This is a genomic window from Haemophilus influenzae, from assembly GCF_900475755.1.
GTDB classification, from domain to species: Bacteria; Pseudomonadota; Gammaproteobacteria; order Enterobacterales; family Pasteurellaceae; genus Haemophilus; species Haemophilus influenzae_D.
Map to the genome: position 1 here is coordinate 634385 of NZ_LS483411.1, position 57671 is coordinate 692055.

59 protein-coding genes, 1 tRNA gene and 1 other annotated feature (2 of these 61 running past the window's edge) are annotated in these 57671 nt (G+C 38.2%); of the genes, 31 read left to right on the forward strand and 29 right to left on the reverse strand.

Going from position 1 to position 57671, the window contains the following annotated elements; translation table 11 throughout:
- Positions 1 to 535: the 5' portion of an MOSC domain-containing protein gene (locus DQN24_RS03200; protein ID WP_111695390.1), read on the reverse strand. The gene continues 128 nt to the left of window position 1, outside the view; only the first 535 of its 663 coding nucleotides appear in the window; its start codon is at positions 533 to 535; the stop codon falls past the left edge of the window.
- Between the two features lie 237 nt (positions 536 to 772).
- Here DQN24_RS03200 and udp point away from each other — a divergent pair, with 237 nt between their 5' ends.
- Positions 773 to 1531 (forward strand): uridine phosphorylase, encoded by a 759-nt coding sequence (gene udp / locus DQN24_RS03205; RefSeq protein ID WP_021035718.1) that lies wholly within the window; start codon positions 773 to 775, stop codon positions 1529 to 1531.
- 224 nt (positions 1532 to 1755) lie between these two features.
- On the opposite strand, the gene DQN24_RS03210 is transcribed toward udp, so the two are convergent.
- The 4 genes from DQN24_RS03210 to DQN24_RS03225 all read right to left on the reverse strand — a co-directional run bounded on the left by DQN24_RS03210 (position 1756) and on the right by DQN24_RS03225 (position 6925).
- Complete coding sequence (locus tag DQN24_RS03210; RefSeq protein ID WP_005689473.1) at positions 1756 to 3072, reverse strand: MFS transporter; 1317 nt, start codon at positions 3070 to 3072, stop codon at positions 1756 to 1758.
- Between the two features lie 55 nt (positions 3073 to 3127).
- The gene (menH, locus tag DQN24_RS03215) at positions 3128 to 3871 is read right to left on the reverse strand and encodes a 2-succinyl-6-hydroxy-2,4-cyclohexadiene-1-carboxylate synthase (protein ID WP_111695738.1); all 744 of its coding nucleotides are present in this window, start codon (positions 3869 to 3871) and stop codon (positions 3128 to 3130) included.
- Between the two features lie 61 nt (positions 3872 to 3932).
- Positions 3933 to 5639: a 2-succinyl-5-enolpyruvyl-6-hydroxy-3-cyclohexene-1-carboxylic-acid synthase gene (gene menD, locus DQN24_RS03220; RefSeq protein WP_111695391.1), complete on the reverse strand. Its 1707-nt coding sequence runs from the start codon at positions 5637 to 5639 to the stop codon at positions 3933 to 3935.
- 14 nt (positions 5640 to 5653) lie between these two features.
- On the reverse strand, positions 5654 to 6925 hold the full coding sequence (locus DQN24_RS03225) for an isochorismate synthase (protein WP_172453971.1): 1272 nt from the start codon (positions 6923 to 6925) through the stop codon (positions 5654 to 5656).
- 156 nt (positions 6926 to 7081) lie between these two features.
- Between DQN24_RS03225 and DQN24_RS03235 the strand changes: the two genes are divergently transcribed.
- Positions 7082 to 8296 (forward strand): pyridoxal phosphate-dependent aminotransferase, encoded by a 1215-nt coding sequence (locus DQN24_RS03235; protein ID WP_021035713.1) that lies wholly within the window; start codon positions 7082 to 7084, stop codon positions 8294 to 8296.
- 116 nt (positions 8297 to 8412) lie between these two features.
- Positions 8413 to 9669: a tryptophan permease gene (mtr, locus tag DQN24_RS03240; RefSeq protein ID WP_021035712.1), complete on the forward strand. Its 1257-nt coding sequence runs from the start codon at positions 8413 to 8415 to the stop codon at positions 9667 to 9669.
- A gap of 125 nt (positions 9670 to 9794) precedes the next feature.
- Here the strand turns inward: mtr and DQN24_RS03245 are convergent, their stop codons facing one another.
- From DQN24_RS03245 to DQN24_RS03265, 5 genes are all read right to left on the reverse strand, one after another.
- A complete protein-coding gene (locus tag DQN24_RS03245) occupies positions 9795 to 11162 on the reverse strand; it encodes an L-serine ammonia-lyase (RefSeq protein WP_021035711.1) in 1368 nt (455 codons plus the stop codon).
- 34 nt (positions 11163 to 11196) lie between these two features.
- Complete coding sequence (locus DQN24_RS03250; protein WP_005660694.1) at positions 11197 to 12435, reverse strand: HAAAP family serine/threonine permease; 1239 nt, start codon at positions 12433 to 12435, stop codon at positions 11197 to 11199.
- Between the two features lie 222 nt (positions 12436 to 12657).
- On the reverse strand, positions 12658 to 14826 hold the full coding sequence (locus DQN24_RS03255; RefSeq protein ID WP_041175384.1) for a heavy metal translocating P-type ATPase: 2169 nt from the start codon (positions 14824 to 14826) through the stop codon (positions 12658 to 12660).
- The gene (locus DQN24_RS03260) at positions 14801 to 15007 is read right to left on the reverse strand and encodes a heavy-metal-associated domain-containing protein (protein ID WP_005666693.1); all 207 of its coding nucleotides are present in this window, start codon (positions 15005 to 15007) and stop codon (positions 14801 to 14803) included. The genes DQN24_RS03255 and DQN24_RS03260 overlap by 26 nt, the downstream gene beginning before the upstream one ends.
- A gap of 73 nt (positions 15008 to 15080) precedes the next feature.
- A complete protein-coding gene (locus DQN24_RS03265; protein ID WP_005666693.1) occupies positions 15081 to 15287 on the reverse strand; it encodes a heavy-metal-associated domain-containing protein in 207 nt (68 codons plus the stop codon).
- A 76-nt stretch (positions 15288 to 15363) separates the two neighbouring features.
- On the opposite strand from DQN24_RS03265, the gene cueR reads away from it, so the two are divergent.
- Complete coding sequence (cueR, locus tag DQN24_RS03270; RefSeq protein ID WP_005648963.1) at positions 15364 to 15750, forward strand: Cu(I)-responsive transcriptional regulator; 387 nt, start codon at positions 15364 to 15366, stop codon at positions 15748 to 15750.
- 13 nt (positions 15751 to 15763) lie between these two features.
- Here cueR and metJ read toward each other — a convergent pair whose 3' ends face one another.
- A complete protein-coding gene (gene metJ / locus DQN24_RS03275; protein ID WP_021035707.1) occupies positions 15764 to 16081 on the reverse strand; it encodes a met regulon transcriptional regulator MetJ in 318 nt (105 codons plus the stop codon).
- A 247-nt stretch (positions 16082 to 16328) separates the two neighbouring features.
- Here metJ and rho point away from each other — a divergent pair, with 247 nt between their 5' ends.
- Positions 16329 to 17591, forward strand: a complete 1263-nt coding sequence (gene rho / locus DQN24_RS03280) for a transcription termination factor Rho (protein ID WP_005648966.1) — start codon at positions 16329 to 16331, stop codon at positions 17589 to 17591.
- Between the two features lie 53 nt (positions 17592 to 17644).
- On the opposite strand, the gene DQN24_RS03285 is transcribed toward rho, so the two are convergent.
- From DQN24_RS03285 to DQN24_RS03300, 4 genes are read right to left on the reverse strand one after another with little or no spacing between them, the layout of a single operon-like run.
- On the reverse strand, positions 17645 to 18337 hold the full coding sequence (locus DQN24_RS03285; protein ID WP_041175383.1) for a prepilin peptidase: 693 nt from the start codon (positions 18335 to 18337) through the stop codon (positions 17645 to 17647).
- A complete protein-coding gene (locus DQN24_RS03290) occupies positions 18334 to 19554 on the reverse strand; it encodes a type II secretion system F family protein (RefSeq protein ID WP_021035705.1) in 1221 nt (406 codons plus the stop codon). Before DQN24_RS03290 ends, DQN24_RS03285 begins: the two co-directional genes overlap by 4 nt.
- Entirely contained in the window at positions 19551 to 20945 is a 1395-nt protein-coding gene (locus DQN24_RS03295) for a GspE/PulE family protein (RefSeq protein WP_111695393.1), read from the reverse strand. The genes DQN24_RS03290 and DQN24_RS03295 overlap by 4 nt, the downstream gene beginning before the upstream one ends.
- Positions 20942 to 21391, reverse strand: coding sequence for a prepilin-type N-terminal cleavage/methylation domain-containing protein (locus DQN24_RS03300; RefSeq protein ID WP_021035703.1), 450 nt, complete (start codon positions 21389 to 21391; stop codon positions 20942 to 20944). The genes DQN24_RS03295 and DQN24_RS03300 overlap by 4 nt, the downstream gene beginning before the upstream one ends.
- A gap of 114 nt (positions 21392 to 21505) precedes the next feature.
- Between DQN24_RS03300 and ampD the strand changes: the two genes are divergently transcribed.
- From ampD to ruvX, 6 genes are all read left to right on the forward strand, one after another.
- Positions 21506 to 22060: a 1,6-anhydro-N-acetylmuramyl-L-alanine amidase AmpD gene (gene ampD, locus DQN24_RS03305; RefSeq protein ID WP_021035702.1), complete on the forward strand. Its 555-nt coding sequence runs from the start codon at positions 21506 to 21508 to the stop codon at positions 22058 to 22060.
- Between the two features lie 631 nt (positions 22061 to 22691).
- Positions 22692 to 23591 (forward strand): CNNM family magnesium/cobalt transport protein CorC, encoded by a 900-nt coding sequence (gene corC / locus DQN24_RS03310; protein WP_021035700.1) that lies wholly within the window; start codon positions 22692 to 22694, stop codon positions 23589 to 23591.
- Positions 23592 to 23613: 22 nt separating this feature from the next.
- Complete coding sequence (gene lnt, locus DQN24_RS03315) at positions 23614 to 25143, forward strand: apolipoprotein N-acyltransferase (RefSeq protein ID WP_111695739.1); 1530 nt, start codon at positions 23614 to 23616, stop codon at positions 25141 to 25143.
- Between the two features lie 49 nt (positions 25144 to 25192).
- Positions 25193 to 25930: a 16S rRNA (uracil(1498)-N(3))-methyltransferase gene (rsmE, locus tag DQN24_RS03320; protein ID WP_111695394.1), complete on the forward strand. Its 738-nt coding sequence runs from the start codon at positions 25193 to 25195 to the stop codon at positions 25928 to 25930.
- A complete protein-coding gene (locus DQN24_RS03325) occupies positions 25927 to 26487 on the forward strand; it encodes a YqgE/AlgH family protein (RefSeq protein WP_005654097.1) in 561 nt (186 codons plus the stop codon). Before rsmE ends, DQN24_RS03325 begins: the two co-directional genes overlap by 4 nt.
- A complete protein-coding gene (ruvX, locus tag DQN24_RS03330) occupies positions 26487 to 26906 on the forward strand; it encodes a Holliday junction resolvase RuvX (protein WP_005686741.1) in 420 nt (139 codons plus the stop codon). The genes DQN24_RS03325 and ruvX overlap by 1 nt, the downstream gene beginning before the upstream one ends.
- A 49-nt stretch (positions 26907 to 26955) precedes the next feature.
- Here the strand turns inward: ruvX and rdgC are convergent, their stop codons facing one another.
- Positions 26956 to 27864: a recombination-associated protein RdgC gene (gene rdgC, locus DQN24_RS03335; RefSeq protein WP_111695395.1), complete on the reverse strand. Its 909-nt coding sequence runs from the start codon at positions 27862 to 27864 to the stop codon at positions 26956 to 26958.
- 65 nt (positions 27865 to 27929) lie between these two features.
- On the opposite strand from rdgC, the gene proC reads away from it, so the two are divergent.
- From proC to DQN24_RS03355, 4 genes are all read left to right on the forward strand, one after another.
- A complete protein-coding gene (gene proC / locus DQN24_RS03340; RefSeq protein WP_111695396.1) occupies positions 27930 to 28745 on the forward strand; it encodes a pyrroline-5-carboxylate reductase in 816 nt (271 codons plus the stop codon).
- Complete coding sequence (locus tag DQN24_RS03345; RefSeq protein WP_050847311.1) at positions 28745 to 29911, forward strand: 3-phenylpropionate MFS transporter; 1167 nt, start codon at positions 28745 to 28747, stop codon at positions 29909 to 29911. The genes proC and DQN24_RS03345 overlap by 1 nt, the downstream gene beginning before the upstream one ends.
- A gap of 29 nt (positions 29912 to 29940) precedes the next feature.
- Positions 29941 to 30834, forward strand: coding sequence for a site-specific tyrosine recombinase XerD (gene xerD / locus DQN24_RS03350; RefSeq protein ID WP_111695397.1), 894 nt, complete (start codon positions 29941 to 29943; stop codon positions 30832 to 30834).
- A 172-nt stretch (positions 30835 to 31006) separates the two neighbouring features.
- Positions 31007 to 31294, forward strand: coding sequence for a DUF5339 domain-containing protein (locus DQN24_RS03355; RefSeq protein ID WP_005656308.1), 288 nt, complete (start codon positions 31007 to 31009; stop codon positions 31292 to 31294).
- A gap of 51 nt (positions 31295 to 31345) precedes the next feature.
- On the opposite strand, the gene ruvB is transcribed toward DQN24_RS03355, so the two are convergent.
- The 6 genes from ruvB to aspS all read right to left on the reverse strand — a co-directional run bounded on the left by ruvB (position 31346) and on the right by aspS (position 36821).
- Positions 31346 to 32353: a Holliday junction branch migration DNA helicase RuvB gene (gene ruvB / locus DQN24_RS03360; protein WP_021035692.1), complete on the reverse strand. Its 1008-nt coding sequence runs from the start codon at positions 32351 to 32353 to the stop codon at positions 31346 to 31348.
- A 7-nt stretch (positions 32354 to 32360) separates the two neighbouring features.
- Entirely contained in the window at positions 32361 to 32975 is a 615-nt protein-coding gene (gene ruvA / locus DQN24_RS03365) for a Holliday junction branch migration protein RuvA (protein WP_050838877.1), read from the reverse strand.
- 62 nt (positions 32976 to 33037) lie between these two features.
- Positions 33038 to 33610, reverse strand: a complete 573-nt coding sequence (ruvC, locus tag DQN24_RS03370) for a crossover junction endodeoxyribonuclease RuvC (protein WP_005662962.1) — start codon at positions 33608 to 33610, stop codon at positions 33038 to 33040.
- Between the two features lie 46 nt (positions 33611 to 33656).
- Positions 33657 to 34397 (reverse strand): YebC/PmpR family DNA-binding transcriptional regulator, encoded by a 741-nt coding sequence (locus DQN24_RS03375; protein WP_005662961.1) that lies wholly within the window; start codon positions 34395 to 34397, stop codon positions 33657 to 33659.
- Positions 34398 to 34556: 159 nt separating this feature from the next.
- Entirely contained in the window at positions 34557 to 35033 is a 477-nt protein-coding gene (gene nudB, locus DQN24_RS03380) for a dihydroneopterin triphosphate diphosphatase (protein ID WP_021035689.1), read from the reverse strand.
- A gap of 21 nt (positions 35034 to 35054) precedes the next feature.
- Positions 35055 to 36821: an aspartate--tRNA ligase gene (gene aspS / locus DQN24_RS03385; RefSeq protein WP_111695398.1), complete on the reverse strand. Its 1767-nt coding sequence runs from the start codon at positions 36819 to 36821 to the stop codon at positions 35055 to 35057.
- A gap of 218 nt (positions 36822 to 37039) precedes the next feature.
- Between aspS and DQN24_RS03390 the strand changes: the two genes are divergently transcribed.
- The 8 genes from DQN24_RS03390 (at position 37040) to priC (ending at position 42587) form a co-directional block, all read left to right on the forward strand.
- Positions 37040 to 37558 carry an isoprenylcysteine carboxyl methyltransferase family protein gene (locus DQN24_RS03390; RefSeq protein ID WP_005688985.1) on the forward strand — a complete coding sequence of 173 codons (519 nt, stop codon included), beginning with the start codon at positions 37040 to 37042 and terminating at the stop codon, positions 37556 to 37558.
- 53 nt (positions 37559 to 37611) lie between these two features.
- The gene (gene cmoA, locus DQN24_RS03395) at positions 37612 to 38337 is read left to right on the forward strand and encodes a carboxy-S-adenosyl-L-methionine synthase CmoA (protein ID WP_111695399.1); all 726 of its coding nucleotides are present in this window, start codon (positions 37612 to 37614) and stop codon (positions 38335 to 38337) included.
- Between the two features lie 92 nt (positions 38338 to 38429).
- Positions 38430 to 38666, forward strand: a complete 237-nt coding sequence (locus DQN24_RS03400; protein WP_005656316.1) for an antitoxin — start codon at positions 38430 to 38432, stop codon at positions 38664 to 38666.
- Positions 38663 to 39067, forward strand: coding sequence for a type II toxin-antitoxin system VapC family toxin (locus DQN24_RS03405; protein ID WP_021035685.1), 405 nt, complete (start codon positions 38663 to 38665; stop codon positions 39065 to 39067). Before DQN24_RS03400 ends, DQN24_RS03405 begins: the two co-directional genes overlap by 4 nt.
- A 66-nt stretch (positions 39068 to 39133) precedes the next feature.
- Entirely contained in the window at positions 39134 to 39541 is a 408-nt protein-coding gene (gene gloA / locus DQN24_RS03410; RefSeq protein WP_005688980.1) for a lactoylglutathione lyase, read from the forward strand.
- Positions 39542 to 39614: 73 nt separating this feature from the next.
- A complete protein-coding gene (gene rnt / locus DQN24_RS03415; protein ID WP_021035684.1) occupies positions 39615 to 40304 on the forward strand; it encodes a ribonuclease T in 690 nt (229 codons plus the stop codon).
- Between the two features lie 94 nt (positions 40305 to 40398).
- Positions 40399 to 40520 (forward strand) — a sequence feature (His leader region).
- 97 nt (positions 40521 to 40617) lie between these two features.
- The gene (locus DQN24_RS03420) at positions 40618 to 41970 is read left to right on the forward strand and encodes a Na+/H+ antiporter family protein (RefSeq protein WP_021035683.1); all 1353 of its coding nucleotides are present in this window, start codon (positions 40618 to 40620) and stop codon (positions 41968 to 41970) included.
- Positions 41971 to 42002: 32 nt separating this feature from the next.
- Positions 42003 to 42587 carry a primosomal replication protein PriC gene (gene priC, locus DQN24_RS03425; protein ID WP_021035682.1) on the forward strand — a complete coding sequence of 195 codons (585 nt, stop codon included), beginning with the start codon at positions 42003 to 42005 and terminating at the stop codon, positions 42585 to 42587.
- Between the two features lie 50 nt (positions 42588 to 42637).
- Here the strand turns inward: priC and DQN24_RS03430 are convergent.
- Both DQN24_RS03430 and rne read right to left on the reverse strand, forming a co-directional pair.
- Positions 42638 to 42727 (reverse strand) — tRNA-Ser (locus tag DQN24_RS03430).
- Positions 42728 to 42878: 151 nt separating this feature from the next.
- On the reverse strand, positions 42879 to 45683 hold the full coding sequence (gene rne / locus DQN24_RS03435) for a ribonuclease E (RefSeq protein WP_111695400.1): 2805 nt from the start codon (positions 45681 to 45683) through the stop codon (positions 42879 to 42881).
- 50 nt (positions 45684 to 45733) lie between these two features.
- Between rne and DQN24_RS09070 the strand changes: the two genes are divergently transcribed.
- From DQN24_RS09070 to hfq, 3 genes are all read left to right on the forward strand, one after another.
- The gene (locus tag DQN24_RS09070; protein ID WP_154017471.1) at positions 45734 to 45883 is read left to right on the forward strand and encodes a hypothetical protein; all 150 of its coding nucleotides are present in this window, start codon (positions 45734 to 45736) and stop codon (positions 45881 to 45883) included.
- Between the two features lie 221 nt (positions 45884 to 46104).
- Positions 46105 to 47073 (forward strand): 23S rRNA pseudouridine(955/2504/2580) synthase RluC, encoded by a 969-nt coding sequence (gene rluC / locus DQN24_RS03440; protein ID WP_038439335.1) that lies wholly within the window; start codon positions 46105 to 46107, stop codon positions 47071 to 47073.
- Between the two features lie 90 nt (positions 47074 to 47163).
- Positions 47164 to 47439 (forward strand): RNA chaperone Hfq, encoded by a 276-nt coding sequence (hfq, locus tag DQN24_RS03445; protein WP_005693756.1) that lies wholly within the window; start codon positions 47164 to 47166, stop codon positions 47437 to 47439.
- Positions 47440 to 47535: 96 nt separating this feature from the next.
- On the opposite strand, the gene DQN24_RS03450 is transcribed toward hfq, so the two are convergent.
- Positions 47536 to 48492, reverse strand: coding sequence for a sigma 54-interacting transcriptional regulator (locus DQN24_RS03450; RefSeq protein ID WP_110442575.1), 957 nt, complete (start codon positions 48490 to 48492; stop codon positions 47536 to 47538).
- Positions 48493 to 48606: 114 nt separating this feature from the next.
- Positions 48607 to 50034, reverse strand: a complete 1428-nt coding sequence (mepM, locus tag DQN24_RS03455) for a murein DD-endopeptidase MepM (protein WP_111695401.1) — start codon at positions 50032 to 50034, stop codon at positions 48607 to 48609.
- Positions 50035 to 50205: 171 nt separating this feature from the next.
- On the opposite strand from mepM, the gene znuC reads away from it, so the two are divergent.
- The 5 genes from znuC to tilS all read left to right on the forward strand — a co-directional run bounded on the left by znuC (position 50206) and on the right by tilS (position 55064).
- Positions 50206 to 51012, forward strand: a complete 807-nt coding sequence (gene znuC / locus DQN24_RS03460; protein ID WP_111695402.1) for a zinc ABC transporter ATP-binding protein ZnuC — start codon at positions 50206 to 50208, stop codon at positions 51010 to 51012.
- Positions 51012 to 51797: a zinc ABC transporter permease subunit ZnuB gene (gene znuB / locus DQN24_RS03465; protein WP_005630045.1), complete on the forward strand. Its 786-nt coding sequence runs from the start codon at positions 51012 to 51014 to the stop codon at positions 51795 to 51797. The genes znuC and znuB overlap by 1 nt, the downstream gene beginning before the upstream one ends.
- An 88-nt stretch (positions 51798 to 51885) precedes the next feature.
- Positions 51886 to 52833, forward strand: coding sequence for an acetyl-CoA carboxylase carboxyl transferase subunit alpha (gene accA / locus DQN24_RS03470; protein WP_111695403.1), 948 nt, complete (start codon positions 51886 to 51888; stop codon positions 52831 to 52833).
- A gap of 72 nt (positions 52834 to 52905) precedes the next feature.
- Positions 52906 to 53772, forward strand: coding sequence for a pyridoxal kinase (gene pdxY, locus DQN24_RS03475; RefSeq protein WP_111695404.1), 867 nt, complete (start codon positions 52906 to 52908; stop codon positions 53770 to 53772).
- Positions 53772 to 55064 carry a tRNA lysidine(34) synthetase TilS gene (gene tilS / locus DQN24_RS03480; protein WP_021035673.1) on the forward strand — a complete coding sequence of 431 codons (1293 nt, stop codon included), beginning with the start codon at positions 53772 to 53774 and terminating at the stop codon, positions 55062 to 55064. Before pdxY ends, tilS begins: the two co-directional genes overlap by 1 nt.
- Before the next feature lie 7 nt (positions 55065 to 55071).
- Here the strand turns inward: tilS and mutH are convergent, their stop codons facing one another.
- The 3 genes from mutH to DQN24_RS03495 all read right to left on the reverse strand — a co-directional run.
- Positions 55072 to 55743, reverse strand: coding sequence for a DNA mismatch repair endonuclease MutH (gene mutH, locus DQN24_RS03485; RefSeq protein WP_005649232.1), 672 nt, complete (start codon positions 55741 to 55743; stop codon positions 55072 to 55074).
- The gene (locus tag DQN24_RS03490; protein ID WP_021035672.1) at positions 55740 to 56279 is read right to left on the reverse strand and encodes a methylated-DNA--[protein]-cysteine S-methyltransferase; all 540 of its coding nucleotides are present in this window, start codon (positions 56277 to 56279) and stop codon (positions 55740 to 55742) included. The genes mutH and DQN24_RS03490 overlap by 4 nt, the downstream gene beginning before the upstream one ends.
- A gap of 75 nt (positions 56280 to 56354) precedes the next feature.
- Positions 56355 to 57671, reverse strand: the 3' portion of a protein-coding gene (locus tag DQN24_RS03495; RefSeq protein ID WP_041175378.1) for a porin. It continues 33 nt past the right edge of the window; the window shows 1317 of its 1350 coding nt (coding positions 34-1350); its start codon lies beyond the right edge, outside the window — the gene reads right to left on this strand; the stop codon is at positions 56355 to 56357.

Consider the following 57671-nt stretch of genomic DNA (forward strand, 5'->3'; position numbering starts at 1 on the left):
AATGACGAATTGTTATTTGCGGATAAGGACGGGAGAGTAATTTTAGTTCATCGTTTTGCTTAATTATTCCTGTTTCAATAATACGAACATACCATCCACTAAGCCCCGTTTGATAAATAATATCACGTGTATTTTCGTTTTCTGTATTTTTTGATAAACGTTCGCAAGGTTTGCGTGGCTGGGATACTTCTAAAATGGTTGAACCGATTTGATAACGATCGCCAATACACACATTGTCTTCATTCAAGCCTGACACGACAAAATTTTCTCCGTATGTCGCAGTATCCATATAAGAAAAATCTTTATTTAATAAAGCATTTAATTTATTAAAAGAATCTACCGACATAAAAAAGAGAGCTTTATCTACACCACCGTGATGTTTTTTCAAACCCACATCGTTTCCTTCCGCACCAAGAGAATGAATTTTTACCGATGGCACAACTTTTTTACGAATCGCGCTTTCGTATTGGCTTCCATCTGAAAAGGTTAGGGTTTGAACTTCCCCTACTTTTATAACTAAAATTTTTGCATTCATTTTATTTTTCGCTTGTTCTAGAAAAAATTTACGTGGAATTATAACCGAAAACGTTTAACTTTTTGACCGCACTTCTTTTTTTACTTATTATTAGTTATCAGAAAAATGAAAGAAAAATAATGAAAATGTTTGAAAAAGAAAACAAAATTTTCTAAAAATGTTTTATTTCTTTTCTTTACAATAAGATTTTTCCTAAGGGCGAAATCATCACGTTCAATGATAATAAGGAGATTTATTATGTCAGACGTATTTCACTTAAACCTCACTAAAGCACAACTTAAAGGCGCAACACTCGCTATTGTTCCAGGCGATCCTGCGCGCAGTGAGCGTATTGCGAAACAACTTGATAACCCAGAGTTTCTTGCAAGCACGCGTGAATTTACATCGTGGTTAGGTTATGTCAATGGTCAGCCTATTGTTGTATGTTCTACGGGTATTGGTGGCCCTTCAACATCAATTTGTGTGGAAGAACTGGCTCAACTTGGTGTACGTACTTTCTTACGTATTGGTACAACGGGTGCAATTCAACCGCACATTAATGTAGGCGATGTTCTTATCACAACCGCTTCTGTTCGCTTAGATGGCGCAAGCTGTCATTTCGTACCTTTAGAATATCCCGCTGTGGCAAACTTTGAATGTACAACCGCACTTTATAATGCAGCGAAAGCAAAAGGTATCGAGCCTTATGTGGGTATAACCGCTTCATCTGATACATTCTATCCTGGTCAAGAACGTTATGATACCTATAGCGGTAAAGTATATCGTGATTACCAAGGGCTACTTAAACAATGGCAAGATTTGAATGTAATGAACTACGAAATGGAATCCTCAACATTGTTCACTATGTGTAGTGCATTGGGTTTACGTGCAGGAATGGTTGCAGGCGTGATTGTAAACCGTACTCAACAAGAAATTCCAAATGAAGCAACAATAAAGCAAACGGAAGAAAAAGCTGTGTCTGTTGTGATCGCAGCTGCACAAGCGTTGTTAAGTTAAATTAATATTTATTTGAAGCAATAAAACCTTATTTTATTCTGCACCTTAATTAGATTTATTTTCTAACGAAGTAAGGTGCAGATTTTTTATTAACAAACTGCGATCTTCTGATCAATTTAATCAAAGTAGTCTATTTGCTCGTTGGCATTAAAACCTAAACTTGATATAAGTTCTAAATAAACTATTTCTAAAGGCTAAATAACCTGAAATATTGATGACTAAAATTAGATTTCTGTTAAATCTACATTTTTAGTCTCTTTTGAGGCTAATAATGCCAAGAGAGTCATTAATACATTGATTGCTAAATAAATCCCTACGCCCATTACACCAAATGACGCATTAATTTTTAAAGAAATCATCGCCGCAATTGTTGCACCAATAATTGATGCCAAATTATAGGCGAGAGATGCGCCTGAATAACGCACTTCCGTTGGGAACAATTCTGGTAATAACGCTGCCATTGGACCAAATGTCATTCCCATAATCGCCATACCAATCACTAAAAATGCAAATACGCTAACTGGTGTGCCATTTTCTAAGAATAACGGCATTGCTAAACCAAGCACACCGATAGCAATAGTTACCCAAATTAACCATTTACGACGACCGATTTTATCGGCATAAACACCAGAAATACTAATAAAAATACCAAATACAATCGCACTAATTAATAACAAGCCAGTAAATGTATTTGCTGGGATACCTAAGCCAAGCGCATAACCTGCTTCAGAAAGCTTTGGCGCGGTTCGAGAATATGCCTGTGCAAAAGCCGTCATAATGTAAAACAGAGAATAAGTTGCCACCATAATAAATGTACCAATGATCATTGGTTTTAAGTGTTTGGTAAACACAACACTCACTGGTGCATTCAATTTTTTGCCTTTTTGCTCTGCTTCCACAAATACGTGGCTTTCGTGCAAAGTTAAGCGAACATATAAACCAACTGCAACTAATAAAATGGAAGAGACAAACGGAATACGCCACGCCCATTCAACAAGTGCATTATGACCAAGTAAATAGCTAACTAAGAAGAACGTTCCATTAGCGACAAATAAACCAATTGGTGCGCCTAATTGAGGGAAAGTACCGTACCAAGCTCGTTTTCCTTCTGGTGCATTTTCTGTTGCGACTAACGCTGCACCGCCCCATTCGCCACCGAGTCCAATACCTTGACCAACACGGCATACGCAAAGCAAAATCGGCGCCCAAATACCAATTTGAGCATAGTTAGGAAGTAAACCAATTACTACCGTTGAACCACCCATTAAAACAAGGGAGGCAACCAAGGTTTTTTTACGACCAATTTTATCGCCGAAGTGACCAAATAATGCAGAACCAATAGGGCGCGCAAAAAATGCAAGTGCAAGCGTAGAAAGAGAAAGTAAGTCATTAGAAAGCGGATCATCGCTTTGGAAGAATTGCGTATTAAAAACTAATACAGCGGCAGCCGCATAGATATAATAATCAAAAAATTCGATTGCTGTACCGACCATCGAGGCTAACGCCACTTTCATCGGATTATTGCGAAGTTGTGTAGACATTGTGTTTTCCTAGAAGTTTATTATAAAAAGAAATGGATAAATCCTAGCATTTTAACTAAGGTCTAGCAATTTTTAATATGCAATTTTCTATTTTTTTAGAGAAATATTTTGAATTTTCTAAATGTGAGTTATGCCCAGTACAGGGAATTGTCACTAAATTAATTTGATTTTCTTTCGCAATAGTTTGAAATTTATGATCTCGTTCGCCACAAAAATAAAAAAATGGCAAAGAACTTAACCGCACTTTTTCACTAAAATCAGGTTGCTTGGATAGACTTGTCGCCAACAACATTTTGCCAATATTTTCCCCACAATTTGATTTTCGTTTTTCAACCAACTGTAATCTTTCTTCTGCAGTCAAATAGGAAAACACAGGTTGTTGATACCAATCATTTAACACATTTTCTGGCGATTCTTGTACAAAACGTTGCGACCAAGCAAAATCTTGCTGGAAACGAGCCTGTTTTTCTTCGTCGGTTTTTAAACCTAGATTCGCCCCTTCTAAAATAACGCCTTGCAAATTAGATCGTTCCACCTGAGCTTGCATCGCATAATACAAAGCGATCCGTCCACCTAGAGAATACCCAACAAGAAAATAGGGTTCATTTTTTACCGCACTTTTAATTTGCTGAGATAAATACTCCGCCGTTTCTTCAAAATTTGTAACTTCAACGCCTTTGGCTTGTCCATGAAAAGGCAAATCTAGCGGAATACAATTAAAGTGCGGTAAATTTTTAATGACTTTTTGCCAGTCGTTTTTTGTACCAAGAAGTCCGTGAAGAAAAATGATGTTTATCATTGGAGGGATTATTGATAGAAATAATAAAATATGGCGGGACCAAAGCCCGCCTACAGAATACTTAAGCACCAATCACGGCGTGACTAATTTGCTCGATTAAGCGTTTATACAAACTACTACCATCACTCGGATTGGTTTTAATTTCAATTAACGTTGCCTTGCGACGACTATAAGCCTGTTTAACAACGGAATTAAGATCTGCCCAAGTATAAGGATGAGCGTATTTGAGATCGAACATTGTCGCGATTTGAGAAAAATCGCCATTATGCGGTAATCGATAGAACTGATCTTTGACTTGTTCATCCACAGGTAACATATCAAAAATCGCGCCACCATTATTATTGATCACAAAGATTACTGTTGGTTGCGTAACGTTTTTGAATAATGCGAAAGAATTTAGATCATATAAAGTGGACGTATCGCCAATCACCGCAACAACAGGTTTATTTGAACCTATACCAATTCCAGCTGCCGTAGCCAACAAACCATCAATTCCACTCGCGCCACGATTGGTATAAACAGGATAACTTTCTGGTAATTGCGTTAGCGCATCAACCAGACGAACAAGTAAACTATTACCTAAAAATAAAACACCGTTATAAGGTAAAAGTGTTGGTAAACGTAATGCGAACGAGGCTTCCGTTAAATTTCCGCCTACTTGCTGTTCAATAAAGGTCGCACAGAACTTAGATAAAGCTAATGGCTCAAGCAACCAAGGCTTTTGGCGTAAAGGAGGATGCGCACGCAACCAATGATGTGCTTTAGCATTAAATCTTGTCAGCGAATGATGATAAGGATCTAATGCCTTACCGCTTTGTTCAACCAACCAAAATTCCCCTTTAAACGCCTGTAAGAATTGATTAATGCGTTTACTAATAAAGCGTGCGCCAAATTGAATCACAATATCAGCTTGCAGAAGTTTTTCACGAACAGTTTGGCTTGCCAGCCAAATATCTTCATAAGGCGTCGTTGGAACAACACCAGATTGAATATCCGTCAGTAACACCCAGCCCATAGCACTTGCCCAAGAGTTAATGCCCATCGCTTGTTCTGCAGGTAATTGACCAACCACAACAACACCACGTTTGGTACGCCAATGATCCCAGTTTTCATGCATTAATACTTCGTTCTGTTGAGCTTCCACATTCATCCAAGGCTTAGTTTGAATTAACCAGCGTTGTAATGGCTGCAGCCAACTATGGGAATCTACAGCCTCATCAGTTGCATCATAAAGTGGCTCGGCAAATGGCACATTAATATGAACAACGCCACCTTGTTGTTTTTGTTGGAAGGCAGCCTGTTCAAGTAGAGAAATTAACCACTGCGCAGAATAATCAGCTTTCGGTTTAGGTAAATTAACATTTGCAACCGGATACTGACCAAACATATTTTGTTGCAAAATAGCCTGATTTGCACCGCACTCCCAAAGCTCTGGTGGACGATCAGCAGTTAAAACAAATAAATTCACACCCGTTTGGCGAGCTTCAATAATGGCAGGATAAAGATTTGCTGTTGCAGTACCTGATGTAACAATAATTGCGACAGGGGATTGAGTTGCCTTAGCAATACCCAAAGCAAAAAAACCTAAACCACGTTCATCAAAATGCGTATGACAAGTGACTGAACCCGCATTTTGCAAACGTACAGCTTCAAGAGTTAAAGGTGTCGAACGCGAACCTGGCGCGATACAAACGTGAGAAACGCCTTGACGCACCAAGGTTTCTAAAATCACTTTCGACCAACAACGATTAAACACGCTTACCGACATTTTTTTCTCCGTTATCATTTTTCTTCTGCAAACAAGGAAATCAACCCTGCTGCTTTACGTTCAATTTCTTTCCACTCTTCCAATGGCTGCGAGCCTGCCACAATGCCTGCGCCAGCAAATACACGAATACGATGAGCTTCAATAAAGGCAGAACGAATCGCCACACAAAACTCGGAACCAACATAGCTCATCACACCCAATGTTCCCGCATACCAGCCTCGATCAAAGGTTTCAATTTCTGACAAAATCATTTTGGCTTGTTGCTGTGGCAAACCAGATACTGCAGCTGTAGGATGAATCGCTTTTAATATATTTACATCCGCATAATGTGCGGTCAAATTTGCACGAATTTTACGAATCAAATGTTGTACTTTACGTAACGGCTTCAATTCAACATTGCTTACATCAAAACTTTCTACTTGCTGACGTAAATTCTGCGAAATATCTTCTACGACCAACCAATTTTCTTTTAAATTTTTCTCGTCATTTAACAACCAATTGGCTTGAGATTGCGTTTCTTCCTCACTTTCAGAAACCGATGCTGTCCCCGCCAAAGCTTCAGTTAGCAACAAGTTATACTCACGAGCAAATAGGCGTTCTGGCGTAGAACCAACAAAAACCGAATAAGGATTTTCAGCCCACAAAAAATGATAACAACCTTGATTTTGTTTTTCGCTTTCAGCTAAAAAATCGTACGCATTAATCGCTTGCTTTAAATGAAAAGTGGTTTCATTGGCTAATACAATTTTTGTCAGTTCCCCACTTTTAATTTCTACCAAAGCCTGATTTACCCAATCGCACCAAGTTCTTTCGTTAGCTCGAAGCTCTGTATGCAAAGGAATTTGTTTTGGCAAAGCAGAAAGTGCGGTGATATTTTCAAAAGTTTTTAGGTGGGCTAAAGTATCATTCGCACTTTGCTCATCTTTCACAAAAAATGATACCAATGCACCTTTCTCATCCTGTTCAACAAGAATTTTTGGCAATACAAATTGTGCGATACCTTGAAATTGCAAACCACCTACCAGTGGGAAACCACTTTCTTCAATAAACTCTTGCACTAAATTTAATTGTGAAAATGACTGCACTTCGCCAAGCGCAGCCAATGCTTTTTCTTCATCACGAAAATGTAAATAAAATTGTGGATACGCAGATTGACTTTTCAGCCAAGCCAATAAATCGACCTTGTCCAGTTTCACCTGAAAACGGACAAGTTCATTCGTTGATTGCTGTAAATATGCGTGAATTTTCGATTTTAACTCGCCTATTGCCTGCGCTAAATAACTCATTAGATTTTGTTTTAAATACACAAAAAATTAGCCGTATTCTACCGCAGATTGTTAATGACAAAAAATTTTTTTACAAAATCTTTTCAATATTGAAAATTCAGCGTAAATTAACCGCACTTTTCTCGAAAAATTTATTAGAAACAAAAGGATTTCACTATGCGATTATTCCCAAAATCCGACAAATTAGAACACGTATGTTATGACATTCGTGGGCCAGTGCATAAAGAAGCACTACGCTTAGAAGAAGAAGGCAATAAAATTTTAAAACTTAATATCGGCAACCCCGCCCCTTTCGGCTTTGAAGCACCCGATGAAATTTTAGTAGACGTGCTACGTAATTTGCCATCGGCTCAAGGCTACTGCGATTCAAAAGGTTTATATTCTGCTCGTAAAGCCATTGTTCAATATTATCAATCAAAAGGTATTCACGGTGCGACCGTCAATGATGTGTATATTGGTAACGGCGTATCTGAGCTTATCACAATGGCAATGCAAGCATTACTTAATGATGGCGATGAAGTGCTTGTGCCGATGCCTGATTATCCGCTTTGGACTGCAGCGGTAACCCTTTCTGGCGGTAAAGCTGTTCATTATCTTTGTGATGAAGAAGCAAATTGGTTCCCAGCTATTGATGATATTAAAGCGAAAGTGAATGCTAAAACTAAAGCCATTGTTATCATCAATCCAAACAATCCAACTGGCGCAGTGTATAGCAAAGAATTATTACAAGAAATTGTGGAAATCGCGCGCCAAAATAATTTGATTATCTTCGCAGACGAAATCTATGACAAAATTTTATACGATGGCGCAATACATCATCACATTGCCGCACTTGCCCCTGATTTATTAACCGTTACGCTGAATGGGTTATCAAAAGCTTATCGAGTTGCAGGCTTCCGCCAAGGTTGGATGATTTTAAACGGCCCAAAACATAATGCGAAGGGTTATATTGAAGGCTTGGATATGCTGGCATCAATGCGCTTATGTGCTAACGTACCAATGCAACATGCAATTCAAACCGCACTTGGTGGCTATCAAAGTATTAATGAATTTATTTTACCGGGCGGCCGATTACTTGAGCAACGAAACAAAGCCTATGATCTTATTACTCAAATACCCGGCATTACTTGCGTAAAACCAATGGGGGCGATGTATATGTTCCCGAAAATTGATGTGAAAAAATTCAATATTCACAGTGATGAAAAAATGGTGCTTGATTTACTCCGCAAAGAAAAAGTGTTACTTGTGCACGGTAAAGGATTTAATTGGCATTCGCCAGATCACTTCCGTGTTGTTACTCTTCCTTATGTAAATCAACTTGAGGAAGCCATTACAAAATTAGCAAGATTTTTGTCTGATTACCGTCAATAATGAATGCTTTGACAACATTACAAAGGGGACTGAATGTCCCCTTTTTATCGATATAAATATATTGCACTTTCCTTTTGCACTACTATAATAGTGCAAATTTATTTTAGAGGCATTTTATGACACAACAAAGATCCCCTTCTCTCTTAGGCGGTGCGATGATCATCGCTGGTACAGCTATTGGTGCAGGCATGCTGGCTAACCCAACTTCAACGGCTGGTGTATGGTTTATTGGTTCGATTCTCGCTTTAATTTATACTTGGTTTTGTATGACGACATCAGGATTAATGATCCTAGAAGCTAATCTGCATTATCCAACAGGTTCAAGTTTTGACACCATCGTTAAAGATTTATTAGGAAAAAGTTGGAATATTACCAACGGCCTTTCTGTTGCTTTCGTCTTATATGTTTTGACTTATGCCTACATAACCTCAGGCGGAGGCATTACACAAAATCTGCTAAACCAGGCATTCAGTTCTGCTGAAAGTACGGTGGATATTGGAAGAACTTCAGGATCTTTAATTTTCTGCCTTATCCTTGCAGCCTTCGTGTGGCTTTCAACCAAAGCGGTGGACCGTTTCACAACTGTGTTAATTGTCGGGATGGTGGTCGCTTTTTTCCTTTCTACCATTGGTTTATTAAGCTCTGTAAAAACAGAAGTTTTATTCAATACAGTCTCTCAAAGCGAACAAACATATTTACCTTATTTATTGACCGCACTTCCAGTTTGTCTCGTGTCCTTTGGTTTCCACGGGAATGTTCCAAGTCTCGTCAAATATTACGATCGTGATGGTCGTCGTGTGATGAAATCGATCTTTATTGGTACGGGCTTAGCATTAGTGATTTACATCTTATGGCAGCTTGCTGTGCAAGGTAATTTACCACGCACTGAATTTGCCCCAGTCATTGAAAAAGGCGGCGATGTTTCTGCATTATTAGAGGCTTTACATAAATATATTGAAGTAGAATACCTTGCCGTCGTATTAAATTTCTTTGCTTATATGGCAATTTCTACGTCATTCTTAGGTGTAACTTTAGGCTTATTTGACTATATCGCCGATCTGTTTAAATTTGACGATAGCTTATTAGGCAGAACAAAAACAACACTTGTTACTTTTTTACCGCCATTATTGCTAAGCCTGCAATTTCCTTATGGATTTGTGATTGCCATTGGTTACGCTGGATTGGCGGCAACAATTTGGGCTGCAATTGTCCCCGCACTTCTTGCCAAAGCAAGTCGCCAAAAATTCCCAAATGCGACTTATAAAGTGTACGGAGGAAGTTTTATGATTGGGTTTATAATGTTATTTGGCATATTAAATATTGTGGCGCAAATTGGGGCAAACTTAGGTTGGTTTGCAAGTTTTACTGGGTAAGTTTTAAAGAATGGATTTAAATTTTCAAGATATTTAAATGATTAAATAGTGATCTGCACCTTATAGGTGGGTTATGTAGTCCAACTAATTCATGCAGATCAGCCCCTTAATTATTTTACTTTTTATTAGTTACAAACAATCTTCACTGCCAGTCCGCCTTGCGATGTTTCGCGATACTTAGCGTTCATATCTTTGCCTGTTTCGTACATTGTTTCAATCACTTTATCCAAGCTTACTCTTGGATTAGTGGTACGGCGTAAAGCCATACGTGATGCATTGATTGCTTTAACTGAAGCAATCGCATTGCGTTCGATGCAAGGTACTTGAACTTGACCGCCGACAGGGTCGCAAGTTAATCCTAAATTATGCTCCATTGCAATTTCAGCTGCGATGCACACTTGTAGTGGATTGCCACCCAGAATTTCAGCAAGTCCTGCAGCCGCCATTGAACAAGCTACACCGACTTCACCTTGACAACCCACTTCTGCGCCAGAAATCGAAGCGTTCATTTTATAAAGTGAACCAATCATACCTGCTGCTAATAAATAGCGTTCAATGATTTCAGGTGTTAATGGCGAGATAAATTTTTCGTAGTAAGCTAATACTGCTGGAATAATCCCACACGCACCGTTAGTTGGAGCTGTGACTACACGTCCACCCGCTGCATTTTCTTCATTGACAGCAAGCGCAAACATATTGACCCAGTCGATCACACGCATTGGATCGTTAGATAAATTCGTATTAGCTTGCAACATACGATAAAGTGAAGCCGCACGACGTGGTACTTTTAATGGGCCGGGTAAAATACCCTCTGTGTGAATGCCGTGTTCAATACAAGCCTGCATCGTTTTCCAAACATTCTCTAGATGAGCACTGACAGCCTCTTTGCCATTCAATGCGATTTCATTTTCCAACATCACAGTGGAAAGCATTAAACCGTTATCACTGCAATGTTTCAAAATATCTTCGGCATTTTTGTAAGGATAAGGCACTTGGACTGTGGTTTTTTCTTCTTTGCCAAAATGGGCTTCATCGACAATAAAACCACCACCAATCGAATAATAGGTTTGGCGATAAAGTTCTGTGCGATTTTCATCAAGAGCGGTAATTGTCATGCCATTTTCGTGCAATTTTAAAAAAGTGCGGTGGAAAATGAGATTATTTTCAAAATCAAATTTTACCGTTTTTTGATCAATATTAATGGGTAAAAGCGCAGTTTGTTTCACTTTCTCGATGAAACCTGAAATCATATCGATGTCCACATTATGTGGTAAATAACCCGCTAATCCCATAATGATGGCGATATCTGTACTGTGACCTCTCCCTGTCATCGAAAGAGAACCATACACATCCACATGAATTTCAGCTGTTTGTTCAAACTGATTTCGTTTAATTAAGTCGTCTATAAATTGTTTACCCGCTTTCATCGGACCGACCGTGTGGGAACTGGATGGCCCAATTCCCACTTTAAACATATCAAATACGCTAATCATAAATTTCTCAAAATTCGTTAAAAATTAAAAGCGATTATAATAATCCATAAACAACTGCAGAAATAGCAATTAGTCCCATAATTGTTACAAATACATTACTGAAATGTCCGCTGTAGCGTTTCATTGCTGGGATTTTGCGAATCGCATACATTGGCATAATGAATAAAATCATCGCAATGATTGGGCCGCCAAGAGATTCAATTAAGCCTAAGATACTTGGATTAATAATCGCAACGCCCCATAAGGTTAATAAGAAGAAAAGTGCGGTCGCATAATTGAGTTTTTTACGATTTACAGATTCGCCTTTCATTTTCAAATATAAGCCTTCTAATCCTTCACGTGCCCCCATATAGTGACCGAAGAATGAACTTGTAATTGCTAAGAATGCAACAAGCGGGCCAAAATAAGAGATATATGGATTATCAAATTTATTTGCTAAGAAAGACAAGATACTAATATTCTGTTCTTTTGCTGCCACTAATTCTTCAGGTGTTAGTGTTAATACACAGCTAAATACGAAGAACATTACGAAGAATAATAAAATCGTTGAAGCGCCTTTTTCTGTATGGCTGATATGGCGTTCTGCGCCCTCAAACGTTTTGTATTCACGGAATTGTGAGCAAGTGAACGATGAAGTCGCTGGCGAATGGTTAAATGAAAATACTAATACGGGAATGGTTAGCCATAAAGTGGTTAAGAAACCACCTGCTGTTGGAAATTCATATAATACGGCACTATTCCATTCAGGAATTAAGTAAATAGAAAGAACAAATAAAATTAAGACTAACGGGTAAACAAGCCATTCTGTGATTTTTAACATCACTTTTTCATTAAATAACATCACGGAAATCAATACCGCAATTAATACAAAAGAGAGAATAACTCGATTTGGTGATGCCATACCAAGTTGATTTACAATGAAAGAATCTACGGTGTTCGTGATACCGTTACCGTAAATTAACAGAATAGGGAAAATTGCGAAAAAATAAAGTAAGGTAATAAGTTTACCAGCGGTTTTACCAAAGTGTTCTTCCACTACTTCAGTAATATCGCTGCCAGGCTTTTTAGATGAAAGCACAAAATAAGCTAAGCCACGATGAGCAAAATAAGTCATGGGCCCGACGATAATTGCCATTAAAACTAACGGCCAAAATCCACCCATCCCTGCGTTAATCGGCAAGAACAATACGCCCGCGCCAACCGCCGTACCGAAAAGGTTTAACATCCACGTTGCATCAAATTTGTTCCATTTGAGTTTTTCTGTTGATTTCATAGTTTGCTCCAAAGCATAAATTACTTAAATTTGTCAATTTGTAGAGCAAAATCCGCTCCAACTAAATTTGAGTATTATGTTATGCCGATAAATAGAGAATCTCAAAGAGAAAATTCTAAAATTGTGATCAAGTTAAAATTTTTTTATAAAAAGTGCGGTAATTTTCAGCGACAAAAAAATCGGTGCGATGACGACACCGATTGCGTATAAAAATAAATGAAATTAGAACCGCACTTTTTTCAATCTTAAGGCGTTCATCAATACGGAAATTGAGCTCAACGCCATAGCAGCACCAGCGATTATAGGGCTAAGAAAACCGAAAGCGGCAAGGGGTATGCCGAGAATATTGTAAATCAAAGCAAAAAATAGATTTTGTTTGATATTTTTCAAGGTTGCTCTTGCAATAAAAAGCGCATCCACAAGTTGATTCACCGAATGTTGCATAAGCGTTGCAGAGGCTGTTTGTTCTGCAATATCTGAACCTGATTTCATCGCAAAACTGACGTTTGCAGAAGCTAAAGCAGGCGCATCATTTATTCCATCGCCTACCATTGCGACAATATGACCTAGATCTTTCAGCTTTTGGATTTGTTCCGCCTTATCTCTAGGACTGAGTCCACCAAAGGCTTTCTTAATGCCGAGCTGTTTTGCTATGTAATCAACGACAGATTGTTGATCACCACTCATAATTACGACATCAATATTTTGCTGTTGTAAGCGTTGAATGGCGTGCAAGCTATCGTTTTTTAAAGTATCCGTCAGTGCAAATGCACCGATGGGTTCATCATTTATGGATACTGCGACAATGCTCGCAATTTGCCAAATATCCTCTAAATTTTTAGGCAAGATTAAACCGCAATAATCAGGTTTACCGACTTTTATTGTTCCCACTTGTTCTAATTCGGCTTGAATGCCTTGACCCACTTCCATCTTTGAAAAAAGTGCGGTGGGAATTTCTAACATTTTTTGTTCTGCTGCTTGCACAATAGCTTTTGCAATTGGGTGGTTAGCTTGTCGTTCAACTGCTGCTGCAAAACGATACAAATCGTCTTCAGAATACACCGCACTTTGTGGCTGCCATAAAGCAGAGATTTCAAGCTCTCCTTTTGTTAATGTGCCAGTTTTATCAAGTACAACGGTATCCACGTGGGCGGTTTCCTCCATTGCAGCCGCATCTTTAAACCATACGCCAGCATTGACTGCTTTACCTAAACCAACCATTATGGCTGCTGGTGTGGCTAATCCCAAGGCACAAGGGCAAGCAATCACAAGCACGGATACCGCGTGAATTAGTGAAGACACACTATCATTCGTCAGAATATAAGTGAGTGCGAAAGTAACAAGTGAAATCACTAAAACGACAGGCACAAACACGGAAGCAACTTTGTCAGCAAATCGTGCGATTGGCGCTTTTGATCCTTGTGCATCTGATAATGCATTCATCATATCGCCAAGTAAGGTTTGGCTACCAAGCTGATTTGCTCGATAGATAATAGAACCTTCTGTTACCATCGCCCCCGCTAATACTTTTCCACCTTTCTGTTTTTCTTCTGGACGAGATTCGCCCGTTAAATGGCTTTCATCACACCATCCATTTCCACTTTCAATTATGCCGTCTGCCGCAATACGTTCGCCTTGATTCGCACGAATGATTTCGCCGATATTGACTTGGTCAAGAGCAATTTCACTCCATTTTTCATTACGTAAAACAGTGACTTTTTTCGGTGTCAGTTGCAAGAGCATACTCAAGCTATTTAAGCTATGCTTTTTAGTGCGATCTTCAAGAAATTTTCCAAGACTGACAAAACCAATTACCATTACAGAAGCTTCAAAATACACATGCCCCATTGCATGATCGGCGTGGTAAAACAACATGAAAGCAGAATAAAGATAAATAGTGAGCGTTCCTGTGCTGACCAGTACATCCATATTGGCAAGTCCACCACGAATACTACCGATTGCTCCGCGATAAAATGGAATGGCTAACCAAAGTTGCACAATGCTTGCTAATGCAAATTGCCAAATCGGCGGTAACATCAAGTGATGTGAGCCACTCATCATGCCAAGCATACCAATCAGAAATGGAATATTGATTATCCAAAGTATGATTAATCGCCAAGGGATTGATGTATTTTCTTCTATTGGTAATTCATTGGCTTGTTTGATATGAGCAGAAAAACCTGTTTTATGGATAATCTCGATAATTTGAGTTTCGCTTGCTTGCGTAGCGTCAAATACAACTTGTGCTTCTTCGACGGCAAAATTCACTCCCGCTTGTTGCACAAATGGTTTTTTATTTAAAACTTTTTCAATGCGATTGGCACAAGATTGGCAGGTCATCCCACCAATCTGAATTGAAATTTTTTTACTCTGTGGCGTCAAATCCAGCATCTTCAATGACCTCAATCAGCTGTGCAACATTGACTCGATTTTCATCAAAAGTAATATTTACTTTACCCTCTAATTGCACATCAGCAGATTGTACACCATCTAATTCAGTTAAAACTTGAGTAAGACTTTTTACGCAACAGCCGCAATGTATGCCTTTTATGTTTAATGTGATAGTTTTCATTTTTACTCCTTGTTAGTTGTTTTATTGATGAATGCGATTGGCAGGCCATCCCACCAATCTGAATTGAAATTTTTTACTCTGTGGCGTCAAATCCAGCATCTTCAATGACCTCAATCAGCTGTGCAACATTGACTCGATTTTCATCAAAAGTAATATTTACTTTACCCTCTAATTGCACATCAGCAGATTGTACACCATCTAATTCAGTTAAAACTTGAGTAAGACTTTTTACGCAACAGCCGCAATGTATGCCTTTTATGTTTAATGTGATAGTTTTCATTTTTACTCCTTGTTAGTTGTTTTATTGATGGTTAAACTATAAACCTTTACATAAGGTTAAGGTCAAGAAGTTTTTTATGAATATTAGTGAAGCCGCAAAATTAGTAGGTTTATCTACAAAACAAATCCGTGATTATGAAAAAATAGGGTTAATTAAACCCGCTGTTCGCAGTTTGTCAGGCTATCGAAATTATGGAGAAAGTGATTTAGAAAGGTTGCATTTTATTCGACACTCACGCAATGTTGGGTTTTCGTTACATCAAATCGCACAATTATTAGCACTACAAGATAATCCTAAGCGTAGCTGCCGAGAAGTGAAAGTGCTAACTGCTCAACATATTGCGACATTAAATCAACAAATAGAACAGTTACAAAAAATGGTACAAAAATTGCAGCACTGGCACGACAGTTGTCAGGGCAATGACAACCCTGAATGTTTAATTTTGAATGGCTTGAACGGATAAGTGAAAAGTGCGGTTAATATTCCCAGTTTTCTGGATCGACACCTAATTCACGCATAAGCACTTTGGCATCTTCAGGGATTTCATCATTACGCTCTTTCATTAAATCTGCATCGGTGGGTAAAGGTTGTCCTGTGAATGCGTGTAAGAATGCTTCACAAAGCAATTCACTGTTAGTTGCGTGACGTAAACTTTTTAATTGGCGGCGAGTGCGTTCATTCGTCAAAATTTCCAGTACTTTAATGGGAATAGATACTGTAATTTTTTTTACTTGCTCACTTTTTTTGCCGTGTTCTGCATAAGGGCTGATATATTTTCCGTCCCAATTCGCCATAATTTCCCTTAAGTGCTTATTGATAACCTTACAAATTGTCCGTATTCTAATTAAAAATCAAATAAATAACAATCTAGACGGCTAAACTTCCAAAATAAGTTCTTAAAAAAAGTGCGGTAATTTTTTATATTAAATGCTAATAAAAGCTAGACAGCGTAGGGTTTTAGTGGTAATTTACGCGCCATTCAAAGGGTGCAAGCCCACCATTCGAATAATCAATTCTTATTAATTCCAACATTTATTCATTATGCATTTAACAGAACTTAAAAATACGCCTGTTTCTGATCTTGTGAAACTCGGCGAGGAGCAAATGGGCTTAGAAAATTTAGCTCGTTTGCGTAAACAAGATATTGTCTTTGCAATCTTAAAACAGCACGCCAAAAGTGGCGAAGATATTTTCGGCGGTGGTGTGTTAGAAATTTTACCAGATGGTTTTGGTTTCCTTCGTTCTGCCGACAGTTCCTACCTTGCAGGCCCTGATGATATCTATGTTTCCCCAAGTCAAATTCGCCGTTTTAATCTTCAAACTGGTGATAAAATCGAAGGTAAAATTCGTCCACCAAAAGAAGGCGAACGCTATTTTGCACTTTTAAAAGTTGATCAAGTTAATGATGACAAACCTGAAGTTTCTCGTAGCAAAATCTTATTTGAAAACTTAACGCCATTACATGCTAACTCTCGTTTAAGAATGGAGAGAGGCAATGGCTCAACAGAAGATTTAACTGCCCGTATTTTGGATTTAGCCTCGCCAATTGGTAAAGGCCAACGTGGGTTAATCGTAGCACCACCAAAAGCGGGTAAAACAATGTTGTTGCAAAATATTGCGCAAAGTATCACGCATAATTACCCCGATGTGGAACTTATCGTATTATTGATTGATGAACGCCCAGAAGAAGTGACAGAAATGCAACGTTCAGTAAAAGGCGAAGTCATTGCTTCTACTTTTGATGAACCCGCAACTCGTCACGTTCAAGTGGCAGAAATGGTAATCGAAAAAGCGAAACGTTCTGTAGAGCATAAAAAAGATGTGGTCATTTTGCTTGATTCTATTACTCGTTTAGCGCGCGCTTACAATACAGTCACTCCAGCTTCAGGTAAAATTTTGTCTGGTGGTGTGGATGCTAATGCGTTGCATCGTCCAAAACGTTTCTTTGGAGCTGCACGTAATGTGGAAGAAGGCGGCAGTTTAACGATTATTGCAACAGCACTAGTTGATACGGGTTCGAAAATGGATGAAGTAATTTTTGAGGAATTTAAAGGTACGGGTAATATGGAATTGCACCTTTCTCGTAAAATTGCAGAAAGACGCGTATTCCCAGCCATTGACTTTAAACGCTCTGGTACTCGTAAAGAAGACTTACTCACAACAGCGGACGAATTACAAAAAATGTGGATTCTTCGTAAGATTCTTAATCCAATGGATGAAGTGGATGCAATGGAATTCTTGATTGATAAGCTGATGATGGCGAAAACCAACGAAGAGTTTTTTGAAGTGATGAAACGTTCGTAAAAGCAACCGCACTTTTATGAAGAACAAGGGGAAAATATTATGTTTTCCCTTTTTTAATATCCGTAATATTTGACGAAATAAATGATGACAGCTGATAAGTTCATAAAAGGGGCAAAAGGTATAAATTCTTTTTTCTTTTTATGAATAAGCGAAAAACATATTCCAAGCACTGAGGCTAATAATAAAAAGTGCGGTAAGGTTTCTAAACGAATAAAACTTCCTAATGCCATTGCTAGCCAATAATCTCCCCGTCCAAAGGCTTCTTTTCTGTAATAACATTTTGCAATCCAATAGATTGCGTAGAAAACAATAAAAAAACTAGCCGCACTTTTTATGCTTTCAGATAACGTTAGCAATGAAAAGTTATTGTCTGCTCCAAATAATCCTAGAGTAAGTAACCATAAACAGGGTGTCGTAGAAATAAGTTGATAGTGCCAATCAAGATAACTGATTGTCCAAAGAATAATAAGTGTGAGTCCGATCCATACAGTAAAAATAGAATCTTTGAAGGCAATTTGTAAAAATATAAATCCAACTCCAACACTTAAAAAATACCTCAAAATATGACCGCACTTTTTTTGTTGAATAGAGGCAAAGTGCGGTTGAAATGGAGAACGGTTTTGTGGAAATAATTCAACGTAAGTCGCATAAATCTCTTGCTGCAAATGCGTAATAAAACCAGATAGGTAGAACCACAATGCGATCCCTAAGATACCGCCTAATAAAAACATTATGAAATAAATCATTGAATAACAGAACCCATATTAAAGATAGGTAAATACATTCCCATCATAATAATTCCAATCAGGCTTCCGATGATTACCATCATTAATGGTTCTAGCATTTGTGAGAGGAAGTCAATTTGATGATTAAGTTTTTCTTGGTAATTATCCGCGATATGCTCTAGCATCAAAGCGAGTTTTCCGCTTTGCTCGCCAATTTGTAGCATTTGTTGTGCTTCCATCGGGAAAAGATCGCTACTTACGCTATTAGAAAACGCATAGCCTTGAGAAACCCATTGCAAAATTGACCGCACTTCTTTATCTAATACCATATCGTTTACAAGCGTTTTCTTGGTTTGCCAAGTTTGTGTGCGAGGAAGAAAACTGTCTAGTGCCTGATTAAGCGGTACGCCAGCCTGCAACATAATTTGTAAACTTTGACTAAAGTTCACTAAACGTGAAAGCTTTTGAATTGTGCCAAAAATAGGCGTGATAGAAATAAGTTGATTTTTCTTTTGATGAAACCAAGTCTGGCGTTTTAGATAGAAGTAATAAAATAGAAAAAAACTAAAAGCGAAAAATAGCAAAATGCCAATATTTTGCTTAAGAAAATTAGATATTGAGAGCAATATTGCGGTTATTGTTGGTAACTCAGCATTATTGCCACTGTACATTTCAGCAAATTGAGGCACGATAAAAAGCAGTAATGCGAGTGTCAATAATAGAGAAATTCCCAATACCATTGAGGGATATAACATAATTTTCTGTAATTTACGTTGCAATGCTAAAGATTGGCTACGATGCGTGGCTATTTTTTTACAAACAACGGAAAGTTTTCCCGTCATTTCTCCCACTTGAATCAGTTGAATTTCTTGTTGAGTAAGATATTTCCCTTGTTGTTCAATGGCTTGTGAGAATGCTAAACCAGATTCAATAGATTGAAGTAGTCGTTCAAGCCATTCATTGAGCATAATTTGAGTACAATTTTGTTGCAAAATTTGCAGACTGTTTTTTAACGGAATAGCGGACTGTAGCAACGTGGCTAATTGATTGAGTAATTCACTAATTTCTGAATTTTTGGGCTTTGCCCCAAATTGCCAGTTTTGTTGTAATTTGATGTGAGTAAGCCCGCGGCTTATTAATTGAAAGTGTGCTTGTTGTTTTGTATCCGCAATAATTGAGCCTTTTTGTTCCTGATTTAATGCGTTACTAGCTTGATAATAAAAGAGTTTTTTAGTCATGAGTTTTTACCTAGCACACGTTCAAGTTCTTTATTATCCGTCATTCCTTGATTAACTTTTTCTAAACCACTCGCATGTAAATTTTTAAAATCCGTTTGATAGCCATTCTGCTGCCAATGTAGAAATTGATACACGCCGATTCGACCTTGATAACCTTGATTGCAATCACAAGAATTTATTAAATTTCCACCGCACTTTGGACAGATTTTTCGTACAAGACGTTGCGCAATAACGAGCAGTAAGCTGTTTTCAATTTCATACTGTTGAATACCAAGTTGTTGTAATCGAGAAATGGCAGATATCGCATCATTGGTATGTAAAGTTGAGAGTACTAAATGCCCGGTTTGGGCGGCACGTAGTGCAATCATTGCACTTTCTTCATCGCGAATTTCGCCTAGCATAATAATATCGGGATCTTGGCGTAAGAAAGTGCGCAATAGACGGCTAAAATCTAATCCAATCTGTGGGTTAATTTGGCTTTGAATAATGCCATCCAGCTCAATTTCAATGGGATCTTCAGCAGTCATAATATGTTTATCAGGCGTATTTAGCCACTGAAGTGCGGTGTAAAGTGAGATACTTTTTCCACTTCCTGTTGGACCAGTGACTAAAATTAATCCTTGTGGCTGGCTAAGTGCGCGTTGAAATGCTTGTTGCTGATTTTCGGTCATACCTAATTCAGAAAAGCTAAGTTCTACTGGTTTATTTTGTTGCGCTCGCAACACGATTTTTTCGCCCCAATGGGTTGGTAAGGTTGAAAGACGAAAATCAAGAATATCGGAAAAAGTCGTTTTAAATTGAAATCGCCCATCTTGTGGAAGTCGATTTTCACTAATATCTAATTTAGCCAGTAATTTTAAGCGTGAAATAATACGATTGGCGAATATTTTGCTTATTAAGGGTTGTGGTTGTAAAACACCATCAATTCTAAACCGCACTTGAAACTGATCAGCCAAGGTTTCTAAATGAATATCAGAGGCATTTTTTTGTAAGGCAGATTCAAAAATCTGATTAAGTAAGCGGATAACAGGTTCATCATCTTCTTGTTCAAAATGGGTTTCTTGATGTTGATAGAATTTAACTTGTTCTTCCACTTGCATTTGGCGCGGAGTAAGTTGTTGTAACAGTTCTTTGAGTTGGCTGCTTTCTAACAAAATTGGTTCGACAGGTTTTCCCGTTATAAACGCAATGGTTTCACAGGCGGAAAGATTAGAAAGGGAATCGACACCTAACCAAAGACGATTATTTTCTTCTTTGAGTGGTAACGCAAAATAACGTAAGAGCAGAGACTGTTGTTGCTGATTACGTTCCCATAAATCTGGCGAGATCGTAAATACCTCGCCATTTTGAGCAATTACACGCTGAGTATGAAGTAAAGCATAGCTCGTCATTGTGTGACACTTCCGCAAAAATTTGCAGGAAATAAAGAGGCATCCGTTCCTTTGCAGGTTGTTGTCCAAGTTACACCTGCTGCAGCATTACCTGTAGCTTGCAAAATATATTCTATATTTGCCAATGTGCCATTCCCTTTTACTGTAATGCCACCTGATTGAGTGATAACTGAGGCTACATAGCCTTTTGCTGTCTTTATATCCGCTGCAATACCATTTTTTCCCCCTGTACAGCTTGTTGTTTCATTTGTGCTATATACACATAATTCCACATCAGCCTTATAAGGCGCAGACGCTTGCAGTAATTCGGATACCGCAGCTTTTTTGGTATAATTTTGATAAGAAGGAATTGCGATGGTGGCTAAAATAGCAATAATTGCAATCACAATCATTAGCTCGATTAATGTAAAACCTTTTTTCAAGGTTTGCTGTGTTGTTAGTTTCATTCATTTTCCTTTTATTAAGCCTTTGTTGGCAACGACATTGTGAAAAGGAAAAATTTGTTTGTAAAATTGACCGCACTTTTTCTGCGATCCTGATCGCAAAAAAAGGAAAAATGTATGCGAAAAATAAAAGATATTGAGAAAGGATTGCTGACCGATTGTCGGCAAATTCCATCTCCGCATTTTGATAAACGCCCAGATTTACAAGATATTTCACTTCTGGTGATCCATTACATTAGCTTACCGCCAGAACAATTTGGTGGCGGATATGTGGATGATTTTTTTCAAGGGAAATTAGATCCTAAGATTCATCCTTATTTTGAAGAAATTCATCAAATGCGTGTTTCTGCCCATTGTTTGATTGAACGAAATGGGCGAATTACGCAATATGTCAATTTTAATGATCGCGCTTGGCACGCAGGCGTATCGAATTTTCAAGGACGAGAAAAATGCAATGATTTTGCCATTGGAATTGAGTTGGAGGGGAGTAATGAACAGCCTTTTACCGACGATCAATATTTTTCATTGCAAGAACTTACCAATGTAATAATGAAAAGTTACCCGAAGATTACGAAAGCTCGAATTGTTGGACATTGCGATATTTCGCCGAAACGTAAGATCGATCCTGGTCAATATTTTGATTGGGAACGTTATTTATCCAGTGTGAAATAATCTGTATAAAAATTAAACATCAAATTTTGGGTATTCTGTGTATTCTAAATGCATTCATTCTTTTACTTCTAACCAGTTGAATTAAAAGGAATAAATTTAAAGCTGAAATTTTATTAAAAAAGTTAATTTGAGTTATACAACATTACAGATTTTCTCAACCACAATTTTATCCACAGAAATATTGAATAACTCAAAGAGATGGTAAAAAGATCTTTTGTGAATAAAACCATTTTAAAAATTGTATTTTTTTACCGCATTTTCTTCCATTTTTGTATGTAAAAAGTGCGGTTTATTTTTATTTAAGATCTTTTGGTTACAAATAACCCGATTTATTTTGAAGTTTGATGTGATAAGGATCTTTGCCCTCTTTTTACGAGATCAATTCACAATCAAAAATCCATTATTCACAAGTTATCCACAACATAGATACTTTTCGTCATATAAACAAAATAAGAATATTTTGTTGTCTAGAATTTTCCCCTCTCCGTAAAAATTGTGTATTTTTAACCGCACTTTAGGTTTAAACCCAATGTACGGTTATTTTTATTGATTTTCGTCTTTTCGATTTTTGCGATTTTTTCCAAAATATGATACTTTTTCGCCGTCAATAAGACATCAAACACAAATCAATATGAACGACGAACAGCAAAATTCAAACCAATCTGAAAATACAAAAAAACCTTTTTTCCAATCTTTATTTGGTCGCTTTTTTCAAGGCGAATTAAAAAATCGTGAAGAACTTGTGGAAGTGATTCGCGATTCAGAACAAAATGATTTAATTGATCAAAATACGCGTGAAATGATTGAAGGCGTGATGGAAATTGCGGAACTTCGTGTTCGCGATATTATGATTCCTCGTTCACAAATTATTTTTATTGAAGATCAACAAGATTTAAATACTTGTTTAAACACAATTATTGAATCCGCTCATTCTCGTTTTCCTGTGATTGCCGATGCGGATGATCGCGATAATATCGTGGGGATTTTGCACGCAAAAGAGTTATTAAAATTTTTACGTGAAGATGCGGAAGTCTTTGATTTATCTTCATTATTGCGCCCCGTCGTGATTGTGCCAGAAAGCAAAAGAGTGGATCGTATGTTGAAAGATTTCCGCTCAGAGCGTTTTCATATGGCCATTGTGGTGGATGAATTTGGTGCGGTATCAGGTCTTGTTACTATTGAAGATATTTTGGAACAAATTGTTGGCGATATTGAAGATGAATTTGATGAAGAAGAAGTCGCGGATATTCGTCAGCTTTCTCGTCATACTTATGCGGTGCGTGCGCTCACAGATATTGATGATTTCAATGGACAATTTAATACGGATTTTGATGATGAAGAAGTGGATACCATTGGCGGTCTGATTATGCAGACTTTTGGTTATTTACCAAAACGTGGGGAAGAAATTATTTTGAAAAATCTTCAATTTAAAGTGACTTCTGCAGATAGTCGTCGATTAATTCAACTTCGAGTCACAGTGCCAGATGAACATTTGGCAGAAATGAATAATGTAGATGAAAAATCTGAATAGGATTTTATTATCAATTAAATTTATGAATAAATATTTTACTTATCTTATTGCGATTATATCAGGTTTACTCGGCGTTTTTGCCTTTTCGCCATTTGATTATTGGCCTTTAGCCTATGTTTCTTTACTCGGTTTACTTTATGTCGCTAAAAATCCTAAAAAATCCACCGCACTTTTATCCACTTTCTTGTGGGCGATGGGATTTTTCTGCTTTGGAGTAAGTTGGCTTAATGTCAGCATTCATCAATTTGGTGGTGCGTCTTTAGGGGTAAGTTATTTCCTTGTCGGTTTACTTGCGGCTTATCTTGCGCTATACCCGATGCTGTTTACCTATTTGGTTCAGCGTTTCAAAGTGCAAAGTGCGGTAATTTTTGCCGTGATTTGGACATTGACAGAATTTTTACGTGGTTGGATTTTCACTGGTTTTCCTTGGCTTCAATTTGGTTATACACAAATTGACAGCCCATTTTATGGCATTGCCCCTATTTTTGGCGTAACAGGATTAACGTTCTTTACTGTTTGGGCAAGTGCGGTCATTTTTAATCTCGTTTCCTCTTTGTTTAAAACGAAAAACCTTAAATTAGTTTTAGCGAATGCTTTGTTATTGATCATCGTGGGGGGATTGAGTGCTTATTCATCCCGAATTCACTTTGTAAAATCTGTTGAAGATAAGGCAATTTCAGTCACGCTTGCGCAAGGTAATATTGAACAAAATCTTAAATGGGATCCTAATTATTTCTATTCTACTTTGGCGATTTATCAAAAATTAATCACAGAAAATCTTGGTAAAACCGATTTAATTATTTTGCCTGAATCAGCCTTGCCAACCCTTGAAAATGCGATTACGCCATTTTTTGAGGGATTAGAGCATGCGGCTAAAGAAACGAAAACGGAGATTATGATTGGAACGGTATTCCAAGATACAAAATCTGGTAAGTTATTAAATTCAATTATGACTGCAGGAAACCCAGATTTTCCTTATCAACCAGATACGCCAAATCGTTATAATAAACATCATCTTGTGCCTTTCGGGGAATATGTTCCGCTAGAAAGTATTTTGCGACCACTTAATTCAGTGTTTAATTTACCAATGTCAGCATTTCAAAGTGGGGAGGCTGTTCAGCCCTCTTTAATCGCCAAAAAACGTGCTTTTTCGCCAGCAATTTGTTATGAAATTATTTTCGGCGAGCAAGTGCGACAAAATTTGAAACAAGATACGGATTATTTGCTCACGTTATCTAATGATGCGTGGTTTGGCGATTCTATCGGGCCTTGGCAACATTTACAGATGGCAAGAATGCGCGCTTTAGAGTTAGGCAAACCGCTTATTCGTGCAACGAATACGGGGATTTCAGTTTTTGTTGATGCGCAAGGTAAGGTATTAGCGCAGGCACCACAATTTATTGAAACAACTTTGACTTATAAAATTGCACCTACAGAAGGCAAAACCCCTTATTCTGTATTAGGAAATATGCCTTTGTATGCTTTGTCTTTATTGTTTTTACTCTTACATAGTATGATGGCGTTTATTCGTCGTAAGATGAATATCCGATAAAAAAACCAGTTAAAATGACCGCACTTTTTCACTCATATAAATAAACATTATGCGCATACCAAGAATTTATCATCCAATATCCCTTGAAAATCAAACTCAATGTCAGCTTTCAGAAGACGCGGCAAATCACGTTGCTCGAGTGTTAAGAATGACAGAAGGCGAACAGCTTGAACTCTTTGATGGTTCTAATCATATTTATCCAGTAAAAATTATTGAGTCAAATAAAAAGTCCGTAAAAGTAGAGATTTTGGGGCGTGAGCTTGCGGATAAAGAATCCCATTTAAAAATCCATTTGGGGCAAGTAATTTCTCGCGGAGAACGAATGGAATTTACTATTCAAAAATCTGTAGAATTGGGGATAAATGTGATTACGCCATTATGGTCAGAACGCTGTGGTGTAAAACTTGATGCAGAGCGAATGGATAAAAAAATCCAACAATGGCAAAAAATTGCGATTGCAGCTTGCGAACAGTGCGGTCGTAATAGCGTGCCAGAAATTCGTCCATTGATGAAATTGCAAGATTGGTGTGCAGAAAATGATGGTGCATTGAAATTGAATTTACATCCACGTGCGCACTATTCTATTAAAACCTTACCAACTATTCCATCTGAGGGTGTTCGTTTATTAATTGGCTCGGAAGGTGGATTATCTGCACAAGAAATTGCACAAACTGAACAGCAAGGATTTACAGAAATTTTATTAGGAAAACGTGTTTTACGTACTGAAACTGCATCACTTGCAGCGATAACTGCATTACAAATTTGTTTTGGGGATTTAGGCGAATGATGGAATTACAAGGAAAATTTTTGATCGCAATGCCACATTTAGACGATTATTTTAATCGCACGGTAGTATTTATGTGTGAGCATAATGAACAGGGTTCAATGGGTTTGGTAATTAATCAGCCGACAGATTTAAGCATTGCGGAACTTTATTCAAAACTCAATTTTATGATGAAAAATGACCGCACTTTTGGTAACGAAATGGTGGTCGCAGGCGGGCCTGTGCATACAGAAAGAGGGTTTATTTTACATAAGAATACGCTTAATGCCTTTCAGCATACTTATAAAGTCACAGAGGAACTTTCAATGACAACCTCCGCTGATGTAGTGGAAACGCTCGGTTCAACTTTTGCACCTGAAAAATATCTTGTTGCACTAGGATGTTCAAGCTGGGGGGCAGGTCAGTTAGAAAAAGAAATAAGCGATAATGCGTGGTTGGTGGCGTCATCTAAGGATCAAATTTTATTTGATATGCCCTATGAAGATCGTTATATGGCGGCTAATCAGTTACTTGGTATTCATCCTTATAATTTTGCCTTAGCGCAAGTGGGGCATAGTTAATGGGAATTACTGCTCTAGCTTTTGATTTTGGCACTAAAAGTATTGGTTGTGCCATAGGGCAAAGTATTACAGGTACAGCACAAGCCTTGCCAGCTTTTAAAGCACAAGATGGCATTCCAAATTGGGAAGCGATCGAAAAATGCTTGAAAGAATGGAAGCCAGATGTTGTTATTGTTGGTCTTCCTTTAAATATGGACGGAACAGAACAAAATTTGACTTTGCTGGCTCGTAAATTTGCAAATCGTTTACAAGGTCGTTTTGGGGTTAATGTCCATTTACAAGATGAACGACTAACCACCACGCAAGCTCGTAGTGAGATTTTTGAACGTGGTGGTTTTAAAGCATTAAAAAAAGGCAAAGTCGATGGTATTTCAGCCTGTTTAATTTTAGAGAGCTGGTTTGAATGCACTGAATATTAAATTTACATTGCCAAAATAAACCTAATTTTAGAATGATTAAAGTGCGATTTTATAATCTCGTTTTTTCGCCACCAAATTCATCTAATAAATTTTCGGTGAGTTTGGCTAGAATACCAGTCATCAGTACAAAATCTGCATCGAAACGCTGTGTAAAATCTTCTTTCAGAATATCATCATTTTTTTCACGTATACTATCTGCAAATTTTAAACGTTTGATTGTGCAATCTTCGTTAAAAACGAAAGTTAAGGTGTCTTCCCATTCTAAAGCTAATTTACTTACTACTTTTTTACCATCTTGCAGAAGTGCGAGAATTTCTTCATTTTCTAAGGGTTGTTTTTTACAACGAATAACGCTGTCTTCCTGACTGCCGCGAAGCTCGGCTTCTTCTAATGCAAGTAACCAATGCGGTAAGCTATCTTGAAGGATCCAATTGGTTAAAATCGTGCTGGGTTCATTAGCAAAGGCTAAAGGCACGACAGGAAGCGAGCCTAGGGATTTACGCAGTAATGCAAGTGCATCTTCTGCGCGTTTACTCGATGCGGCATCAATATGAATAAGATTATTTTCCGTATCAATCCACAGTGCCGTATGCTGATTTTTACTAAATGCACGAGGTAATAAACTCATCACAACATCATCTTTTAATGTCTGTTTTTCTACCTTTTTAAGTTTGCGATTTTCTTTTTGTTCGAGGCTTTCAATGCGTTCATCAAGTTCACGTTTGACCACATTTGCCGGCAAGATTTTTTCTTCTTTTTTGGCAATTAATAGAATTTGTTTTCCTACAGAAAAATAGAGTAAATCAGTGCCTCGTAATGGAGCAGACCAGCCAAATTTACTTTGATCTTGAGCACCGCAAGGATGAAATTGACAATCTTCCAGTTGAGTTTGTAGCTGTGCAAGATCCCAATCTAGCGGTTTAGTCAGTCTATAAGTCATTAAATTTTTGAACCACATCGTAACACTTCCTTCAATATAGGGTAGAATATGCAGCATTATAGCCCATAAAAGTAGGAAAAACGATGCAACACAAATTGATTGCCTTTATTGGCGGCGGTAATATGGCACAGGCTATTATTCTTGGTTTATTGAAACAAGGTTATCCTGCCGAGCAAATTATTGTGAATGATCCGAATGAGGAAAAAAGAGCATTTTTTGCCAATCTTGGCGTGACAACTTCTGAAAATAATGTGGAAAGCGTAATCAAAGCGGAAGTTGTATTGCTTGCGGTAAAACCTCAAATGATGGCTGAAGTTTGTTCGCCACTAAGTGCGGTGGATTTTTCCGATAAATTATTAATTTCCATTGCTGCGGGGATTTCAACTGAACGCTTGAACGCATTAATTCCAAGTGCGAACGCAGTAGTGCGTGTTATGCCAAATACGCCTGCATTAGTGGGCGAAGGTATGGCAGGTTTATTTGCACCGAAAAATACGAGCGAAAATCACCGCACTTTTGCACAAGATTTGTTGGGGGCAGTGGGAAGAACGGTTTGGGTGGATGATGAAACTCAAATGCACGCAGTAACTACCGCTTCAGGAAGTAGCCCAGCTTATTTCTTTTTGATGCTGGAAGCGATGCAGCAAGCCTTAATTAAAATGAATATTGATGAAAAAACTGCGCGTGAATTAGTGCAGCAATCAATGCTCGGTGCAGCAAAAATGGTAACAGAAAATCCGCAAATTACACTTTCAACTTTGCGTGAAAATGTCACCTCGAAAGGTGGCACCACTGCGGCGGCGTTAGCCGTATTTGACGCACAACATTTTAATCAAATAATAGAGCAAGCTATGCAGGCTTGTTTATCTCGTTCACAAGAAATGGAAACCTTATTCTGATGCAACTTCGTCCTTTTTATTGGCTCGCACTGAGCTTTCTAGGTTACTACTGCGCTTATGGCGTATTTTTGCCGTTCTTCCCAGCTTGGTTAAAATCACAACAATATGGCGAAGAAATGATTGGTTTAGTTATCGGCAGTGCTTATATTTTCCGATTTGCGGGCGGATTATTTTTTTCATCGCTGATTAAAAAAGCCAATCATATTATTAATTCCTTACGCCTATTGGCGTTAGCATCGGCCATTATTATGGCGGCAATGAGTTTAGTTGCACATAATTTTTGGTTGTTATTTATTGCTATTGGTTTATATGCCTCTGTGAATTCAGCAGGAATGCCAATTGGGGATTCATTGGCATCCACTTGGCAACGCCAAATCGGCTTAGATTACGGCAAAGTACGTTTAATTGGCTCTGCTGCCTTTATCCTTGGCGTAGTAGTGTTTGGTGGCATGATTGGCTGGGTTGGCGAGCAAAATATCGTGTGGATTTTAACCGCACTTTTATCTTTCTATACCATCATTCAGCTTTTAAAACCGACCATTCCCCCAAAAGATGAAATACCTGAAGGCAGCGATCAAAATCATATTGGTTTTATTGCTTTACTGAAAAATCCAATGACATTGCGAGTAATGATTGCAGTAGGACTCATTCAAGGCTCTCATGCGGCTTATTATGTTTATAGCACGATTTATTGGACAAGTATTGGGATCTCCATTTCTCAAACTAGCTTACTTTGGGGCATTGGCGTATTAGCAGAAATTGTATTATTTTTCTTCTCTCGTCGCTTATTTCAAAATATTTCTATCAGCGTGCTGCTTTATATTTCTGCGATTGCGTGCGTTGGACGCTGGGCTGTAATGGGATATATTGAAGATTTTTGGTTGATATTCTTATTGCAACTTATGCATAGTTTGACTTATGCCGTGTGCCATTATGCGATTGTTCGCTATATCACTACGCAACCGCAAAGCCATATTGCGAAATTACAAGGTTTGTATAATGGTTTATCCAATGGCGTGTTAATTGCCATTTTTACCGCGATTGCGGGAATGATTTATCCAACGTCGCCAGCGATGACATTTGTATTGATGAGTATCATCGCGGCTGCTGCATTTTTTGTGATTCCACGCAAGTTAAATGCCTTTTTGATTGTTCAGCATAAATAGGACGCATCGCTTCCTTGTAGAAAAGTAATATGAAAAATCTTGCGTTTATTGATTTGTTTCTTAATGAATATTGGATTGAAAAAGGGCTTTCAGAAAATACCGTTCAATCTTATCGTTTGGATTTAACCGCACTTTGTGATTGGTTGGATAAAAATGACTTGTCTTTGGAAACTTTAGATGCTGTTGATTTGCAAGGTTTTCTAGGAGAGCGTTTAGAGAAAGGTTACAAAGCCACTAGCACCGCGCGAATGTTAAGTGCAATGCGTAAACTTTTCCAATATTTATATCGGGAAAAATACCGAGTGGATGATCCAAGTGCGGTGCTAAGTTCGCCTAAATTACCCAGTCGCTTGCCAAAATATTTAACTGAGCAACAAGTGTCAGATTTGCTCAATACGCCAGATGTGGACGTGCCTTTGGAGTTACGAGATAAAGCAATGTTAGAGTTGCTTTATGCAACGGGGCTTCGTGTGACGGAGTTAGTTTCGCTTACAATTGAAAACATGAGCGTACAACAAGGCGTGGTGCGCGTGATTGGTAAAGGGAACAAGGAACGTATTGTGCCAATGGGGGAAGAAGCTGCCTATTGGGTTCGTCAATTTATACTTTATGGTCGTCCTGTTCTCTTAAATGGGCAGAGTTCTGATGTTGTGTTTCCAAGTCAGCGCGCACAGCAAATGACTCGTCAAACTTTCTGGCATCGTGTAAAACATTATGCCATTCTCGCAGATATTGATGCTGATGCACTTTCCCCTCACGTTCTTCGCCATGCTTTTGCCACCCATTTAGTGAATCACGGTGCGGATTTACGTGTGGTGCAAATGTTGCTAGGGCATACAGATTTATCCACAACACAGATTTATACTCATGTGGCAAAAGAGAGATTGAAACGATTACATGAAAGATTTCATCCTAGAGGATAATTTCGGGGTAAATTTTTATAGTTTTAAAGATTGATTGTGAATTTCTTATTGATTAATTAATTTGACACACATCACAAATTTTGAATAAAAAATTAGACAGCTCAAGCATATTTTGCTATCTTGCAAAAAATTTCGACATTTATTCTATCGAAAAGTAATTTTGGATTCTAAAATGAAAAAAATAACGCTTTTTTTTACTGCACTTTTATGCTTATTTTCAACTTCTGTTTTAGCCGAATCTAATTTAATACCTAAACAATGTGAGCAATTATTTAAAGAAACAGAAAATTTGATTGCCCAAGCAGAAAAACAACCTGGAACCCACATTCAAGTAAATAAAATCAAAAGTAAACTAAACCAAAGCAAACAACAAATTCTTCAAATGGAATTAGCGACTCAGTTAAAAAGTTGTGAAGTGGGTTTAGCAAAATTAAGTAATTTGAAAAGTTATAGTGAGTAATTAAAAAAGCCTTGTTGAATACAATAAGGCTTTTTTAGTAGTTAAATTTATCTAGTCTGATAATTTCTGCAGACCGAAATGGCGATAAGTTTTCGATGTTGCAATACGTCCACGTGGCGTTCTTTGTAAAAACCCCTGTTGAATCAAATAAGGCTCTAAAACATCTTCAATGGTATCACGTTCTTCGCCAATTGCAGCAGCAAGATTATCCAGCCCCACAGGTCCACCATCAAAACGCTCAATAACTGCAGACAACAATTTTCTATCTAAATAATCAAATCCAGCATCATCTACATCCAACATTGAAAGTGCTTGTTTTGCCACATTTACCGAAATTACTCCCCCATTGCGTACATCTGCATAATCACGCACACGTCGTAATAAACGGTTTGCAATTCGAGGCGTGCCTCGTGAACGACGAGCCACCTCGAAAGCGGCCTGCTGTTCTAATTCAAGATTTAAACAGTCCGCACTTCTTGCCACGATAGAGGTTAAATCTTCTACAGAATAGAATTCCAAACGTTGCACAATACCAAAACGATCACGCAATGGCGAAGTCAAAGAACCCGCTCTAGTGGTCGCACCAACCAAAGTAAAAGGTGGCAAATCTAATTTAATAGAACGAGCAGCTGGCCCTTCGCCAATCATAATATCTAATTGATAGTCTTCCATTGCTGGATAAAGGACTTCTTCAATCGCAGGGGAAAGTCGATGGATTTCATCAATAAATAATACATCGTGCGGTTCAAGATTAGTTAGCATTGCAGCCAAATCGCCCGCTTTTTCTAATACTGGCCCCGATGTCGTACGAATATTGACGCCCATTTCATTTGCCACAATATTAGCAAGGGTTGTTTTTCCCAAACCGGGAGGGCCAAAAATCAACAAATGATCTAAGGCATCTTGACGGAGTTTGGCAGCCTTGATGAAAATATCCATTTGCTCGCGTACTTGCGGCTGCCCAACATAATCTGCTAATAGTTTAGGGCGAATAGCGCGGTCAATAACATCTTCATCAACCTTAGCTTGCCCGCTAATAATTCTATCTGCTTCAATCATATCTTTCCTACAGTGCGGCTTTTAACGCTTCGCGGATAACTTGTTCACTGGTTAATTCTGGCTTAGCAACTCGTTTCACCATTTTTTCTGCTTCTGAAGGTTTATAACCTAAAGCAATCAAGGCTGAAATAGCTTCATCAGATGAATTTTCTACACTCGGTTCAATAGATGGAACTGACCGAATATGGGTACTTTCTACAAAGAAATCACTTTGTTTTACACCTTTAAATTTACCTTTCAGTTCAACTAACAAACGTTCAGCAGTTTTTTTGCCAACCCCTGGGATTTTAGTGAGTTTAGAAAGTTCTTCTCTCTCTATCGCATAGGCAAATTGTTCGACCGACATGGCGGATAAAATCGCTAAGGCTAATTTAGGCCCCACCCCATTTGTTTTAATTAATTCACGAAATAAAGTGCGGTCTGTTTTTTGGGCAAATCCAAAGAGTAAGTGAGCATCTTCCCGAACAACAAAATGGGTGAATAAAGTCGTTTCTTGACCAATTTCTGGTAAATCATAGAAACTCGTCATAGGCAAAAGCAATTCATAGCCTACGCCTTGCACATTAAGTAAAATTTCTGGAGGTTGTTTTTCTAAAAGAATGCCTTGTAAGCGACCGATCATAATTCTTCCGAATGATAAAAAATTTAACGCATAGAATAAAATAAAACTGGACGAACATCCAGTTAAATTTTTAATCTAAAGCGTCCTCGGCTATATCTGGTCTTTAAAAGTGCGGTCATTTTTTCTTGCGTTTCTGTCATTTTCACAGAATTGGCAATATGTAAAGAATGTTGAATAGAATGTGCGTGTGTAATCGCGATAGCCAAGGCATCCGCAGCATCGGCTTGAGGTTTATCTGATAACTTCAAAATACGAGTTATCATTTCTTGCACTTGCACTTTATCAGCGGAACCAATGCCCACAACCGTTTGTTTTACTAAACGTGCGGCATATTCAAAAACAGGTAAATCATGATTTACTGCCGCCACAATCGCCGTACCTCGAGCCTGCCCTAGTTTTAAAGCTGAATCCGCATTCTTCGCCATAAACACTTGTTCAATCGCAAACATATCAGGTTGAAATTGCGTGATAATTTCAGCCACTCCAGCATAAATCCGTTTCAATCGGGTGGGTAAATCTTCAACTTGAGTGCGAATTGCACCACTGCCGAGATATTCCAAATGTCTTCCTGTTTGACGAATCACACCATAACCCGTTACGCGAGAGCCAGGGTCAATACCTAAAATAATGCTCATAATTTCTATAAAAAATGGGTAATTAAATTACCCATTTATTGCATCATTAAAGTTGAGATGCCACTTCGTCACTGATTTCACCGTTGTGATATACGTTTTGTACGTCATCACAATCTTCCAACATATCAATTAAACGAAGTAATTTTGGTGCGGTTTCGATATCAAGATCAACGGTTGTTGATGGAATCATCGTTACTTCAGCTTCTTGAACTTTAAAGCCAGCTGCTTCAATGCCATCACGCACTGAACCCAAATCTTCCCAAGCAGTATAGATTTCAAATGAACCATCATCTTGTGGTTGAATATCATCAGCACCCGCTTCGATAGCCGCTTCAGTTAAGGCATCTTCGTCCGCTTCTGCGATTAAGATTAAACCTTTTTTGCTGAATAAGTAGCCTACAGAGCCTTCAGTTCCTAAGTTACCACCACATTTGGTAAAACTTGGGCGAACCTGTGAAATGGTGCGGTTTGCATTATCACTTAAACATTCAACCATAACTGCTGTACCGCCTGGGCCATAACCTTCATAGATTTTGGTTTCCATATTGGTGTCATCGCCACCACCTACGCCACGATCAATAGCTCGGTTGATAGTATCGCGCGTCATATTGTTGCTAAGTGCTTTATCTACTGCTGTACGTAAACGCGGGTTAGCACTCACATCACCACCACCAATTTTAGCTGCGGTAACAAGTTCACGAATTAATTTAGTAAAAATTTTACCGCGTTGTGCATCTTGTGCTGCTTTGCGGTGTTTAATATTAGCCCACTTACTATGGCCTGCCATGTTGTTTTCCTTCTGTTTTGATCTTATTGATCTTGATTTAATTAAACGTTTTGACCTAGGCTAGGTATAGCCTAGGCTAGTAAAAGTGTTACCCCGTTGGGGTAAATATAGCTTTTCCCAAAAGAGAACCGCTATTACCATAATTAGCTGTGAGTATACTTACCTACGGGGATTAAAAAGATATTTTTTAATAGCTTCCGCATTATTCTGGGATTTCGTCATTTCTACTGCTTTTTTCGCCGATACCCAGCAAAAATCTAAATGCTCACTCAATACTGGAATAAATTCTTTTTCCACCTCACACAAAAACCAATGTTCTTTGCAGTGAGTGATATTCGGTGCGTATTTATATCGGAAATGTGGAAAAATTTCAAATTCTATGCTCTCTTTGCAATCGAAAAGTGCGGTGGAATTTTCCGAAATTTCTAACCGCACTTCTTCCCATAGCTCACGAATTGCTGTGTTTTTTGGTGTTTCACCACTTTCAATGGTACCAGTAACAGACTGCCAAAAATCAGGATCATCTTGGCGTTGGAGCATTAAAACTCGGTTTGTATTTGTAGCGTAAATTACAACGAGAACAGATTGATTATTTTTGTATTGCATCATTAAAAATGCGGTCAAATCTGACCGCACTTCATTCCTAATATTTCAAACTTATTCTGCTTTAACGACAGAAATTGCCAACTCTTCCAATGCTTGCGGATTCGCAAAGCTAGGCGCTTCTGTCATCAAGCACGCTGCCGCAGTAGTTTTAGGGAAAGCAATCACATCGCGGATATTTTCAGTGCCAGTTAAAAGCATAGTTAAACGGTCTAAACCAAATGCTAAACCTGCGTGTGGTGGTGTGCCAAATTTTAACGCATCTAATAAAAAACCGAATTTTTCACGTTGTTCTTGTTCGTTAATGCCAAGAATACGGAATACAGTTTGTTGCATTTTCGGATCGAAAATACGTACTGAACCGCCACCTACTTCATAGCCATTGATTACCATATCGTAAGCATTTGCTACCGCACTTGTTGGATCGGCTTCTAATTGCTCTGGGCTAAAATCTTTTGGCGACGTAAATGGATGGTGCATTGCGGCAAGATTGCCTTCATCATCACGTTCAAACATTGGGAAATCAATCACCCAAAGTGGTTGCCATTCGTCTAAACGAGTTAAACCTAAATCGCGACCTAATTTCAAACGCAATGCACCCATTGCATCCGTCGTAGTTTGCCATTTGTCTGCGCCAAAGAATAAAATATCGCCAGTTTGAGCATTGACACGTTCTGCTAATGATTTCCATACCTCTTCATTTAAGAATTTCGCAATCGGGCTTTGTACGCCTTCAAGGCCTGCATTGATATCATTTACTTTCGCCCAAGCCAAACCTTTTGCACCGTAAATACCAACAAATTGTGTATATTCATCAATTTGTTTACGCGTAATTTCATTGCCATTCGGTACACGGATTACAGCCACACGACCATTTGGATCATTCGCTGGGGCTTGGAATACTTTGAAATCTACATCTTTGACAATATCTTCTACATCCACCATTTCTAATGGGTTACGCAAATCTGGCTTATCAGAACCAAAACGACGCATTGCTTCTTGCCAAGTCATCACTGGGAACTTACCTAAATCTACACCAATGGTATCAAGCCATAAGCCGTGTACCATACGTTCCATAATTTCACGTACTTCTGGCGCAGTTAAGAAAGAGGTTTCCACATCGATTTGAGTAAATTCAGGCTGACGATCTGCACGTAAATCTTCATCACGGAAACATTTTACGATTTGATAATAACGGTCAAAACCAGACATCATCAAAAGCTGTTTAAAAAGCTGTGGAGATTGTGGCAACGCATAAAATTTGCCTTTATGTACACGGCTTGGCACTAAATAGTCACGCGCACCTTCAGGCGTTGCTTTGGTAAGCATTGGGGTTTCAATATCAAGGAAACCATTGTCATCCATGAAACGACGTACAAAACTGGTAATTTTCGCACGGGTTTTCAAACGTTGAGCCATTTCAGGGCGACGTAAATCTAAATAACGGTATTTTAAACGTTGCTCTTCAGTATTGTTTTGGTTAAAGTCGAGAGGCAACACATCAGAAGCATTGTAAACACGCAATTCTTTCACTAACACTTCCACTTCGCCCGTTGCCATATTTTTGTTGATTTGGTTTTCAGGACGTGCGATCACTTCACCCTTAATTTGGATACAAAATTCGTTACGTAAACTCGCAGCCGCTGTCAATGCTTCTTGATATTTCGGATCAAAACAAACTTGCACAACGCCATCACGATCACGCATATCAATAAAAATCAAGCCACCTAAATCACGACGGCGATGAACCCAACCGCTTAATGTTACGTCTTGTCCGATATTGTTACGGTTTAATGCTCCGCAATAATGTGTACGCATCATTTCAAAATCCTTTGTACTCTTTTAATTATGCTCAAAAATCTGCCACAATTATAGCGGAAAACCAAGAGAGATAAAAAGGTTATTTATGCTGACAAATCAATCAAAAAAGCAAAGAAAAGTAATAAATGTTCAAAATAAAGGCTTTTTTGTGCCATATCATCAGATTTTTTGTTATATTATGTGGCTTGTTGAGATTAAATTACGTTAAGGATAACCACATGTTATTTATCAATATTACTTTTGCCTGTATTTTAGCGATCCGTTTTTACAGTCTGTCTATTTCAATTCGTCATGAAAAAGCACTCATTGCAAAGGGTGCAATACAGTATGGTAAACGCAATTCCACACTGTTGTCCATTGCCCATGTTGTATTTTATTTTGCGGCGATCATTGAGGCTAATAACCAAAACCTGTCATTTAATAGCACTTCACAAATAGGGTTAGCGATTTTAATTTTTGCTATTGCAATGCTATTTTATGTGATTTATGAGCTAAAAGAGATTTGGACAGTAAAACTTTACATTTTACCGGAACATCACATTAACCGCTCTTTCTTGTTTAAATATGTACGTCACCCGAATTATTTCTTAAACATTATTCCCGAGTTAATTGGTTTATCGCTTTTCTGCCAAGCAAAATATACCGCATTGATTGGATTACCCATTTATTTGCTTATCCTAGGCGTGCGTATTAAACAAGAAGAAAGTGCCATGGCGCATTTATTTCCTAAATCATAATTTATTAAATTTCTTCTAAAATAATGCCCCTTTCTCTCTGCCTTTAACACATTATGGTAAAAGATACTCTATTTTCTACCCCCATTGCTAAATTGGGGGATTTCATCTTTGACGAAAACGTTGCTGAAGTCTTTCCAGATATGATTCAACGCTCCGTGCCTGGCTATTCCAACATTATTACTGCAATCGGTATGCTGGCGGAACGTTTCGTCACGGCTGATAGTAATGTTTATGATCTTGGTTGCTCGCGAGGTGCCGCCACACTTTCTGCACGTCGAAATATTCATCAACCAAACGTAAAAATTATTGGTATCGATAATTCTCAACCGATGGTTGAACGTTGTCGCCAACATATTGCGGCATATCATAGTGAGATACCAGTAGAAATTCTCTGTAATGATATTCGCTACATTGAGATTAAAAATGCCTCAATGGTCATTCTCAACTTTACCTTGCAATTTTTACCGCCTGAAGATCGTATCGCATTGCTTACCAAAATCTATAAAGGCTTAAATCCAAATGGCGTATTAATACTTTCTGAAAAATTCCGTTTTGAAGATACCAATGTTAATAATTTGCTTATTGACTTGCACCACCAATTCAAACGTGCCAATGGTTATAGCGAACTTGAAGTGAGCCAGAAACGCACTGCACTTGAAAATGTGATGCGTACAGACTCTATTGAGACACACAAAGTGCGGTTAAAAAACGTAGGATTTTCACAAGTAGAGCTTTGGTTCCAATGCTTTAATTTTGGCTCGATGATTGCGGTTAAATAAAACAACAGCGATTTAATCTTCTTACTTGCATACAGCAATTGAAATGATTAGTATATACTTATTAAATACATAGTATATACAGGAGGGTAAATATGCTTGCTAAAGTGTTTCAAAGTGGTAACAGCCAAGCTGTTCGGATCCCGATGGACTTTCGTTTTGATGTCGATACCGTAGAAATTTTCCGAAAGGAAAATGGGGATGTGGTATTACGCCCAGTTTCTAAAAAAACAGATGATTTTCTTGCGTTATTTGAAGGATTTGATGAGACCTTTATTCAAGCACTTGAAGCGCGTGATGATTTACCGCCTCAGGAGCGAGAAAATTTATGATTTATATGTTAGACACCAATATCATTATTTATTTAATGAAAAATCGCCCCAAAATTGTTGCCGAACGAGTATCACAATTATTGCCTAATGATCGCTTAGTTATCAGCTTTATTACTTATGCTGAACTTATTAAAGGCGCCTTTAGTAGTCAAAATTATGAGCAATCAATACGAGCAATAGAATTACTTACTGAACGAGTAAATGTACTATATCCCAATGAACAAATCTGTTTACATTATGGCAAATGGGCAAATACACTCAAAAAACAAGGGAGACCTATCGGAAATAATGATCTATGGATTGCTTGTCACGCATTGAGTTTAAATGCTGTTCTTATTACACATAATGTAAAAGAATTTCAGCGTATTACAGATCTTCAGTGGCAAGATTGGACAAAATAGATAATTCTGATTTTTTATTTTACTTATGACATAATCTGTTTAACTCAACTAAAAAAGGACAAACCGATGCAAATTTTACACACTATGTTACGCGTGGGTGATTTAGATCGTTCAATCAAATTTTATCAAGATGTTTTAGGTATGCGTTTATTACGCACCAGTGAAAACCCTGAATACAAATATACACTGGCTTTTTTAGGTTACGAAGATGGCGAAAGTGCGGCAGAAATTGAATTAACATACAACTGGGGTGTAGATAAATATGAACACGGCACAGCATATGGACATATCGCTATCGGCGTAGATGATATTTATGCGACTTGTGAAGCTGTTCGTGCAAGCGGTGGTAACGTTACTCGCGAAGCTGGGCCAGTTAAAGGTGGCTCAACCGTCATTGCTTTTGTTGAAGATCCAGATGGTTATAAAATTGAATTTATCGAAAACAAAAGTACTAAATCTGGTTTAGGCAACTAAAGTGCGGTCAATTTTTATTGTATTTTTAATAACGTAGGGATTCCTACGTTATTTTATTTTTAAGAGATAGATTATGTCCGATTCTCAAGAAATCCCTTATCACAACCAATTAAAAAATCGCTTTCGTGGCTATTTCCCCGTCATTATTGATGTTGAAACTGCAGGTTTTGATGCAAAAAAAGATGCGTTACTCGAACTAGCCGCCATCACATTAAAAATGGATGAAAACGGTTATTTGCATCCTGATCAGAAATGCCATTTTCATATCGAGCCTTTTGAAGGAGCAAATATTAATCCTGAGTCCTTGAAATTTAATGGCATTGATATTCACAATCCATTACGTGGTGCAGTATCTGAACTTGATGCAATCACGGGGTTATTTCAAATGGTGCGTCGAGGACAAAAAGATACGGATTGCCAACGTTCTATCATTGTGGCGCACAATGCTGCTTTTGACCAAAGTTTTGTGATGGCTGCTGCTGAACGTACCGGCGTAAAGCGTAATCCCTTCCACCCTTTTGGCATGTTTGACACGGCAAGTTTAGCAGGCTTAATGTTTGGTCAAACTGTTCTTGTTAAAGCCTGTCTTGCTGCTAAAATCCCCTTTGATGGGAAACAAGCCCATTCAGCGCTATATGATACCGAACGCACGGCGGAATTATTCTGTTATATGGTCAATCATTTAAAAGATTTAGGTGGCTTTCCCCATATTTCTCAAATAGATGAAACAGAAAACACAGCAGAAAATCAGACCGCACTTTAAAAAAACTAAAAAAGTGGTTGCAATCGTTTGATTTTTCCAGTAGTTTAAAAGCAATTCTTATTTGGAGATAAAAAATGAACATTATCCGTCGTCACCATCATCACCATTCAACTGAATAATCTTTCAGGTTTTTGGTGTGCTTGGAAGATTTCTTCCGAGCTGACTGGATAATAAAAATCTTACCCCTCGGAAGGCTACTTTCGAGGGGTTTTGTTTTATTTATGATATAGGAGGCATTAATTTAGCGTTATTATTTATTCAATAAAAATTTTAAAGTAAAGTATTTATCATTTAATTTACAAGGAAAAACACAATGTTATCAAACCCCGTTGTTATCTCGATCATCGTTTTGCTGGCACTTAGTTTGCTACGCATCAACGTTATTATCGCACTGGTGATTGCTGCACTTACCGCAGGATTTATCGGTGATTTAGGTTTAACTAAAACCATCGAAACCTTTACAGGTGGCTTAGGTGGCGGTGCTGAAGTCGCGATGAACTATGCAATGCTTGGTGCGTTCGCTATTGCTATTTCTAAATCAGGTATTACCGATTTAATCGCTTATAAAATCATCACAAAAATGAATAAAACACCAACTGCTGGCAATTTAACTTGGTTCAAATATTTCATTTTTGCGGTGTTGGCATTGTTTGCCATATCTTCTCAAAACTTACTTCCAGTGCATATTGCCTTTATTCCAATCGTTGTACCACCGCTGCTTTCAATCTTTAACCGTTTAAAAATTGATCGCCGTGCAGTAGCTTGCGTACTTACATTTGGTTTAACTGCTACCTATATGTTATTACCAGTGGGCTTTGGAAAAATCTTTATCGAAAGTATTTTAGTTAAAAACATTAATCAAGTAGGTGCGACCTTAGGTTTACAAACAAATGTAGCACAAGTTTCTTTAGCAATGTTGTTACCTGTTATTGGAATGATTTTAGGCTTACTCACAGCCGTATTTATTACCTACCGTAAACCACGTGAATACAATATCAATGTTGAAGAACCAACAACTAAAGATATTGAAGCCCACATTGCTAATATTAAACCAAAACAAATTGTTGCAAGTTTAATCGCAATTGTCGCAACCTTCGCAACACAATTAGTCACAAGTTCAACTATCATTGGCGGTTTAATTGGCTTAATTATTTTCGTACTATGTGGCATTTTCAAACTAAAAGAGAGCAACGATATTTTTCAACAAGGCTTACGCTTAATGGCAATGATTGGCTTTGTAATGATTGCTGCTTCAGGTTTTGCAAATGTGATTAATGCCACCACTGGCGTAACAGATTTAGTACAAAGCCTAAGTTCTGGTGTTGTGCAAAATAAAGGTGTTGCCGCATTATTAATGCTTGTCGTTGGTTTATTAATTACAATGGGTATTGGCTCATCATTCTCTACAGTACCGATTATTACATCAATTTACGTACCTCTCTGTTTATCTTTTGGTTTTTCTCCATTAGCGACAATTTCTATTGTGGGCGTAGCCGCGGCTTTAGGAGATGCAGGTTCGCCCGCATCAGACTCAACATTAGGCCCAACATCTGGCTTGAATATGGATGGCAAACACGATCACATTTGGGATTCTGTTGTACCTACCTTTATTCACTATAATATTCCATTATTGGTATTCGGCTGGATTGCAGCAATGTATCTTTAACGATTATAATCCCCCACTTGGGGGATTTTTTTATGACTGTTAAACAACTTATCCAACGCTTAGATCAAAAAGTTCAACAACTTTATCAGAGCAACTTGCTGCAAGAAGAAAAAATCTTCGCCAAATTTGACCGCACTTTATTTAGTGAAAACGGACAAACTGTTGCCTTTTATCTAAAGGAAATTAATCAAACCCTTGATAAAATAAAATCCCTACAATCAGAAAATCCTGATCATTACATCTTCATTACCAAACGCTTACTTGCCCAATGTACTGCGCTATCAGAAGCACTCACGCATAAAAATAAGCCTTTTATCATTAATACGAACCTCACTCCGCAGCCGCAAAAAAAATCTCAACATAACATTCATAAATTACCGCCAAGAGAACGCCTAGAAAAATATTACGAGGCACGAGAGCAGTTGAATAATCTTTATCGACAACATAAAGATTTAGCACAAGCTGAAAAAAATAATGATGAAAAAATACGTTATGCTCAACTTGCAGAAGTTTATAAAAAACGCCAGCAAAAATGCCAAGAGGCAATCGATCTTTTAGAAGAATATTTGGTGTTTAAAGAAGAATTAGAAAACCGTGAAAATACGGAAAATAGATGATGAGAAATAAAAAACTAATTCTTCCGAATTAGTTAGCTCGTAAAAATTGATGGCGGAGGAATAGGGATTCGAACCCTAGGAGGGCGTAAACCCTCGCCGGTTTTCAAGACCGGTGCCTTCAACCACTCGACCATTCCTCCGTGATTTAATGCGCGTGAATAATACGTTCTCTAATAAAAACCGTCAAGTAGAAATAATCATATTTATTCTAAATGATTATTTTTACTACAGCTTATAAAATAAAAAGAATTGACGTAATTTTGGTTACGCCAATTCTATTTTTATTTTTGATTATTCTGCTTTTGCACGAGTAGGTTCAGAATAAACGTGGCTAATTGCACAATGATGTCCCGCCGCACCTTTTCCATAGAAATAATAACGAGAATCCTGCCAAGCTCTAATTGGGAAAGCCTCTGGCATTTCATCACTCGCTTTCGCCAAAGTCATCTCAGCTTTAGTATGAATCACCGAAGAAATAGTACCTAAACGTCCATTAAATTCATAAGTGCGGACAAATTTTGATACGTTCTCGACCGTTTCAGGTTCATTTACATTAATTGCTGGCTCGATAGATTCAACAACTTCTTGAGGTTTATATGAATTTAAACGCTCTAAAGATTCTTGCACCTTTTTCTGTACCGATTCATTAGCTGGTTGAGTAATAAAATCTAATGCAGGTTTTACATCAAGGGATTTTTCTTCAACGACAATTCCCATTGCTGGCGTGATAAACCCTTTTTTAGTTTTCTCTTGCTCAAGCAATTCATCGACAGATAAGAAATGATTTTCTTTTGGCAGATTTACCGTTGAATAATCAATCCAAGCCTTGCCACTTGCCAATTCAGGTGAAGCCACCGCAGCAAATAATGGCATTGGCGATTTTGGCTCTTGATTACGGCGACGACGCTGATTATTCGCTGTACGCAAATGACGTGGAGTACGACGCTGACGCTCTTGATGTTCAGAACGTTGGTTCTGATGAACGGGTTTTTCATCATTTTGAACCGTAATTACATCCATTTCTGACATTTTTTCAGTCGTGTTCAAATTATTTTCAACAACTGTTTCATTATCTTCAACGCGCACGCGTTTACGTAAATCACGACGTTGGCGACGTTGAGTTACAGGCTCAGTTCTTTCTTCTTTAGCCTCAAAAACAGGTGTAGAATTTACCGCACTTTCAGCGATACTTTCTTCCACTAAGTTACGGCGTGGACGGCGTTGATTACGCTCACGGACATTGCGAACCTGTTCTTCGGTTCTTTCCGCCTCGTTATTTTCAGAACGTGGACGACGAGAAGTGCGACGATCCTGTGAACGGCGTTGATTACGATTAGGATTGCGTGAAGTGCGGTTATTTTTCGGTTTGTTTTCTTCAGATTTAGCAGCAAATAAACCTTTAATCTTCGCAATAATTTTGGCTAACAAAGAGGGTTCATTTGATTTACGCTCAACTGGCGTTGGCGCAGCTTCTGAAATAGAAAGCGCCACTGCTGCACTTTCAACCGCAGGCTGTTCAATAACAGCTGTTGTTTCTATATTACGAGAAACCAGTGATTCTTCAGTATTTTCATCTTTCTCACAGTGAATTTTCGCTAAGTTATAGCTTAATTCATTTACTTCTTCGCCATCACGTAAACGGAAAACACTAAAGTGCGGTGTTTCCATTGCTTCATTTGGGGCAACAATAATATCGACATTATGACGCTTTTCAATATTGCTGATTGCTTTGCGTTTTTCATTAAGAAGATAAGAGGCAATTTGTACTGGCACAATGGTATGAACTTGTTTTGTGTTTTCTTTTAACGCTTCTTCTTCCAGCAAACGCAAAATAGATAAAGAAAGAGATTCATTATCACGCACTTTGCCTGTGCCTTGACAACGAGGGCAAATATGGTGCGAAGACTCGCCCAATGATGGGCTTAAACGCTGACGTGACATTTCCAACAAGCCGAAACGAGAAATTCGGCTAATTTGAATACGGGCGCGATCTGGACGAACCGCATCACGAATACGATTTTCTACTTCACGTTGATGGCGGATTGGTGTCATATCAATGAAATCGATAACAACTAAACCACCTAAGTCACGTAAACGTAATTGACGCGCGATTTCATCTGCCGCTTCAAGGTTGGTATTTAATGCCGTTTCTTCAATATCGCCACCACGAGTAGAGCGCGCAGAGTTAATGTCAATCGCGGTTAATGCTTCAGTTACATCAATAACGATTGAACCACCAGAAGGTAAACGCACTTCACGTTGGAATGCGGATTCAATTTGAGATTCAATTTGATAGTGGCTGAAAAGTGGTACTTCGCCTTGATAAAGTTTCACGCGATTGATGAAATCAGGACGCACAAGTTTGATATGTTCTTTCGCTTTCTCAAAAATTTTTGGGCTATCAATAAGGATCTCACCAATATCACGACGCAAATAATCACGAATAGCACGTACAATCACATCGCTTTCTTGATGAATTAAGAATGGAGCTGGACGGCTTTGTGAAGCTTGTTTGATCGCTTCCCAATGATGTAATAATACTTTTAAATCCCATTGTAATTCTTCTGGCGATTTTCCCACACCAGCAGTACGGACGATTAAGCCTACACCGTCAGGCACATCTAATGAACTTAATGCCTCTTTTAGTTCAGTACGTTCATCGCCCTCAATACGGCGAGAAATTCCTCCTGCCCGTGGATTATTCGGCATAAACACCAAATAACTACCGGCAAGAGAAACAAAAGTAGTTAAGGCTGCACCTTTGTTTCCTCTTTCTTCTTTATTAACTTGAACGATAACTTCCTGTCCTTCAGTCAAAATATCGCGAATATTCGGACGACCTTGAAAAACATAATCATCAGGAAAATATTCACGGGCAATTTCTTTTAAAGGTAAAAAACCGTGACGTTCTGCACCATAATCTACAAAAGCCGCTTCTAAGCTTGGCTCAACGCGAGTAATTTTTCCTTTGTAGATATTCGCTTTTTTTTGTTCGTGTCCTGGACTTTCAATGTCCAAGTCAAAAAGGCGTTGTCCATCGACAAGCGCGACACGCAACTCTTCTTTTTGAGTTGCATTGATTAACATTCTTTTCATTGTCAATTCTCTTATTAAATATTTAAAAAAAACTCAAAATAAACCGCACTTTGCTTCGTTATCGACCTCGTGTTTCTCGCGCCAGTCAATCTCACGACTGTATGTTGCTGGGTGCATTGATAACGTTATTAAGCATAAATATTTGCTTGATAAAACAACGCGATATTCCGCACGCGTTGCAAACGGCTGATTTATTTTAAGAAAAATGTTGATTATCAATGTCTTATGCCAATTGCTGCATTGAGTTTTCACCAACAAAACTTATCCTTTTTTACGCAAATTATTAGGCGCAAAAAGAGGGTCTATTATCCATAGAAAACGATTAATTAGCAAGGCGAATTTGCGTTCATAGAGTGACGTTCATATTACGTTTATAGTGCCTTTATGATATGATTTGCAGCGATTTTCAAAAGGAAAAAAAATGACAAAACAAAATGAAAAAATCATTAATTCATCCGTAAAAATGCTGACAATTAGTGAAGATGAAAGTGGGCAACGAATTGATAATTATTTATTAGCAAAACTCAAAGGTGTACCCAAAAGTTTAATTTATCGCATTGTGCGTAAAGGCGAAGTGCGAGTAAACAAAGGCAGAATTAAACCAGAATATAAACTGCAAACAGGCGATGTTGTACGCATTCCACCTGTGCGTGTCGCAGAAAAAAATGATGTGCCGATTTCAAAAAATCTCAATAAAGTTGCCGCACTTGAAAACCAAATTTTGTTTGAAGATGATTGCTTGATTATTTTAAATAAACCCTCAGGAATCGCGGTGCACGGCGGAAGTGGTTTAAATTTTGGTGTGATTGAAGCCTTACGAGCATTACGCCCAGAAGCACGCTTTTTAGAACTGGTTCATCGTTTAGATCGCGATACATCAGGCATTTTATTAATTGCCAAAAAACGTTCAGCATTACGCAATTTGCACGAACAACTTCGCGTCAAAACCGTTCAAAAAGATTATTTAGCGTTAGTACGTGGGCAATGGCAATCCCATATAAAAGTTATTCAAGCCCCTCTTTTGAAAAATGAATTATCTAGCGGAGAGCGCATTGTGCGTGTCAGCGAGCAAGGAAAACCATCTGAAACTCGCTTTAGTATTGAAGAACGCTATATAAATGCTACGCTTGTGAAGGCTTCACCAGTCACAGGGCGAACCCATCAAATTCGTGTGCATACACAATATGCAGGACATCCTATTGCATTAGATGATAAATACGGCGATAAAGATTTTGATAAACAAATGAATGAATTAGGATTAAATCGTTTGTTTTTGCACGCTTTTTCAATTCGGTTTGAACACCCTAAAAATGGCGAAACACTACGTTTCAATGCGTCACTAGATCATCAAATGAAAGCAATTTTGCAAAAGTTGCGGGAAAGCAAATAGACAATATTTCTGTTTATTGCTACACTTACACACGGAGACAACTCGTTTCTATCAACAAATTTCATAATAACGACAACAAAGGATAGCAAAATGGCAAAAGGACAATCTTTACAAGATCCTTATTTAAATGCGCTTCGTCGTGAACGCATTCCTGTATCAATCTACCTTGTAAACGGAATCAAACTTCAAGGTCAAATTGAATCATTCGATCAATTCGTGATTTTATTAAAAAACACCGTGAATCAAATGGTATATAAACACGCAATTTCAACGGTTGTGCCTGCTCGTTCAGTTTCCCATCACAATAACAATCATCATACTGCTCCAACAGAAGCAGTTGAAAACGTGGAAACTCAAGCAGAGTAATCACAATACCATTAATGGATAATTAATATTTATTAAGTGCGGTTGAAAATTCTCAGGAAATTTCAACCGCACTTTTTTTCATCTCAAATGTGAAAACTACTTTCCAATTCCATATTGTTTCAATTTATTCGCAATGGCAGTATGGGAAACGCCTAAACGTTGAGCCAATTTTCTCGTGCTTGGATATTCTGCATAAAATAATTTTAGGACTTGTGCTTCATAGAAACCAATAATTTCATCTAAGGTTTTATTTTCAAATTCATCCAAAGAAATCACCGCACTTTGTGGCAGAGCAAGATTTAAACTTTCGATAGTTAAATGATTATCTTGTACTAACGAACAAGCACGATAAAGAGTGTTATAAAGCTCACGAACATTCCCTTTCCAATCATATTTCTGTAAATAAAGAAGAAAATCTTTATCGAAAGTTGGTTTTGCAATTTTTAATTCTTCACTGATTTCCTGTAAAAAACCTTGTGCCAGTGGCTCAATATCAGCCATGCGATCTCGTAATGCAGGCACATTAATAGTGAGAACATTTAAGCGATGAAACAAATCAGCACGAACTTTACCTTGCTCAACAAGCAAATGAAGTGGAACCTGTGATGTGCAAATCACTCGCACATTTGCATAATGCTCTTTTTCTTCGCCTACTCGACGGAAAGATCCATCCGTTAAAAAACGTAATAATTTAGCCTGTAAACCCAATGAAAGTTCTGCGATGCCATCTAGTAATACAGTTCCCTCATTTGCGTACTCAAAAAAACCAATGGTTTCACTGTCTCCGACTTTTCGACCAAACATTTCACTTTCCGCATCTTCATCAGGCAAACCAGCACAGTTTACTGCGATAAATTTTTTATCGCGACGCAAACTCTGATAATGGCAGGCTTTCGCTAACAAATCTTTTCCACTCCCCGTTTCGCCTTGAATTAACAAAGGCGCATCAAACATAGCAAAACGTTTCGCGTTTTCTACCGCACTTTTCATCGCTTCACTTTGTACAATAAAACACTCGAAAGGTTTTTGAGGATTAAATTTAGAAATCGGCATATTCAGGGAATGGAAATAATTAAGATATGGCTATGATAATTTCTTTACAACAAAGTGTAAATATTATTTTACATAAGGTAAAAATGCGACCATTTTTGACCGCACTTTATATCGCTAAGGTTTTAACATTTTTTCAGCTTCACGAACACGAACAAGGAATTGTTTCCGTTCAGCTGAAGTCATACCACTGCTAGTACCGGGTAATTTAACAGTAAGAGGATTCACTGCTCGACCGTTAATATGAAATTCATAATGTAAATGCGGCCCCGTAGAAATCCCCGTATTACCAGAAAGTGCAATACGTTCGCCTTTTTTAACTGTTTGCCCTGCTTTTACTAGGGATTTGCTCAAATGCATATAAACAGTTTGATATTCACGCCCGTGACGTAACATAACATAACGTCCTGCACCGCCAGCCTGATAAGCAACTTTTTCAACTGTGCCATCTGCTGGTGCAATAACTGGTGTGCCTTGAGAAACGGAGAAATCCACACCTTTATGCGGACGAATACGTCCTGTTACTGGATGACGACGATTTGGATTAAAAGGGGAGGAAACGCGTGCTTGGCGTTGCAATGGATAACGAGCAAAACCTTTGCCTAAGGTTTCTCCTTGCTGATTATAATAACGACCATTTGCAGCTTGCACAGCATAATAATTTTTACCACCAGATGAAATACGTAACGCCTCAACATTACCTTGACCAGTGAGTTTATCGCCTAAATATTCACGAGAAACTAAAATGGCAAATTGAGTTCCTTTTTTTAGTTTTCGTAAACTCACTTGCCATTGTAAGGCGTTACTAAGTTGGCTAATTTGTCGCGTATCAAGACCTTGTTCTCTTAAACTACTATTTAAAGAATTTTGAATCTCGCCTTTTAATACTTCTTTTCGCCAAATACTTTTCTTTTCAATAACTTGGCGTTTAAATTTCCCATCTTCGAGACGTTCATAAATACGTTCTTCTTTTTCAGAAACCAGCCAATTTAAATATTCCAAGTTATCATTTTTATTTAAAATCCAGTAAAATTGCTGACCTGCTTTTAAGTGGGCTAATTCGGGATCAAGCTTAATCAACGGTTGTACTGATGAATCATCTAAACCAGATAAAACTAAAACATCTTTTAACGTATCTCCTTCGGTTACCGTATAGCTAAATTGATCAGTAATTCTTATGGCTTGATCGGCTGCGTCTAATAAACCATTGAGTGCGTCTTGTGCGTGTTGAGGTAAAGTACCGAGATCATCTGAAGATAGTTTTACTTCATCAACTTCATCATCTTTTGCTTGTAGTTCATCATCATAAGAGGTGGCATCTTCATAAGGTTGAAGTGCGGTGGAATTTTTATTTGGCGATGTATTTAACTCGTGATATTCCCCACTGTCAGAGGTGGAAAATATGGGATTTTCTTCAGATTTGTCTTTTATTGTAAGTAAAATGCCTGTCAAAATAAGCAGAATAGCAACAAAAAACACGCCTACTTTTATATATGCGCGTTTTTTTCTTCTATCTCGAGCTAATTTTACGTGTTGCACTGGCATCCCTAAAATAAAAAAGTTTTCAGCATTCAGACTACAGATTATAAAGAAAATTCATTCCTATGGAAAAAGCATTATTCAAATGCTTAAATATTCGACATTGGATAGAAAATCTTGAGAATTCTATAAAAATGCGTTATTTTCCCCAACCATTGTTGAAAACACGGCGATTTTATGAATATCACAGCCATTCGCAACGAGCAAAACCCACAACCGCTCATTCAATTAAAAAATATCAATGTGGTTTTCGCACAAAAAACCGCTCTGCAAGATATTAATTTAAATATCTATCCCAATTCTATTATTACCATTGTGGGGCCAAATGGTGGTGGCAAATCAACGTTGTTAAAAACCTTATTAAAACTACAAATGCCCACTTCTGGCGAAGTCATTTATAGTAAAAATGTTCGCATTGGTTATGTACCACAAAAAATCCATTTGGATCATAGTTTGCCTATTACGGTTGAGCGATTTCTTTCGCTAAAAAAAGGCATTAAAACCCAAGAAATACTCACCGCACTTGAGCAACTTTCGATTTCACATTTACGCAAAAGCAATATGCAAAAACTTTCTGGTGGCGAAATGCAACGTGTATTATTGACACGTGCAATTTTAAATAAACCGAATTTACTTGTGCTAGACGAACCCACTCAAGGCGTAGATATTACTGGGCAGGCAGAACTTTATCAGCTCATTCATCAAACCCAACAAAAATTAAATTGTGCCGTATTGATGGTATCACACGATTTACATATTGTGATGGCGGATAGTAAAGAAGTATTGTGTATTAACCAACATATTTGTTGTGCAGGTACGCCCGATGTTCTCTCAAATGATCCAACATTTATGCGTTTATGGGGAAATCAGATCGCACAAAATGTCGGCTTTTATACCCATCATCACAATCATCATCACACCTTGCACGGCGATGTGTGCGGTTGTAATTCATCAGCAGTGCATTGTCAAAATAAGGATAAATAATGTTTGAAATTTTATTTCCTGCCCTTTTAACAGGCATTGTGCTTTCGCTTATTACCGCACCACTTGGCGTATTTGTGGTATGGCGGAAAATGGCTTATTTTGGCGACACCCTTTCTCACTCTGCGTTGCTCGGCGTGGCGTTAGGTATTTTCTTACAAGTCAATCCTTACATTGCAATTGTGGTGCTTACCTTAATTCTTGCTATTGCAATGGTGTGGTTAGAAAGCAATACGCAATTTTCTATTGATACCTTGCTCGGCATTATCGCTCATAGCTGTTTATCTCTTGGCGTTGTGACAGTAGGATTATTACGGAATGTACGGGTAGATTTAATGAATTATTTATTTGGGGATTTACTCGCAATTAATTATACGGATTTAATTTATATCGGCATTGGCGTGATAATTGTGCTTTCAACATTAATTTACTTTTGGCAATCCTTACTTTCCACCACCGTATCGCCAGAACTCGCGCAAGTTGAAGGCATTAATATCAAAAAAATGCGTTTTATTTTAATGATATTAACCGCATTGACGATTGCCTTGAGTATGAAATTTGTCGGGGCATTAATTATCACATCATTATTAATAATCCCTGCGGCAACCGCTCGTCGCTTTGCGAGAACGCCTGAATCTATGGTGGGCTGGGCGATTGTAGTCAGTATGTTGTCAATTATAGGCGGGCTAATATTATCAGCCTTTTATGATACCGCTGCTGGGCCTTCCGTTGTGATTTGTTCAGCGTTTTTATTTGTCTTATCACTCTTCAAAAAAGAGCGATTATAAGTTTGCCCAACCAGTGAAAACCATTTGCGCCACAGTTTAATTCTTGATAAAGTGCGGTCAATTTTTACGGTCTTTTTAGGATAACAAAATGAACCAAGAATATTTAGATTTTGAATTGCCGATTGCAGAATTAGAAGCAAAAATTGAAGCATTACATGCAGCATCGGATGATAAAGTTGATTTAACTGATGAAATCAAACGCTTACAAAAGAAAAGTAACGAACTCACTAAAAAAACCTTTGCTAACCTTGATGCTTGGCAAGTTTCACGTATGGCGCGTCATCCAAACCGCCCTTATACATTAGATTATATCGAACATATTTTTACGGAATTTGAAGAACTTGCTGGCGATCGCGCTTTTGCTGATGATAAAGCGATTGTTGGTGGCTTGGCACGTTTAGATGGTCGCCCAGTGATGGTTATCGGTCATCAAAAAGGCCGTACTGTAAAAGATAAAGTGAGTCGTAATTTTGGTATGCCTGCACCTGAAGGCTATCGTAAAGCGTTACGTTTAATGGAAATGGCTGAACGTTTTAAATTGCCAATTATCACATTTATTGATACTCCAGGGGCTTATCCAGGTATTGGTGCAGAAGAACGCGGTCAAGCGGAAGCTATTGCTCGCAACTTACGCGAAATGGCACAACTTACCGTTCCTGTTATTTGTACCGTTATCGGTGAAGGCGGTTCGGGCGGTGCGTTAGCTATCGGCGTGGGCGATAAAGTGAATATGTTGCAGTATTCCACTTATTCTGTTATCTCGCCTGAAGGCTGTGCGTCTATTCTTTGGAAAAGTGCGGAAAAAGCATCGACTGCAGCGGAAGTAATGGGATTAACCGCAAGCCGTTTAAAAGAATTAAATCTCATCGATAGCATTGTGCAAGAACCTTTGGGCGGTGCACATCGCAATTATGCAAAAATAGCTGAAAACTTAAAACTTCGCTTAAAAGAAGATTTATCAGAACTTGACGGACTAAGCAAAGAAGAATTATTAAATAGACGCTATGAACGTTTAATGTCTTACGGTTATTGCTAACTAACATTCTAAAAGAGCGGTGATTTTTGCCGCTCTTTTTTGATCTAAATATACAACAAAGGAGAAAACACAATGAAAAACGTACTTTCAATCCAATCCCACGTGGTCTATGGTTTTGCAGGTAACAAATCCGCGACTTTTCCAATGCAGTTATTAGGCGTCGATGTATGGGCATTAAATACCGTGCAATTCTCTAACCATACTCAATATGGCAAATGGACAGGCATGGTAATCCCACAAGAACAAATCCGAGAAATTGTGACTGGGCTTGATAATATTGAAAAACTACAAGAATGTGATGCCTTGTTATCTGGTTATTTAGGTTCTGCGGAACAAGTCGATCAAATTCTTTTTGCTTTAGAGCAAATCAAACTGCGTAATCCAAATGCGCTTTATTTATGCGACCCTGTAATGCCACATCCGAAAAAAATCTGCGTGGTTGCCAATGGTGTTCGCGAAGCACTTATTGAAAAAGCGATTCCAGTGGCGGACATTATGACGCCAAACTTACACGAATTGCGTCAGTTCACAAAATTCCCAATTAATACCTTTGACGATGTATTAAAAGCGGTGAATGCGTTGATTGCAAAAGGCGTGAAGAAAGTTCTCGTTAAACATTTAGGCAGCGCGGGTAAAATTAACGATCCTGATACATTTGAAATTATTATGGCAACCCCTGAAGGTGTTTGGCATTTAAGCCGTCCACTTTATCAATTCAATTTTGAACCAGTGGGCGTGGGCGATTTAATCGCAGGGACATTCTTAGCAAATTTACTCAATGGAAAATCTGATGTTGAAGCTTTTGAAGCGATGAATAACGAAGTAGCAGGCGTAATGAAAACCACCTTTGAACTGGGTTCTTACGAATTACAAACCATTGCCGCACGTTTTGAAATTCTCAATCCAAGCAGCAACTATAAAGCTGAAAAAGTTGCCTAATGGATTTACTTTCAGACATTGAAAAACAACTCAAAAAAACCACCGCTCAAGGGTTTCTTATCGCCTTGAGTGGTGGTTTGGACTCCACTGTACTTCTTTCTTTATTTGCAAAACTTTGTCAAAAACAACCGCACTTACCGCCTTTATCAGTACGAGCTATCCATATCCATCACGGCTTAAGCCCCAATGCAGACAGTTGGGCTAAACACTGCCAAGACTTGTGCGATCAATTACAAATTCCGTTGATTATCGAGCGCGTACAAGTAGATAAAACCAATGGCATTGAGGCTGGGGCGCGTGAAGCACGCTATCAAGCCATAAAAAAACATCTTCAAACACAAGAAATGCTGGTTACAGCACATCATCTAAACGATCAAACTGAAACCTTTTTCTTAGCCCTAAAACGTGGCAGTGGGCTACAAGGCTTAGGCGCAATGCAACAACAAAGTGTATTGTTCGGCATGCCAATTTTACGCCCTTTGTTAGGCTTTACTCGCACCCAGTTAGAAAATTACGCGCAAAAAGAAAAACTCAACTGGATTACAGATGAAAGTAATGAGGATAACCGATACGATCGTAATTTCTTACGCAATGAAATTTTGCCAGAATTACGTGCACGCTGGGCTTATTTTGATTTAGCCGTGCAACGTTCCGCACAACATTGTTTTGAGCAACAACAGCTAATTAATGATTTATTGAGCGAAATTTTTGCACAACATTGTCAAATTAAAAACCAATTTAAACTGTGTCTGTTCCGCAAATATTCTCTCGCAAAACAGACCGCACTTTTGCGTATGTGGCTTGCCAAAAACCAACTTGAAATGCCAAGTAAACGCCAGCTTACACAACTTATTAATGATGTCATTTTTGCAAAAGAAGAGGCAAATCCTCAGTTTCAGCTTGTAAATAAAGTCATTCGACGTTATCAAGATAGTTTATATTTAACTAAACGGTTTTCTGATCTAACCAAATACTGCCTAAAATTAGAACAAAACATGCTAAGTTTACCTGATAATTTAGGCAATCTCACTGTTCAAGAAAATGAAAATAATCTGATTTTCTACTGGCAGGATTACTCTGTTACGCTGGAAAAAACGAACTTGCCTATTTCTATTCGTTTTGGCTATTCGGGCAAAGTGAAACATCATCCGAAACGACCAAGAGAAGATATAAAAAAAATCTGGCAAGAATTAAGCGTACCACCTTGGGAACGAAATCGGATTCCTTTAATTTTTTATGGCGATAAGCTAAAAAGTGCGGTCGGTTTTTTCCGTGTTTTTGACGCGTTTTAAAATCAAGTTAAAGTGGCTTTACATCTAAAAATGCGTTCAAAATTTGAGCGGTGAATTCTTTTCTTAGATAAAAACCTAAAGGCAAGGTATCTATAATTTCGCCATTTTTTCCTATGCCTTTTGTCACAGCGCGACTATTTGCACCCTTCGGGCGAAGTTGCATAACCTCACCAATTCGAGCGGTAATTTGCTCCAATTTGCCAAGTACAATTAAATCCATCAATTCTTCCCAATCTTGTTTTAATTGACGTTCTTGCTCAGCGGTTGGCTTCCAGAAAATTGGCGCGCCGATATGGCGTTCACGTAATGGAATATGGCGGCTGCCTTCAATCGGCATCCAAAGTACACAAGAAAGTTTATGACGAACGTGAGAATTTTCCCATTTAACCCCTGAATTTTGTACCAATGGAGCAAGGCTCACAAAGGTGGTTTCAAGAGGATAACCCTCCGCATTAATCGGTAACGTTTTAAGTTCAACACCTAAATGAGAAAAATCCTGTTCAGCTTTACTCCCTGCCGTTGCGCCTAAAGCACGCTCTAATAACATGCCGACCCAGCCTTTATCACGTTTTAAATCAATCGGGACAGGAATATGCAGTTCATCAGCTAACTCCCCAAAAGTTAAGCCAGCAATGGATTGCGCTTGGGAAAGTAATTGTTCAAGGGTTTGTGGAATCATTCGTGATATTTCTTAAAAAAGCGAGGCTTCGTGTTTTCAGTGCCTTTATCAATATAGGGAATTTTCTCTAACTGTAATAAAAAACGTTTTGCCTCTAAGCCACCGCCAAAACCAGTTAAAGTACGATCTTTACCTAAAATGCGGTGACAAGGAATAATAATGCTAATCGGATTACTGCCTACCGCGCCGCCCACGGCACGAACAGCTTTAGGATTATTAATACGTAACGCCAGCTCTCCATAAGTTGAAAGCTTGCCATAATCAATTTCTCGCAAGGCTTGCCAAATGGCTTGTTGAAACGCGGTGCCTTCTGGTTTTAAGGGAATGTCTGAAAAATACTCAACTTCCCCATTAAAATATCGTTCAAAAGCTAACCGCACTTTTTGAAAAACAGGCAATTCATCTTGCTTGTGCCATTTTGGATTAGGCGCATATTGCTCTTTTTCAAAATCAATATGCGTAATGCTCTCGCCGTCAGATAAAATCAAAAGCCGTCCCACTGGCGAGGGGTAATAAGTGTAATAAAGTGCGGTCATTTTTCGCCTTGTTTTATAAAAGAAAAGCACACTTGGTGTGGAAGTGTGCTTCATTATGCTAAATTTTTTAACGGATTAGAAACTATAATTTAAGTTTAAGCCGTAAAGATTTGCGTGTGCTTGAGAAGTGTAATTTGCGGTTGTTGTTATGAAGCCACCTACAGCTTTTTGTACTTCTTTAAAGTGAACTTTTTTGCCTTTTAAGTAAGCATAGCCAAGATCAACAGATAAATTCGGCGTGAATTTATAGGTTGCCCCTAAACTATACCAAGTGCGATCGGTATCTGGAATTGCAGCACTACGGTGATGACGAGATGCAGCTTGATCGTAAGCAATACCCGCACGTAAGGTTAATTTTTCATCAAGATTATAACTTGCCCCTAATGCAACACGAGAGTTATTACTGTATTGCAATTCTTTATCAAAAGCTTTCTTACCATCTTCGAAGCTAGCATGTAATTTTGTTAAACGACTCCAATGGGTATATTTATAACTATAATGCACTGCAAATTTGTCAGTTAATTGATGGAAACCAGAAAGTTCTAAGTAATCTGGCAATGTAAGGGTTAAATTACCTTTTTTCCCTGCCTCAATAACCTCTGCTTCTAAACTAGTGGCAGTGCGGTCAGTAAAATCAATGTCCACTTTAGAATGATAGGCTAAACCAATTCGGTTAGCTTCATTAAATTGATACATTACACCTGCATTCCAGCCAAACCCCCAAGCTGCTCTATCTTGTAATGACACAACAGATTTGTCTTTAGAGGTCAAATAGTCAGTAGCTTTATCTTTAGGATTTACTGTTTTGATTGCGTTTTGTGCAATCTTAACACTCTCCGCAATAATACCCGCATTCCGTTCAACTTGGGCTTTAGCATAAACTGCATTTACCCCTAAACCTAGGCTCAAGCCTTCTGTTACTCGATAAGCACCACTTAAATTTAAGTTGATAGCAGTCAAGTCAGTTTTTCCACCAAATACACCAGCATCATAACTATCGTCATATTTACTTTTTAAACCGAAATTGACATTCATTCCTGCGCCCAGCGCGAATTTATCATTCACTGGCGCAACGAAATAAAGATTTGGCACAAAAGCACCAGGAATAACATTACGCGCTGAAGCTGAGCCGTACTTTGTTGTTCTCATTGTAGTAGCTGTTATAGAAGAATCTACATCACCATTCATATTAATTCTAGAATCAACATAAACGCCACCCGTGGAAAACTGTGCAGTTTTAAATAAACTCATCAAAGCTGGGTTAGTTGCCACGACAGAAGCATTATCTGCAATCGCCGCTTCACCCGCATAGGCACGACCAAGCCCAGAAGTAGAAACTTCCGCCAATTGGAAAGCCGCCGCATTTGCACCACCTGCAGCCAACAACATTGC

Coding starts and splice junctions, on each gene's coding strand:
- udp (WP_021035718.1), top strand. CDS start 773: ATGTCAGACGTATTTCACTTAAACCTCACTAAAGCACAACTTAAAGGC.
- DQN24_RS03210 (WP_005689473.1), bottom strand. CDS start 3,072: ATGTCTACACAACTTCGCAATAATCCGATGAAAGTGGCGTTAGCCTCG.
- menH (WP_111695738.1), bottom strand. CDS start 3,871: ATGATAAACATCATTTTTCTTCACGGACTTCTTGGTACAAAAAACGAC.
- menD (WP_111695391.1), bottom strand. CDS start 5,639: ATGTCGGTAAGCGTGTTTAATCGTTGTTGGTCGAAAGTGATTTTAGAA.
- DQN24_RS03225 (WP_172453971.1), bottom strand. CDS start 6,925: ATGAGTTATTTAGCGCAGGCAATAGGCGAGTTAAAATCGAAAATTCAC.
- DQN24_RS03235 (WP_021035713.1), top strand. CDS start 7,082: ATGCGATTATTCCCAAAATCCGACAAATTAGAACACGTATGTTATGAC.
- mtr (WP_021035712.1), top strand. CDS start 8,413: ATGACACAACAAAGATCCCCTTCTCTCTTAGGCGGTGCGATGATCATC.
- DQN24_RS03245 (WP_021035711.1), bottom strand. CDS start 11,162: ATGATTAGCGTATTTGATATGTTTAAAGTGGGAATTGGGCCATCCAGT.
- DQN24_RS03250 (WP_005660694.1), bottom strand. CDS start 12,435: ATGAAATCAACAGAAAAACTCAAATGGAACAAATTTGATGCAACGTGG.
- DQN24_RS03255 (WP_041175384.1), bottom strand. CDS start 14,826: ATGCTGGATTTGACGCCACAGAGTAAAAAAATTTCAATTCAGATTGGT.
- DQN24_RS03260 (WP_005666693.1), bottom strand. CDS start 15,007: ATGAAAACTATCACATTAAACATAAAAGGCATACATTGCGGCTGTTGC.
- DQN24_RS03265 (WP_005666693.1), bottom strand. CDS start 15,287: ATGAAAACTATCACATTAAACATAAAAGGCATACATTGCGGCTGTTGC.
- cueR (WP_005648963.1), top strand. CDS start 15,364: ATGAATATTAGTGAAGCCGCAAAATTAGTAGGTTTATCTACAAAACAA.
- metJ (WP_021035707.1), bottom strand. CDS start 16,081: ATGGCGAATTGGGACGGAAAATATATCAGCCCTTATGCAGAACACGGC.
- rho (WP_005648966.1), top strand. CDS start 16,329: ATGCATTTAACAGAACTTAAAAATACGCCTGTTTCTGATCTTGTGAAA.
- DQN24_RS03285 (WP_041175383.1), bottom strand. CDS start 18,337: ATGATTTATTTCATAATGTTTTTATTAGGCGGTATCTTAGGGATCGCA.
- DQN24_RS03290 (WP_021035705.1), bottom strand. CDS start 19,554: ATGACTAAAAAACTCTTTTATTATCAAGCTAGTAACGCATTAAATCAG.
- DQN24_RS03295 (WP_111695393.1), bottom strand. CDS start 20,945: ATGACGAGCTATGCTTTACTTCATACTCAGCGTGTAATTGCTCAAAAT.
- DQN24_RS03300 (WP_021035703.1), bottom strand. CDS start 21,391: ATGAAACTAACAACACAGCAAACCTTGAAAAAAGGTTTTACATTAATC.
- ampD (WP_021035702.1), top strand. CDS start 21,506: ATGCGAAAAATAAAAGATATTGAGAAAGGATTGCTGACCGATTGTCGG.
- corC (WP_021035700.1), top strand. CDS start 22,692: ATGAACGACGAACAGCAAAATTCAAACCAATCTGAAAATACAAAAAAA.
- lnt (WP_111695739.1), top strand. CDS start 23,614: ATGAATAAATATTTTACTTATCTTATTGCGATTATATCAGGTTTACTC.
- rsmE (WP_111695394.1), top strand. CDS start 25,193: ATGCGCATACCAAGAATTTATCATCCAATATCCCTTGAAAATCAAACT.
- DQN24_RS03325 (WP_005654097.1), top strand. CDS start 25,927: ATGATGGAATTACAAGGAAAATTTTTGATCGCAATGCCACATTTAGAC.
- ruvX (WP_005686741.1), top strand. CDS start 26,487: ATGGGAATTACTGCTCTAGCTTTTGATTTTGGCACTAAAAGTATTGGT.
- rdgC (WP_111695395.1), bottom strand. CDS start 27,864: ATGTGGTTCAAAAATTTAATGACTTATAGACTGACTAAACCGCTAGAT.
- proC (WP_111695396.1), top strand. CDS start 27,930: ATGCAACACAAATTGATTGCCTTTATTGGCGGCGGTAATATGGCACAG.
- DQN24_RS03345 (WP_050847311.1), top strand. CDS start 28,745: ATGCAACTTCGTCCTTTTTATTGGCTCGCACTGAGCTTTCTAGGTTAC.
- xerD (WP_111695397.1), top strand. CDS start 29,941: ATGAAAAATCTTGCGTTTATTGATTTGTTTCTTAATGAATATTGGATT.
- DQN24_RS03355 (WP_005656308.1), top strand. CDS start 31,007: ATGAAAAAAATAACGCTTTTTTTTACTGCACTTTTATGCTTATTTTCA.
- ruvB (WP_021035692.1), bottom strand. CDS start 32,353: ATGATTGAAGCAGATAGAATTATTAGCGGGCAAGCTAAGGTTGATGAA.
- ruvA (WP_050838877.1), bottom strand. CDS start 32,975: ATGATCGGTCGCTTACAAGGCATTCTTTTAGAAAAACAACCTCCAGAA.
- ruvC (WP_005662962.1), bottom strand. CDS start 33,610: ATGAGCATTATTTTAGGTATTGACCCTGGCTCTCGCGTAACGGGTTAT.
- DQN24_RS03375 (WP_005662961.1), bottom strand. CDS start 34,397: ATGGCAGGCCATAGTAAGTGGGCTAATATTAAACACCGCAAAGCAGCA.
- aspS (WP_111695398.1), bottom strand. CDS start 36,821: ATGATGCGTACACATTATTGCGGAGCATTAAACCGTAACAATATCGGA.
- DQN24_RS03390 (WP_005688985.1), top strand. CDS start 37,040: ATGTTATTTATCAATATTACTTTTGCCTGTATTTTAGCGATCCGTTTT.
- cmoA (WP_111695399.1), top strand. CDS start 37,612: ATGGTAAAAGATACTCTATTTTCTACCCCCATTGCTAAATTGGGGGAT.
- DQN24_RS03400 (WP_005656316.1), top strand. CDS start 38,430: ATGCTTGCTAAAGTGTTTCAAAGTGGTAACAGCCAAGCTGTTCGGATC.
- DQN24_RS03405 (WP_021035685.1), top strand. CDS start 38,663: ATGATTTATATGTTAGACACCAATATCATTATTTATTTAATGAAAAAT.
- gloA (WP_005688980.1), top strand. CDS start 39,134: ATGCAAATTTTACACACTATGTTACGCGTGGGTGATTTAGATCGTTCA.
- rnt (WP_021035684.1), top strand. CDS start 39,615: ATGTCCGATTCTCAAGAAATCCCTTATCACAACCAATTAAAAAATCGC.
- DQN24_RS03420 (WP_021035683.1), top strand. CDS start 40,618: ATGTTATCAAACCCCGTTGTTATCTCGATCATCGTTTTGCTGGCACTT.
- priC (WP_021035682.1), top strand. CDS start 42,003: ATGACTGTTAAACAACTTATCCAACGCTTAGATCAAAAAGTTCAACAA.
- rne (WP_111695400.1), bottom strand. CDS start 45,683: ATGAAAAGAATGTTAATCAATGCAACTCAAAAAGAAGAGTTGCGTGTC.
- rluC (WP_038439335.1), top strand. CDS start 46,105: ATGACAAAACAAAATGAAAAAATCATTAATTCATCCGTAAAAATGCTG.
- hfq (WP_005693756.1), top strand. CDS start 47,164: ATGGCAAAAGGACAATCTTTACAAGATCCTTATTTAAATGCGCTTCGT.
- DQN24_RS03450 (WP_110442575.1), bottom strand. CDS start 48,492: ATGCCGATTTCTAAATTTAATCCTCAAAAACCTTTCGAGTGTTTTATT.
- mepM (WP_111695401.1), bottom strand. CDS start 50,034: ATGCCAGTGCAACACGTAAAATTAGCTCGAGATAGAAGAAAAAAACGC.
- znuC (WP_111695402.1), top strand. CDS start 50,206: ATGAATATCACAGCCATTCGCAACGAGCAAAACCCACAACCGCTCATT.
- znuB (WP_005630045.1), top strand. CDS start 51,012: ATGTTTGAAATTTTATTTCCTGCCCTTTTAACAGGCATTGTGCTTTCG.
- accA (WP_111695403.1), top strand. CDS start 51,886: ATGAACCAAGAATATTTAGATTTTGAATTGCCGATTGCAGAATTAGAA.
- pdxY (WP_111695404.1), top strand. CDS start 52,906: ATGAAAAACGTACTTTCAATCCAATCCCACGTGGTCTATGGTTTTGCA.
- tilS (WP_021035673.1), top strand. CDS start 53,772: ATGGATTTACTTTCAGACATTGAAAAACAACTCAAAAAAACCACCGCT.
- mutH (WP_005649232.1), bottom strand. CDS start 55,743: ATGATTCCACAAACCCTTGAACAATTACTTTCCCAAGCGCAATCCATT.
- DQN24_RS03490 (WP_021035672.1), bottom strand. CDS start 56,279: ATGACCGCACTTTATTACACTTATTACCCCTCGCCAGTGGGACGGCTT.